A 55,992-nucleotide genomic window follows, 5' to 3' on the forward strand; every position below is an offset into this window, starting at 1 on the left:
ACGGTGTTGAACTGCGGCAGGCCAATGTGCGTGGTACCGCCCTTGCCGGGGGTCACGCCGCCAACCATCTGCGTCCCGTAATCGAGCGCGGCCTGGGTGTGGAAGGTGCCGGTGTTGCCGGTCATCCCCTGGGTGATGACCTTGGTGTGTTTGTTTACGAGGATGGACATCGATCAGACACGCTCGATGATAACTGCCGGTGCCATCCCTCCTGCCGCACACATTGTGATCAGGCCATAGCGACCACCGGTGCGCTCAAGCTCATCCAGTGCGGTTCCGATCAGGATCGATCCGGTCGCCCCAATGGGGTGGCCCAATGCCATCGCGCCGCCGTTGGGATTGACCTTGGCGCGATCAAGATCAAGGTCGCGGATGAACTTTTCGGCAACGACGGCAAACGCTTCGTTGATCTCCCAGACGTCGATATCGTCCTTGGTTAGACCAGCCTTCTCGAGCACCTTTTTTGCCGCCGGAACGGGGGCATTGAGCATCAGCGTAGGGTCATCCCCCTGGTTGGCGTAAGCGACGATACGGCCACGCGGCCTCAGGCCATGCTTGTCAGCATAGTTCTTGTTCGCAATCAGAATGGCAGCGGCCCCATCGACGACGCCGGATGAATTCCCAGCGTGATGGACACCGGTCCATTCGAGGTCGGGATAGCGACGCTGGATCTGCTTGCGGAAGGTCACACCATCACCAAGGTCGAAATCAGCGATCGCATCAAAGCTAGCGCGCAGCGAAGAGAGACCTTCCATGGTCGTTTCGGGACGGGGGAATTCTTCACGATCGAGTGCAACCGAACCGTCAGGATTGTGGACTGCTATTAGCGACTTGTCGAAACGACCTTCGCGAATGGCCTGGTCGGCGCGCTCTTGGCTGACAAGCGCCAAGGCATCGAGCGCGGCCCTGTCGATGCCTTCCCGCGCAGCGATAGCATCGCCGCAGACGCCCTGATGGCTTTGCGGATGCAGCGCATCGAGTTCCGGGTTCCCAGCCCCCATTCCCAACGGCTTGAGACCTGCATTGGCCTCTTCTCCGGCAATCTGGGCTGTGTAGCTCATCATCTCCGTGCCGCCGGCGATGATGCAGTCTTCCATGCCCGACATCACCGAAGCTGCCGCGAAGTTGACTGAACTGATACCACCACCGCAAAAACGGTCGAGCGTCGTGCCGGACGCGGAGATATCGTAGTCGGCAGCGAGTGCCGCCATACGGCCCAGGTCGCCGCCCTGTTTGCCCTTTTGCGTCGAAGTCGACCAAACAATGTCATCGACACTGGACGTATCGAGATTGTTGCGGTCCTTGATCGCCTTGAGGACAGTTGCAGCCAGATGCTGCGGGTGCAGGTGCGAGAGCGCGCCCTTGCCAGGCTTGCCAATGCCGCGCGGAGTGCGGACAGCATCGATGATATAAGCGTCGGTCATTTTCAGAACTCCTTGAGCAATCAGACGAGCAAGCCGGACAGGCGGCTGCGAATAATGGTTTCGGCATCAGCGACGATGCGACTGACGAGCACTTCACAGGTCGGAATGTCATGGATCAGGCCCTGGATCATGCCGGCCCAGAACACGCCTTCGGAAAGGTCGCCGGTTTCAAGCAGCTTTTTGCCGGCCGTTCCCGCTACCAGCTCCTTCACGTCCTCGAACCGCGCATCCGGTCGCGCAAGACGACGGGCGACTTCGTCGGACACGTCGCTTTTGCCGACGCGGGCCGTGTTCTTGAAGTTGCGGAAAATCAGGTGCGTGCCGCGCTCGTCATTGTTGACATAGGCCTGCTTCACATTGTCGTGGATCGGCGCTTCGACAGTTGCACAGAAACGCGTTCCCATGTTGATCCCGTCAGCACCAAGCGACAGCGCCGCAGCAAGACCTCGCCCGTCACCGAACCCGCCAGAGGCCAACATCGGGATACTCACCTTGTCAGCGGCAGCCGGGATCAGGATCAGGCCCGGAATGTCATCTTCACCCGGATGCCCGGCACATTCGAACCCGTCGATGGAGATGACGTCGACACCCGCCTTTTCAGCGGAAACGGCGTGACGCACGGCGGTGCATTTGTGCAAGATCTTGACACCGTGCGGCTTCAACTGCTCCCATATTTCGCGAACCGCCGGGGTCCCGGCCGTCTCCACGATCTTGATGCCGCCATCGATTATGGCTTGGGCATAGCCCGCATAATCGGGCGAATTGATCGTCGGAAAGACGGTCATGTTCACGCCGAACGGCTTGCTGGTCATGGACCGGGTGCGCTCGATCTCCTCGCGCAGAGCCTGCGGGCTGGGTTGTGACAAGGCCGTGATAATGCCCAGACCGCCAGCGTTCGAGACAGCACTGGCCATTTCGGCGAAACCGACATTCATCATTCCTCCCTGGACGATGGGATGTTCGATCTCGAGCAACTCGGTAATACGGGTCTTGATTGCCATGTTGATTTCCTCAGGCCGGGATCTGATTGAAAGGCACGCCCTTGTCCGGACGATGATCTTGCGGAAGACCGAGGATCTTCTCAGCGATCGTGTTAAGCAGCATCTCGTCCGCGCCGCCGGCAATGCGGCCGGTTGGAGCATTGATCCAGCTGCTCCCCCAATCCTGCTTTTGCGGCGCGTTGGGGTCGAAGTGAAATCCACCCGTGCCCGAAAGGTCGATTGCCATCTCGGACAGCTTCTGACGGCTGCGCACGGACACTAGCTTGTTGAGCGACCCCTCGGGCCCAGGCTCCATACCCGCCTGCATCATCAGCATCGCCCGCGTGGTAATCGACTCCAGCCCTGCACGCATTGCGTGATTGCGGGCAATCGCGCTGCGGACCCTGCCGTCAGACAGCGCCGGACGTCCATTGATCTCGAGTTTGCGCATCAGGTCGACGAAAAGGTCGAGATGCGGGCCAAAGCCGCCGCTGTCAGTGGCGACATAGCGCTCGATCATCAAAGTCGCCATGGCGACACCAAAGCCGCCACCGACAGGACTCATGCGCTGCGAATCCTCAAGTCGGACATCGTCGAAAAACACTTCGTTGACGTGGCTGTCACCGCCCGCAAGCTTGATCGGGCGCACTTCGACACCCGGCGCTTTCATATCGACCCAGTAGTAAGTCAGGCCTTTGTGCTTCGCTGCCGCAGGATCGGTTCGAGCGACGATCACGCCATAGTCAGAATACTGAGCCCAGCTCGTCCAAAGCTTCTGACCGTTGAGCTTCCAGCCGTTTCCGTCGGGCTCGGCCCGGGTACGCAAACCGGCAAGGTCGGATCCGCCGGCGGGCTCAGAAAACAGCTGACACCAGATTTCTTCCCCGCGCAGCGCTTTGAGGACGCGCTCCTTGACCCAAGCGATATGTTCGCTGGCTTCGCCAAGACCGTAGCGCATCAGAATCGGAACTGGCATCCCTAGCGAAATTCCGAAATACCCGGTGGGCATTCCGAAAGCCATTTCCTCGGTGTCAAACGCTACCTTCTCGATATGGGTCAGGCCTTGCCCGCCGAATTCCGCGGGCCAGTTGATGCCTGCGTATCCTGCATCGTGCCGCGCCGCCATATATTGGCGGCCAAGTGCCAGATCTTCCTCGACCGAAAGGCCCATGCGCGCCTCACGGCCAAAGCGGGACGCAACCGACTCGAGCCACATGCGGGCCCGGTCGCGATAAGTTTCGAGATCGGTCATGCCGCTACTCCTGTGATTTGTTCGACCAGAAGATCTTCCCAAAACAGCATATTGCCCTGCTCCATGGCCAAGGTCCGGGCCCGGCGCATATGCAGATGGAGGCCCTGCTCCCAAGTCACCCCGATTCCGCCATGAACCTGCACACAATCGCGCGCAGCGGTGTCATACGCTTCGGTTGCAGACAGCCGCGCATCGGCGGCCGCTACAAGAAAGTCAGGCTGCCCGGCACTTGCTGCGGCATGAATGCAGTTGGCGCGAGCAATCTCGACCAAGCCGTACATCTCCGCAATCCGGTGCTTGACCGACTGAAAGGCTCCGATGGGCTGGCCAAAGGCCTTGCGGGTCAGTGCATAATCACGCGCAGTAATTAGCAGGGCTTCGGCACCGCCAACCTGCTCATGCGCGGTTACCACCGCCATGCGCGCCAGAACGTCCAAAGCCAGTTCTTGCGCAGCATCGCCAGTCGCCAGCAGCGTGGCCTCGACCCCGCTGAAATCAATATCGGCAAGCAAGCGCGAATTGTCGAAACTTTCGACCGGCACTCTCTTCGCTGCCGCGAGATCGGCAAGGACCAGTGCAGGTGCCCCTTCGATGCTGGCCCAAACAAGCGCGATATCGGCCTTCAGGCCACCAGTGACACTATCCTTGCTACCCGCGAGCTTGCCATCCGCGAAGCGAACCGAAGGCTGTGTCGGCAAAGGCGATGAGCCTTCTGTGAAGGCGACCGAGGCAAGCACTTCGCCTGCGGCCAGGCGTGGAAGCCAGCCATTCTTTGCAGACATGTCGCCCGAGTTCTCGATTGCATGCGCCACACCGTAGGTCGAGGTCAGGAATGGAGCCCCTGCCGTCCCAGCCCCGGCTGCCTGGGCGACCAGCCCCAATTCCACCAGACCGAGACCCAAACCATCATGCTCTTCCGAAATGGCAAGAGCCGACCAACCCTGCTCTACTGCAGTGTTCCAGAAGGCTTGGTCGTATTCACCGACGGACTCAAGCAGACGGAGCAAGCGCCCCTTGTCCATGCGTGCGTCAAGCACACGGCGCGATTCGTTGGCGATGGCCTCGTGACCTTCATCATACAGCATTGACATGCACGGCGTCCTTCCTCCAAGACACCCGCAGTTATATAACTAGGTGATATATATCAAGCGCTGAGTGCGTGAGAGATATCCGACAGAAAATCGGCCACTCGTGCGGGAGAGGATGAGGCGCGTTTTGATAGGGAGCCAATCCGATTTGGCGAGGATGAGCTTAGTCGGAAGCGCCCAGCTTCCGACGCAGTTCGGCCTTTTGGATTTTCCCGGTCGGAGTTCTGGGAAACTCTTTGACGATCACAAGATTCTCGGGCGTCTTCTGCCGTGCGACCCCGATCGAACGGAACACTTGGTCAATCGCGTTGATGCTCACCTCGGCGCTGCCATCGATTGTTACAACAGCACAGATCCGCTCTCCGAGTCGCGCGTCGACAATGCCAATGGCGGCCGCTTCGCACACGCCGGGCACCGCGAGCAGCAATTCCTCAACTTCACGGCTCGAGATATTCTCTCCTCCGCGGATGATGATGTCTTTCTTTCGATCCGTAATGGCCAGATAGCCTTCGGCGTCGATGCGCCCGATGTCACCGGTAAGGAACCAGCCACCGTCGAGGAAACTTGCGTCGTCCAGCGCCATATCGGTGTAGCCGAGGAACCGCTCTGCCCCGCGGACAGCAATTTCGCCTTCCCCTCCCGCCGCGACATTATCACCCATGTCATTGACAATTCTCACTTCTACGCCCGGATTCGGACGCCCATCGGTGTTCAGGCGCTTGTCCAGCGGATCATCCGGATTGCACTGGGACACTGTCGGCATCTCCGTCGAACCGTAGCAGCGGCAACACCTGATCCCGACGTCCTCGCTTGCGGCAACCAGCGATGGCGGCACCGTGGTCGCGCCGATCAGGAACTGGCTGAAGCTGCTGAGGTCGCGCCGGTCACGCGCTGCAGCATCCATCATCCCGGAAAGGTGGAACGGCGTTCCGGACATCTGCCGTACCTCAAATCTCTCGACGAGTTCCGCCGCCAGTACCGGATCCCATGCTTCGAGAATCACCATCGGGCGCCCCAGCAATGCATGCCCCATCACACCCAACGTTCCCGCAATATGGCCCGAAGGCCACGGCGACAGGCCATAGTCGTCGGCTGGTCCGTCGCTGCGTTGGGCCGTCAGCTCAGCAAGCAGGCTGCGCGAACTGTGACGGACCCCCTTGGGGGCAGCGGTCGTGCCCGAGGTGTAGAGCAGCAGCGCGGGAGTATCTGGCTCGGTTTCGACCTTCGGCAATTCTCCCTCGGGAAGATCGCCAAACGCAATCGCGCCATCGGGAACCGTCCCGCCCATTACAATCCGGTGCTCCAGCGTCGGTATTTCGGGCAAGCGCGAGAGGCGATCGAGATAGTCGATGTTGCGCCATTTACTGGGCACAACCAAAGCCTTCGCCTTGCTATCGGTCAGGATGTGCGCAAGCTCGTGTGGACCATAGATGTGGACGATCGGCAGCAAGGTACATCCCAGTGCAGCGGCGGCCTGGAAAAGCACGGCGTTCTCCAGTCCGTTGGGAAGTTGCATGGCAAGCGTATCGCCCGGCCGCATCCCAAGTGCGTGAAACGAACCTGCCAGCGCAAGGCCCTGAGCATGAACCTGCGCGAGCCTGACGATTTTCTCCCCTTCCGCACCGAAAAAATGCAGCGGTGCATCCGGCCTCGCCTTTGCAGCGGCAGCCATCCCCTGCGCCAGCGACTGGTCTTGCCACAAACCCATCTGGCGCCAGTTTGCTTCGCAAGCCAAAGGCATCCGGCCCACCAATCCGTTCATCACTCATCCCTCCCGCATGTGCATACGCGCGAGGGTGCGGCAATGCCGCGCTACGCGTCAATCCGGGAAATTTAATCCGATGGACATTCGATTTTCGCCCGAGGAGCAGCAGTTCCGCCAACAATGCCGCGACTGGCTGCAAGACAATGTACCTGCCGAGAAACGACCGATGGATGCCGCAGACGCCATCGAATTCGACAAGGCCTGGCAACGGCAACTGTTCGATGCCGGCTGGGCCGGAATAAACTGGCCGGTCAACTATGGCGGACGCGGGCTGTCGATTGTCCAGCAAGTCATCTGGCTGGAGGAATACGCGCACGCGCATGCCCCCTGGATCGGCGCCAATTTCGTTGGCGTGAACCATGCCGGGCCGACGCTCATCATGAACGCCAGCGAGGCCCAGAAGGAATTCCATCTTCTCCGTATCCTGCGGGGAGAGGCAATCTGGTGCCAGGGATTCTCGGAACCCGGTGCCGGTTCGGACCTTGCCGGGGTCAAGGCTCGCGGCAGGATCGAAGGCGACGAACTCGTCATCAACGGCACCAAGATCTGGACCAGCTTTGCCCATGTCGCAGACCTGCAGGAGCTGGTCTTGCGAACAGAAGACGGATCGCAGCGGCACCGCGGGCTTTCGTGGGTCATTTGCGACATGCATGCGCCTGGGATCGACGTCCGACCTATCCGCAAGATTTCCGGTCAGGTCGAGTTCGCCCAAGTCTTCTATGACGATGTGCGAATCCCACTTGAAAACGTGGTTGGCGGAGTTGGTAATGGTTGGAAAGTGGCGATGTCGACGCTCAGTTTCGAGCGAGGCACCGGGTTCATCGCCGACCAGGTCAAACAGACCCAGGAAATCGAGGAACTGCTAGAAACTGCGCGGGCGACCGGTGCGATCAAGGACGATTGCATTGCTGAACAACTCGCCCAGTTGCGGGCCGAAGTGGCAGCTCTGAGGGCCATGACCTATCGCAATATCAGCCAGGTAGTCCGAACCGGTCAACCCGGGCCGGAAGCTTCGGTGATCCGGCTGTTCACATCCGAATTAGGCCAGAGGCTGGAGCGGATGGCGTTGTTGCTGAAGGGGCCTGAGATTCTCGACTTCAGTTATGGCGACGATGACCTCGTGGCCGAATATCTTCGCGGATTTGCGGCAACCATTGCGGGCGGCACAGCGCAGATCCAGCGCGACATCATTGGCGAGCGGCTGCTCGGCCTTCCCAAATCGAGGTAGATGCGATGGACTTGGCACCCGACTCCGACCAGCAAGCATTCGTCGCGGCAACGGCAGAATGGTGCCGTGACAACTTGTCATGGGATACAGCTCGCGCCCGGTCGCAATCGATCTGGCATGAAATCGAAGCGATGGGCTGGCTCAGCATGACCAGTTCCGACATGGGGCTCGATCACGCCACCGAGACGCTCGTCTTTGCCGAGCTCGGCCGCCATCTTGCACCCGTTGGAATGCTGTCGAGTGCAGTTGCCTCGCGTTCCACTGGCTCCGCGGGCAAGACAGCGCTTGCACTGACCGATGGAGACGCCGGCAGCGGGAAAGTGCGGATTTTTGATCCGGTTGACGCCAGCCGGGCTTTGGGCCTGGTTGAGTCAATAGCCGCCATTACGGTCCTGCCGCCGGGTATCGCTGCCAGTCCAGGTCTTGACCAGACCGTGCCCATGGCATGTATCGAGCCCCCACCTGCCTTTACCTCTCTGCGCGACCCGGTTGCCCCCCTGCATCTCCAGTTGCTTGCCGCCGCATTTGCAGTTGGCACTGCGGAAGCAGCCTGCGACATGGCAGCCGAATATGCCAAGCTGCGCGAGCAGTTCGAACGGCCGATCGGCTGGTTCCAGGCGCTCAAGCACATCTGCTCCGACATGGCCGTCCGCGTTGAGGTGGCGCGTTCGCAGCTGCTTTTTGCCGCCTGTGCGCTCGATGCCGGCAGTGGCGATGCCGCCTTTCATGTCGCGTCGTCCAAGCAACTCGCAGATCGCGCTGCAATCGAGAACGGCCGGGCCAACATACAGGTCCATGGCGGGATCGGGATGACCGACGAAGCCTATCCGCATCTTTGCCTTAAGCGAGCGCATTTGCTGTCCTTTATCGCGCCCGCGAGGCGCTCAATTCTGCTGGGAGAAGCCGCATGACCGACAAAGTCCAGTACGAAGTGGTGGAAGGTGTGGGGGTCATTACCTTCAACCGTCCCGACGTTCACAACGCGATGGATGACGACGCGGCCCACCTTTACAAGCAGTTGCTGGACAAGGCATTCGAGGACGATGCGGTCCGGGCGGTCTTGCTGCAGGGTGCCGGCAAATCCTTCTGCTCGGGCCGGGACACAACCATGCTAGGCCACCGCGCGCGCGACGAAAGCGATTATCATTTCGTGCTGCGTCACCAGCACAAACGCCTCGCAGTGATGGAAAGCCCCAAACCCTTCATTGCTGCGCTCAAGGGTGCCGCCATTGGCGGAGGTTGCGAGACTGCCCTGGCCTGCGACATCAGGATAAGTGACACCACGCTGAAGATGGCCTTGCCAGAAATCAATTACGGCATTCTGCCTGACACTGGCGGAACGCAGATGATGACAACGCTGATCGGGCCGAGCCGCACAAAGTACATGGTGATGACCGGCAATCGCATCGACGCGGCAACTGCACTGGAATGGGGAGCCGTCGATTTCGTTGTGCAGCCCGAGGAGTTGGACTCCCGTGCACTGGAGATCGCCAAATCGATCGCGGCCAAGCCTCCGATTGCCCTCGCTATGGCCAAGTCGATGATTGACCAGTCACATATGGGCGCGGTTCGAAATGGCATAGGTCAGGAGCTGTTGGCCCAGACCGCCCTGTTCAAGACCGAAGACTATACCGAAGCACGCGCTGCCCTGCGCGAGAAGCGGCAACCGGTCTACAAAGGCAAATAACGAGGACAACGAAATGAGCGATCAGTACAAGGGTATCCGCCCTGCTCCACCCAAAGGTACCCGAATGCTGCCGGAGGGAACCTTTGTCGGCGAAGTAGCGATCATTACCGGGGGCGGCTCGGGCCTGGGCAAGGGTATTGCAGCAGAGTTCGGGCGGCTCGGCGGCGCAGTCGCGATTGCCAGCCGTGATCCGGAAAAGCGTGCTCGTGGTGTCGCAGCAGTTGAAGAAGCAGGAGGAAAAGCAATCGGTATCCAGCTCGATGTACGCGATCCCGAAGCGGTCACGACCTGCTTCGACGAAGTCGAGGCCGCGCTCGGCCCTGTAACCCAGCTGGTAAATAACGCTGCAGGCAATATCGCCGGTGCTTCGGAAGACTTCAGCCTGAATGCCTGGCGCGCGGTCACCAGCATCGTGCTCGACGGCACCTGGATCTGTTCGACCGAATTTGCCAGACGACGGATTGCCGATGGTCGTGGCGGTGCGATCCTAAACATCGGGGCGACCTATTCCTGGACCGGCGGCCCGGGTACTTCCCCTTCAGCAGCTGCCAAGGCGGCAGTGACAAACCTCACGCAAAGCCAGGCGGTCGAATGGGGGCCCTATGACATCCGCGTCAATTGTCTGGTGCCGGGGCTTTTCCCGCACGAAGACCGCGCCGAGCACCTGAAGTTCGTCGACGACGACAAGTCCGATCTGGATACAAGGCAACCCGCGTTGCGCGTCGGGCAGGTCCATGAGCTGGGTTGGGCCGCAGCCTACCTCTGCTCCGACTATGCCGCCTTCTGTTCCGGCCATGCATTTGTCCTTGATGGCGCTAACTGGCTGCGGCGGTCATTGCGCATGCCGGTTTTTGAACCAGTCCGCAATTGGGTGCCCTCGAAGCGAGAAAAGCCTTCGGGTTAGATCAAGCTTTGATCAACTGCCCTTGCCGAAATTCGATCGTCGGTTGGCAGGGTCAAACCCAGCGTTGCGCATCAACTCATGATTGAGCCCGTCAGCCACTCGCATCCCGTCTGTCTCGTAAATCAGCCGCTTGTTCGCGGCATTGGAATGCCAGCTATTGGCGAGAATAGCCGCAGCGAGCTCGGCCACCTTGCCGTCCAGTTCACCTGGCGGAACGCATTCATTGACCAGTCCCATGGCAGCAGCCGAAAGGCCATAATAAGGGGCGGAGGTCAGCATCATCTCCAGCGCCTTGGCCTGCCCGATCCGGCGCGGCAGGCGTTGCGACAGCCCCCAGCCGGGGACCAAGCCCCATTTGCCATGGGTATCGGCAAACCGTGCCGTCTCGTCGCAAAGAATAATGTCGGCAGCGAGAGCCAGTTCGAGACCGCCAGTGTAGCAAATACCTTCTACTGCGGCGATCACCGGTTGGCGCAAGCTGCTGAGCAGTTCGAGGGTCAGGAGTTCCTGGCGCAACCATCCGAGCGCATCGGCGTGTGACGGTTCCTTAAGGTCGTGGCCGGCAGAAAAATTGCCTCTCGCGCCGCGCAGTACCACTAGGCCAACTGACTCATCTTCGCTTAGCTGCGCAACATGCTCGCGAAATTCGCGGAAGAGCGCTCGATTGATTGCGTTGCGCTTTTCAGGGCGATTGAGTGTCAGCGTCGCGGTGCCATCTGCATCGAGACGGGTCACCAGCGGTTCTGACGCCGCCTGCGGTTCGTCAGTCATTTGCTGTCACTGGCGATGCTGAAACCACTTTAACCAATAACCTTCTTCTCGCGGAAATCTACAATCTCGGCGTCGGAGAAGCCCATTTCGCGCATGATTTCATCGGTATGCTGTCCGATCATCGGGCAGGCGCGGACGATATGCATGGGGGTGTCAACGAAGTCCCAGAATTCGCCTGGTTGCTCAATCTGGCCGTAGAGCGGCTGCTCCACAACCGAAACTAGCCCGAGTTCGCGGTTGAGGGGATCGTCGAAGAAGCGGTTCATCGCATCTTCGAAATTCACGGCATCGGAGGGAACCCCCTCGGCTTCGAGCCCAGCGAGAAGATCGGCAGCTGAGTGCTTGCGTGCCTCGGCTTCAAACTGCTCCTCCACATCTCCCAGCACGCTGCGAAGTGCAGCCCGGTGTGGATCAGTATGGGCAGCGACGGCCACCCAGTCACCATCGCTGGCCTGGTAGATCCGGTAATAGGGGCCGAACCCGGTCTGGTCGCTGGTGAGATGGCATGTTTCGGTCAGGCTGCCGTCTTCGAGCATCAACAACTCACCCTGGGCGAAGGCCGAAACACCCAGCATGGAGCTGTGGATACCCCAACCTTTCCCGTCTGCGCGCAAGGCGTAGAGCGCAGCCATGGTTGCTACCAGGCAACTGTGCGCAGAGAAGATGTCCATTGTGCCGGGACGGTTGAACACGGGCCTGTTGCCCTCGCCTGCGTTCTCGAACTCCCATCCGGCGATGGCATTGAAGATCGAGTCATATCCCGGCCAGTTGCCCTGCGATCCGCGCTGCCCATAAGCACTGACATAGGAGAAGGCGATGTTGGGGTTGTACTTGCGCACCCCTTCCTCACTCAATCCAAGCTTGTCCGCCCCCTTGGGCCGCATGTTGTGGTGGAGGACTTCTGCCCATTGCACCAGACGCTCGAGGATGACCTGCGCTTCCGGCCTGGTCAGGTCGAGCGCTATGGAGCGTTTGGATCGCGCAGCGCATTGGTAATAACGGTGCATGAAGCGAATTCGATCACCGGTCAGTGCCTCGACCTTGATCACATCTGCTCCCATGTCGCCCATCAACGATGGCCCCATCGGCCCGGCCAGGAACATTCCCAGATCGAGCACGCGGACGCCTTCAAGCGGATGGTTTGGAACACCATTGTCCCCGACTGGCGCCCGTCCGTCATTCCAGCCGCTGGCTCCGCCCTCACCCAAACGCGGAGCCGGGCGTCCAGTCTTGAGTGGCGCATCAGTGTGGTATGGCAGGTTCGGCTGGGTCGTCTTGCCCAGATGCGGATCATCGATCTCGACCACGTAGTCTTGCGCTTTCACTTCAGGATGACGCAGCACTTCACCCATGGGCTGTGCCGGCTCCACAGCAACATCCAGCGCGCGCAAATCGGCTAGCCAAGCCTCCATCGGGCGGCGCTTGAATGCCTCTACCACTCCCTCGGGCCTATCGATTTCAAGTCCTTCGGCCATGACTTCCCACATGGTCGGCAGGCTGGCAAAATCGAACTGCTGCGTGGGGTCCATCATCTGCAGCCAACGACCGTCACTGCATTGGAAAAGTTGCATTGCCGTGGGCCTGGCAGCCAGCGGATAGGTTACCGGATTGGGCATCGGCCCTTCCGAATTTCGCGCCCAGACCATTGGCAACTTCGAAAGGAAGCCTTGCATAAGCGAGGTATGCGCAGGTCCACCCTTACCTGACTGAAGCCGCATGGTCAGTCGCGTCATGATCCCGGCAGCTGCAAGATGCGCCGCCGCCCAACTACCCATACGATAACGATAGACGATCGGTCCGGCGCGGTGCCCGTCATTCTCATAAAAGACGCCTAGGCGCGCCGCCACCAGCAATTCGTCATCGGAGCGTTCCACATCCGGGTGATTGCGGGCCGAACCAGTAATGCCGCAGACTACCAGCCGTGGATTCAACTCGGCCAGCTGAGTATCAGGCAGCCCGAGGGCTTCAGCCTTGGCAGGGTTAAATTGATGCAGTAGTACGTCCGCATCGGCCAGTTGATCGCGCAGGAAGGCTAGGCCCTGTGAAGTTGCGATATCGTGCTCACTGCTTCGCTTGCCGCGATTCCAGTTGGCGAAGGTGGCCTTGCCCCGCGAAGGGTCTCCTCCCGGGCGCTCGATCTTTAGGACATCGGCGCCCAGTTCGGAAAGCATCAGGCCAGCGACCTGGACCGCCATCCCTTCGCCGATTTCGACAACACGCAACTTGTTTAGCATAGTCTAGGCCTTACGGAAGTTAGGCAGCACCCATCCGTCCTGGATATCTGTCCATTCGACGGCAACCTTCATGCCGATGTGGACGTCTTCGGCATTGCAGCCGGTGACGTTGGCATTGAGCCGCGTCCCCGGCGCACCATCGATGTCGACCACCACCGGAACGTAGATATAGTCTTCCCCGGTCGCCGGGTTCTTGTTGCATACAGCAAAGCTGTACACCGTACCGGTACCGGGCAGAGTCGGCCAGTTCACGTCGGTGCTCGAACACTCGGGGCAAAAAGGTGAAGGCGGCATGCGAAAATGGCCGCAACTCGCGCATTGGCAAGCGGTCAGCCGGTGTTCCTTAGCCGTTTCCCAGAAGGGCTCCGTATTGGGATTGGTGGTGATACGGATTTGGTCGCCGGGCAGCAATTTGGCCGGGCCGTACTGGATGGGCTCGCTCATCTTACGCGCTCCTCAGGATTAGGCTGGAAACTGGCAGGGAGGCCGGACCACCCGAAACGAGCGCAAACTCCGCGCCCTTGACCTGATTGATCGCGGTGCCGCGCACCTGCTCGACGCCTTCGACAATATGCGTCATGCCAATGATGTAGGCCTCATTGAGGTTGCCCCCGTGGGTATTGACGGGCACACCGCCGTTTACACCACCCTGCGTTTCGGCATCGTAGCGGATCTTGCCAGCGAGGACGTAGTCATTGCCCTCGCCCTTCTCGCAAAAACCGTAATCTTCAAGCTGCATCAGCACCATAGGACTGAAGTGGTCATAGATCAGCGCGACATCCATATCCTTCGCTGATAGGCCGGACTGGGCCCAGACCCGATCAGCAGTGAATTTGTGACCGCTGCTGGAGAAGTATGGATCGGGCATCCCCATCCACGCGAAAGCGCGGCCCCATTCTCGCTGGCCGCCATGGGCGCAAGCATGAACCACCGCAGGCTTGTGGCGGCAATCCTTGGCCCGGTCCATCGTGGTGGTAATGACAGCGACCGCGCCGTCGGTCTCCAAGCAGAAATCAAGCCGCCGCAACGGATCTGCCAGCATCACAGAAGCATCGTATTCCTCTTTGGTGAGCGGCGCCTTGCGCACCGCCTTGGGCCGATTGTGCGTGTTGGCACGGGTTGCCATGACAATTTCACCGAAGGCATCCTGTGTGGTGCCGTAAAGATGCATGTGGCGACGTGCCAGGACGCTCATCAGATGACCCGGTCCGACTAGGCCGGATGGCTGCAGGAAGCTGTTTTCCGGGCTTGGAGCTGCAGCTCCGAACACCACGCCAAGCCGGTGCTGCGGCAATTGCTGCAGCGCCATCAGCGTGACGACATACTTACAGTCCTCGTTCATCAACCCCGCTGTGGCAAGGCCGATGGCGCCGGGACAACCGCCCCCGCCGCTGGTCAGTGTGGCAGAAAACGAGATGTTCGGCATCCCGAGTGTTTCCATCAGGCTGGCGGTATCGAACTTGTCGAGATAGCCGGCCCCGGCCGTCGAATAATAGGCAAAACCATCAATGTCCTTGATGGAAATACCCGCATCCTTGCACGCCTTGAGGATCGCCTCGCCAGCCATGTCATTGATGGTACGCGGCCAGCTCTTGCCGCGGACGTAGTAGTCTGTTGCGCCAATGCCGACGATCGCCGTCTTGTCCTGATTCACCCAGGCCATCGATACCGTCCCCTCTCAAGAACTTCATAGTTGTCTAACTAGGTTTGATAGGAAGCAATTGTGACCCTGTCCAGCCAAGTTTCCTGCTCAGGCAAAATGGAGACGGCGATACTTGCCACGAAAATAGAGCAGAGGATCCCGGCGCGGTTCGAACTGCGCGCGCAGAACCTCGCCAACAAGAATGAAATGGTCGCCACCGTCGTGCACTGCGTGCGCCTTGCACTCGAACGATCCCAAGGAACCATCGAGCAGCGGAACACCGGTTTCACCTTCGTGCCACTGGGTCGCTGCAAAGCGATCCTCTCCCTTGCCAGCGAACCTGTTTGAGGTCGGCTGTTGGCTCGTCTGGAGCATGTTGACCGCAAAATGTTCAGCTTTGCGCAGGATCGGGGCGGTGCCTGCACCGTTAGCAATGCAGACCAGCAGGAGCGGCGGGTCGAGTGAAACTGACGTAAAGCTGTTGGCAGTCAGACCAACCGGCGCACCATCATCACCGATGGCGGTCACCACCGTAATGCCGGTCGCAAAGCAGCCCATGGCGTCACGCAGTGTCCGAGCGTCGGAGCCAGCGCGAAATTCGCTCGCAGCGCGAGGCTGCTTGCGCTCGAGGAAGTCAAGCAGATGCGCAAGAAGGGCTTCGGTTCGATTAGTCATGACCAACAGATCGGTATCGGCAACTTCGAACACCTCTGCGCTGGGCAAGGCCTCGTCGAACTGCCTGGTGCCTTCGGCTTGCCTGACCCACGAAATGCCGCCCCTGATAACCAAGGTGGGCAAGTTCAGTCCAGGTGCTGCCTCCAACAACTGCTCGGAAATAGCGTCGAGATCGATGCCGTCCAGCGTGCGCACATCCCAGTCTGAGGCCTCGGTACCGACCTTGCGCAAACGCTCGCCGATGTCCTTTGCGACTTCGGCATCGCTGCGCACAGGCATATCGACAAGAACCAGGCCTGCAGCGAGGTTGCTGCCATCGACGGACAGAGCAACTGCCGCGATCCACCCGCCCAGGGTGGCAGCCACCACCACAGGCCGTGTACCCATCTGCGCCAGAACCGCCCGCAAATCCTCGACATGAGAGGAAAGATCGTAGCGACCTTCTTCAGGCCAATCGCTGCCGCCGTGGCCCCTCAGATCCAAACTGACCACGCGGCGACCCGCTTGCACGAGGCCCTCTGCAACGGTTTCCCAAACCGCTCGGGTTTGACCGGCACCGTGCAGCAGGAGGATTGTGGGATCGTTCTCGTCGCCCATGATATCGGCCTCCAATCGAACGCCGCCGAACCCCTTGAAATGATGGACTCTCATTTTACGACTCCTGATTGTGATCCGAGCCACTCCAGCATCGTCGCCGACCGCCGTCGCATGATGACCCGCGCAATTTCCTCATCCCGATCAAGTATGGCCAAGCACAACTGGCGGTGCAGTCCGCGCGCGATCTCGCGATGCTCGGGGTCGCGGTAAAGTTCGACCTCACGCTCCTCCCGTCCGAACGAAAAACCGATTGCCATGACCAATTCGATCGCCGGGTTCCCGCTCATTTTTGAAATGGTCTCCACCAGCTCAGATTCCGCTTTGATCATTGCTCCCGGTGAATCATTGTCCTCGACGGAGCTCAGAAAGTCCTCCAGTCGCCGCCGCATGACCTCGTCTTCACACTGGCATGCACGAGCAGCAGCCTCTTCGGAAACGAGCCGGCTGACGACAAGAATATCCGTGAGTGTCCCGCCTTTCATGCGTAGGTATCGCGCGAGAGTGCGGATCGCATCGGCTGCATCCGGGCGTGCGGCATAGAATCCGCCCTTTACCCCTCTCCTGACACTTACCAGCCGGTCGCTCTCCACGATCTTCGCCGCCTGGCGCAAAGTTGGCCTGCTAACTCCGAGCTGAGTGAGGAGATCGTCTTCCGCCCCCAGAAACTCACCCTCATCGGTCCCGAGGCTCATCCGCGCCAGTTCACGCGCGGTTTTGACCGCCAGGGTTTCAGCCTGTTTCGATTGCTGCATAAACCCTCCTTAGAGATATCTCTTTATGAAAGCTTGACCCGCGTGTCCACCAATTCCCTTGCCTTTACCTATATAACTAGGTATCGCTTTTGGGTGAAAGCTATCGAATCAGGAGATTGTCGATGAAGCCCTTTGTGTTCAGTGCAGACAGCCACATTATGGAACCGCCGTCGATCTTCCTCGACGGACTTCCCGCCAATCTGAAGAAGCATGCCATCCATGCGCGCAAAGAGGGCGAGTTCTTGATCACCGGCACCGAGGACAAAATCATTTATCGCCTGCGGGTCGGCCAGCATCGCGAAAAGGCTCTGGGTGACAATGAGCGCAAGGGCATTCGCGAGATTCCCGGCCGGCTTGATGACATGGAACTGGAAGGCATCGATGCGGAGATCTGCTTCCCCAGCCTCGGCCTTTGGCTCTACTGCCTCGACGATCCTGAAGCAGAAGCGGCTTCTGCCCGGCTCTATAACGACTGGAACAACAATTTCCTGAGCGGCCATCCAGAGCGCTTTGTGCGGTGCGGCATGCTGCCCGTGCTCGACTTTTCCAACACTATCGCAGAGCTCGAATACCTGTCCTCAAAGGGTTACACTGCAGCCATGTTGCCTGCGGTTACGCCACCAAACCTGCCAAAGTACAATGATGAGAAGTGGGATGTCGTGTTCGCCAAGGGTGCGCAGCTTGGCGTCGTATTTGTGATGCACACCGGGACAGGCCTCGAAACGGTCGTTGTCGAACGAGGACCCGGCGCAGGTATCATTAACTATTCGAACCAGATGATGGATGCGTGCAACAGTGCCATGTACCTCGTTGCAGGCGGCGTCCTCGATCGTAATCCGGGGGCCAAGGTCGCCTTTATCGAGAGCGGCGCGAGCTGGCTGGTTGCCTTGGCCGAGCGTATGGACGAGGTCGAGGAAGCACACGCCAACTTCGTATTCCCGAAGCTTTCGCGCAGGCCCAGCGAGATTATCGACGATCAGGTCTGGGCAAGCTTCCAGCATGACCGCGCCTGTATCACTGCAGCGGCTGCAGGCCTGTCTGGTGCCAAGAACATCATGTGGGGGTCCGATTACCCCCATGCGGAAGGCACCTTCCCGATCAGTCGCCCGATTCAGGAGCAACTGTTCGAAGGCCTCAACGTTCCCGAGAATATCCGTAATGACGTTATCGGCCTAAACGCGTCGCGGCTCTTCGGGATGCCTGCTGTCGTCCACACCAGCGAAGTAGGTACAGTCCCAGCCTGACTTCAGCTGTACTGTTCATCACGGCGGGCTGGCAGAAACTCTCTCCCTAACCTGCGGCCCAATCGCCAGATGGACCCAAAACTATGGGGTGCCTGCAAATCGCAGGCCCCCTTTTTTCGTGAAGCAACAGTTCACTTAACGCCATGGAACGCGCACTCTTGGGCAAATTCAGATATCTCTTTTAGCAAAATAAATCGAATATTAGTCCTCGATTGATCCTGATCAAGCAAAATAGATATTTATTTGTTCAAGATGATCCTCGGTCGAGCGAGACCAATATTGATCTCGCTGAAAATTGGAGGATTGTCATGACCGATCAAGTTCGCCCGTTCGTATTCAGCTGCGACGCCCATGTGGCGGAGCCGTCTGACCTGTTCACCAAGAACATGCCCGATCACCTTCAACAATATGTGATTCATGGCGAGATCGATGGTGACATGCGCATCACCCGAATTGGCGAGCAGGTGATCCTCAAAATCAATACCAATTTCCATGCCCACAAGACGGGAGAGAAGGATGCAGCCTTCAATGCGCAGGCTGCTGATAGGTCATGCACTGATGCAAGAGACAATTTCGTGTCCGACTGCGCCGTCGATACGAAGCGCCGCGGCGCACGCGACCTTACACTTCGCCTTGCGGACATGGATCGTGATGGCGTGGATGCGGAACTCGTTTTCCCGTCACTTGGTCTGATGTTGCCACGGATTGACGACCGCGAGGGACAGAGCACTGCCTGCCGTATATGGAACGACTGGGCTTGGGACTATTGCGCCCCAGCACGCGACCGCCTGATCCCTGCGGCCATGATCCCCTGTATCGATTTTGATGAGGCACTGGCTGAATGCAAACGGACCGCTGAGAAAGGCTTCGCCGCTTTCTGCCTGTGGGAGGGCCTCAACAACTACAATGACCCGCGCTGGGACCCGATCTTTGCCTATGCTGCCGACATGGGCATCCCGCTGGTGTTCCATACCGGGGTGGGCAATATCAACATCCGTGCCCTCAAGGGCCCGGGAGGTGCGATGTTCAACTACACCCGCCAGATGAACGATGCTGTCGATGTAATTACCCAACTTGTCGCCGGCGGTGTGCTTGATCGCAACCCTGGCGCGCACATCCTGTTTGCCGAACATAGCGCGGGCTGGCTGTGGGGCCTGGCTGAGCGAATGGACGAGGTCTACAATGGCCATGCTCCGTCGATCAGCCCGAAGCTTTCGCGCATGCCAAGCCAGATCGTTCGTGACCAGGTCCACTGCGCCCTTCAGAACGATGGCAATTCCGCGATGGCTATCCGCAAAGGTGTGGGAATTGGTGCTCTGCTTTTCGCGACCGACTACCCTCACGCCGAAGGCACATTCCCGTTCTCGCGGCAGGTGATCGCTGATCTGGTCTCGGCCAATCCGGATGTTACAACCGATGAGCTCATTGCAGTTCTTGGTGGCAATGCCGCGAAGCTCTTCAGCCGTGCCAACCTTCAGGGCAAGGTGAACATGCGGCGCAAAGAATTGATGGCGGCAGCATAGCCCTATGAAAACAGGCCTCGTGGGTGGAGACACCGGCGAGGCCTATCCATCGTCCGCGCAAAACCCGGAAACGGGAAGCGGATCCATCGCGCGATGGCCGCCGCCAACAAAAGGCAATTGCAATCCAACTCGCTATTAGACGACAGGCGTCAGCCGGTCAGTCGTTCAGATCAGGACTGATCAGGTAGCGGGCGAACGGTACGGCCGGCCATAATGGCAGCTACCCCACCCACCAGCAGGCAGCAGGAAATGACCGCCAGCGAAGGCTGGAGCGACTTGTCGCCATAAGTGGCGCTGAAAGCCTGGCTGACGAACCCCGCCACCGTGCCTCCGACCCCTACCCCAGCGAGGCCGATAACCATGCCGATCATTGCAGCCATCATGGCTCGCATCGCTACGGGAACCTGTGCGTAACACAGCGTCATGATTGGTCCGAGATGCAGGGTCATCATGAACTTGACCACTACGAAACATGCCAGCGCAACATAGGGATCGGGCGACAGGGCAAAGCCGACCCCGAAAGGAAATGACGCGACAAGTCCGAGTCCGGCGAACCAGCCATTGAATCGGAGATTGGCCTTTCCATAACGGTCTGCAACCCATCCGGCGAGGAGATTGCCCATCACCAGTCCAACCGCCATCGCGCCGCCAAGCCAGAACCCCGTCTCGGCCTTGCTCATCCCGTGAACTCGCTGGAAAAACGAAGCACCCCACAGAATGAAGGCAAAGCCGGTCAGCGGAACCATCGATAGCATCAGTCCAACCCAACGCAGCGAGGTGCTGGCGGCGATGGTTCGGAACACCTCGCCCAATGGAACCTGCGGCGGGGCGGCAATGCCGTTCTTGCCCCGGCGCGGTTCCGCCGCGACCATCCAGACTACCAGCCCCAGCCCAATACCCGGCAGCCCCAAGATGAGGAACACCGTCCTCCAATCGTAGAATTGCGACAGCCAGCCGCCGAGTGCCAAGCCGCCTGACAACCCGACGGCATTGGCTGCCAGCATTCCGCCGATGATCATATTACGGCGCTTGAGCGGGAATATTTCGGTCAGCAGCGAAATGCCGGCTGGCCCCGCCCCCGCTTCCCCTGCAGCCAGGCCAATCCGGGCAAGAATAAGCTGCCAGAAGTTCTGCGCCATTCCGCACAGAGCCGTGGCGGCGCTCCACACAATTACACACAGGGCAATTGTCAGCCGCCGGTCACCGTGGTCGGCATAGCGGGCAATCGGGAAGGCGGCGAGCGCGTAAAACAACGCAAATGACATCCCAGTCAGCAAGCCAAGCTGCCCGTCCGACAGGCCCAGTTCAGCCTTGATGTCATCCTGGAACAGGGTGAATATCTGCCGGTCGACATAACTCACGATCGCAACCAGCAAGAGCAAGCCGAAGGTGGTGTTACGGCGCAGCGGGGAAACCGTGTTCATCGAGCAGCCAGTCCTATGGGAAAAAGAAGGGGGACGAAAGCAACCCTTCGCCCCCCCCCGTGATATTATCGTCTGGCGCCAAGGCGTCACATTTAGAACCGGACTGTCGCAGTCACACCATATGTCGCCGGTTCGTTTCGTGAGCTCTGAACATAGCCAACCGGAGCGACCAACAGCGGGGAATTGTGCTGGCGATTGTTAGTCAGATTGCGTCCAAACAAGGCAATTTCATAGGAATCTTCATTAAACCCAAGCGCAATACGGGCATTGAGGAACCCCCCGGACGGGCGCGTAGTCGCGTCAAGGATCGCGTCATTCTGTGTGTTGACCGCACCTGGCACGGCTGTTGATCCTGGCGGTACAGTCGCGGCATTCTGCGGGAAATTAAAAGTTCCGTTAAACGTATCATCAGTCCAGTTATAGTCGGCATGGAGCTTCAGCGTGGCATTGCCAATATCTGCCACATAATCTCCGGCGACACCGAATTGGTTCTCAGCCACACCATCGAAATTCTCGAACGAGCGGTCGCCCGAAAGGTCAAAAAATTCGATATACTTCGGCTTCACGATTGCTCCATTCAACGACAAGGTGAAACCGTCGAAGAGAATAGCCTGTAATTCGGCCTCGACGCCGCGGAACCGGGCCTTTTGGGCGTTACCCAGCACAGTTGCCGAAGCGCCAGCATTGCTACCTGGTTGCGCGATCAGGGTTGAGCGCTGGATGTTTTTTACATCGGTATGATAGGCAGAAAGGTTCAAGCGCACGCGCCGATCAAAGAACTCACTCTTCAAACCAGCCTCATAGGAAAAGGCGACTTCCGGCTGGAAGGGGATCAGGAACGCCGAACTCGGTGCGCGCAGGTTTTGGCCTCCGGAGCGAAAGCCTTTGGTCGTCTTCAGATACAGCATGACGTCTTCGGTCGGGCGATATTCCAGACCCGCCAGATAAGACCAGCCCCCGAAACTATCGCGTCGCGAAACTGCGCATTCGGGGCGGCCAACAATCTCTGGGCCTGAAATAGCGGGGGCTGCGAACAGTGAGCAGGTTGTGGTACTTGTAGCCCTGTTAAAGTTGTTGTTCCGGCTTTCAATTCCCTTGTCGTCGACTGAGTAACGCAGACCCCCAGTGAACGACAATTTGTCAGTGAAGTGCCAAGTTCCCTGGCCGTAGACACCTATACTGTCATTGTTGACTTTTGCCCAAAAATGCGAAGTCACGGGGTTGATTGCCGGAGCCACAATCGAAATCGATTGATCAAACCCGGATTCATTAAAAACAAAAGCACCGACAGCAAAATCTAGATTGTCTTGAAAAGCCTTCCCAGTAACTTGGAATTCACCGGAGTATTGGTCTATTTTCTGCTGACCTTCGGTGAAATGGATCGGAAACGGGGATCCGTCCAGATCTAGTCCCGCAAAAGTATCGATGGTGCGGTAGCTGGTGATCAACTGCATTTGGCCGAAACTTGTGTCCAGGATACCGGTGAAGCCATAGGTTTCAGTCTGGGCGAACACATATGGGACTTCGTTTAGTGATGCCTTATTGGGATTAGCATCAAGGTCAGCAATGATCGGATTAACCAGACCAAGACCGATGCCGATATTGGCCCCGGCATTCGCCGGGGTAGTTGGCGGCGGGCCTCCATTGATGACACCTACGAAGAGCGCTGCGGTACCGCCAATGTTGAACGTTGGGTTGGATGCCGTGAACGGCGTCGTTAGCAGGCGAATCTGGCGAGCAGGCGCCAGCTCATCCATCTCAAAGTATTCACCCGAGAACCGCAAAGTCAGATTTTCCGTCGGTTTTATGTCAAGCTTGCCGCGGAAGTTCCACCGATCGCGATTGTTCAACTTTACGCCATTAGGCGTGCCGACGAACGGTGCGCGGGCAACAGCAGGATTGTTGGCGTCAACAGCTGAGACAACCCCTGGGGCGACGTCATTGGTGACGTAGCCGTCACGCTTGGAACGCTGTCCCGCTACGCGCAGCGCGACTTTTCCTTCAACGATCGGAACGTTCAACACGCCAGTGGCCTGAATTTCATCGAAACGGCCGTACGTCAGCGACAGTCGCCCACCAAAATCGTAAAGATCGGGATTGTTGGAATTGATCAGCAACGCGCCGCCTGTGGTGTTGCGCCCAAACAGCGTGCCCTGCGGCCCCTTAAGCACCTGCACCGCCTGAATGTCGAGGAGATCGGCATTAAGCCCGTATGCGCGCGCCCAGTAGACCCCATCAACGTAAGTGCCGACCGACGGATCCAAGGTGACCAGAATGTCGGACTGAACCTGCCCGCGCAAAGTGATAGTCAGCGCACTAGGCGTCGATGAACCTGGGCGGGTCGTCATCCCAGGCGCAAACCGGCCGAGATCCTCCAGCTTCAAGACGGAGCGCGCCTCCAGTGCCTCGCCCGACAGCACGGTAACGGATACCGGCACTTCTTGCAGGTTTTCTTCAACCTTGCGAGCCGTGACGATAATCTCAGCAAGGCCCTCGTTGGGGTTTGCGGCGGTTTGGGCCATGGCTCCCTGGCTCGAAAACGCGATAGCAGCGGTTGCAACTCCACCGAGCAGACGCACAGGATATGTAGCACGCGAACAGGACATCTCAGGCTCTCCCCAAAAAGGCGTCGATTAACGCTCAAGTCATACATATATAACTAGGTGCACTTAGGTGAACAAGCTTCAATTGTAGTTGTTCGTCAGTTGTGCCCTTATGGTAACAATCGGGCCAAGCTCGGTATGTCGGCAAGCGCACGCAGAACATCGTTGAGGTGGGTGCAACCCATTGTTGAAGGTAGAGTTTCTAGCACCAGCGGGCGGAACTCGGCTACCGGCTTGCCGATCAGACGGGTCGCCTTGACCGAAGCTCCTGGACATTCACGAAACGGCAGAATCAGTGGCAGTGCCTGCAAAGCGAGGAGGACTCCGCTCTCTGCATCGATCTCGGCATGGACGCGATATTCGTGAATTGCCGTCCGCCCCCCTGCCGGATTGCTCCCGCTGTCCTGAAACCCGGCATCGACCATTATCACACCCTCGGCCCGCCAGAGGTCGATCCTCCGGGCGCGCCGCTTCTGTGGCCCCTGTTGGAACGGCATGGGATGCCAGCCGATCGGGTCGTCGGGATTTTCCAGAGGTCCGACTTCGGTAAAGGACTGATTGGTGTTGTCCGGAGATCCATCGGACTTGAACGCGCTCGAACCAACGGCAAACCCGGTGCAGATGTCGTCCATCCGGCCATTGCGGCCAGCGGTCGACTTCTGCGTTGCGCGTTGTGGACCGGTAGCCCAGTCACTGCGCCATTGGGACCATATCCAACCCGCCACCAGGCTGGCACCAGCATAGTCATCCAGCAGCTGGAAGGTCGGAGTGCCCTGGATATCTCCCATGATGGATGCAAGAGCATGGCGGCTAGCACCCCCTGCTCTCACCCCGACCAGCTGCCCGGCAGCTGGGTGATCAGGGGCCACGGCAACCTTCAGGATCTCTCGCAGTGGCGAACAGGTGATCTGGAAGCCGCCTGTTGCCAGCACTTGGGGCTCGCCCCCGTCGACCGGCGTGAGCAGATCGCGGGCGCGCCCCACCATGTCCCAGGGTTCGCCAAAGCCTTCCGGCCAATCCGAATCGATAGAGGTTGTGCGTCGGATCGAGCCGGGCCGACGCAACGGCGCATGCCCCGCGCTCTGGCGAGCAAACGCGAACTGCTGTGGGGGATTTTGGGTGCTCATGTTATTTCGGCGGCATGCGGATTGCGCCGTCGAGGCGAATGCATTGGCCGTTGAAATAGGTGTTGCGCGCAAGCTCCACCACCAGACTTCCGAATTCGGCCGGGTTGCCGAGGCGTTTAGGGAACGGCACCGACGCTTCCAGTCCGGCAAAGATCGCTGGAGCCTTATCCTTCACGCCGAGCATTGGTGGAGTAGCAAATATGCCCGGCAGGATCGCGTTGACCCGGATACCGACGTCCATCAAGTCGCGGGCCATCGGCAGGACCATCGCATTTACGGCACCCTTGCCGCCACCATAGGCGACCTGGCCGACCTGGCCGTCCTGCGATGCCGCCGACGACGTCATGATGATGCAGCCGCGTTCGCCGTCCTCGTTCAGTGGATCGACATTGGCCATACCCAGCGCCGCGTGGCTGGCGATGCGATACGACGCGGTGAAGATGCCTTCGGCCGAACGCTCGATCATCTCAGTCGGGTTGCGCTTGTAACTGCCAGTGGTCTTGTCGAACGAGATGGTCTTGCCGCCGCCGGTGACCACGGCGCAGTGCACCACGATCCGTTCCTGGCCATGGGCGGCGCGGGCCTTTTCATACCCGGCGGCGACGCTTTCCTCGGACGTGATGTCGACCTTGCAGAACACGCCGCCAATCGCCTTGGCGACTTCTTCGCCGCCTTCCTCATTGACGTCAAAAATGGCGACTTTCACGCCGTGCGCAGCCAGCGCTTCGGCGCTCGCGCGGCCTAGGCCGGATGCCCCGCCCGTCACAACAGCGGCGGTGGTGTTGTCAATCTTCATAGGTTGCTCCTGTTCAGGTTCATTGCAGTGATTCAATATTACCGCCGTCCACCACCAGCACTTGTCCGGTGATGTAACCGGCGCGGGCCGAACACAGGAATGCAGCCGCATCGGCCATGTCCTCTGGCGTGCCCATCCGCTGCACGGGCCATTCGGCTACGCGCTCGGCGATGTGCTGGTTGTAAGACTGGCCGTTGTCAGCCGCGATTTTCGTAAACACCTGCCGAAACTGCGGAGTGGCGATGGCTCCGGTGCCCAGCGTGTTGACTGTGATCCCGTATGGGCCAAGCTCTGCCGACAGCGTCTTTGACAGCGCCAGTGCGCCGACGCGATAAGTGTTCTGCGCGGCGCGCGGCAGCTTGCGGTGCGGCTGCTTCACCGAATTGGTGCCGATGGTCAGGATGCGGCCCCAGCCCGCAACGCGCATGTGCGGAAACACTGCCTGCACCAGCCAGCGGAACGCCATGATGTTGTTGGTATTCGCCGCCGCGAATGTCTCGTCATCCACGTCCAGAAACGCGCCCTTGGGGCCGGAATCGACGTTGAAGATGGCGATATCCGGCGCAGCGCCAAAGGCATCGACGCAGGCCTGCACCGCGCGGGCGATCCCGTCCTGCGTGGTGCAATCGGCCGAAACGCCAACGCAGCCATGGCCGATTCCGGCCACGGCCAGATCGATGTTCGTCTGGGTGCGCGCCGCGATCATCACCTTGCAGCCCTCTGCCGCAAAGCGCTGCGCGCATCCAAGGCCAATCCCTTGCGAACCGCCGGTTACCAGCGCCACTTTGCCCGCGATGCCAAGGTCCATGCCCTAATGCTCCTGCTGCGCCTTAAGCCGCTGCTGGAGCAGTTCATTGCGGCCACGGGCGGGCGCGATGGTAGATCCGCCGTCCAGCTTGATCGTGGTGCCGGTGATGTAATCCGCCGCCGGTGAGGCCAGGAAAAGGCAGGCCCTCGCAATGTCCGCCGGGGTCCCCGCGCGGCCCACCGGCACAGTCGCGCCGTATGCCTCCAGCCCGTCATCGCCCAGCACGGCCCGCGCCCGTGCGCTGGCGACTAGGCCGGGATTGACCGCGTTGACCGTGATCCCCTCGCCCACCACATCGCAGGCCGCGCCGCGCACGAACGCATCGAGCGCGGCCTTGGCCATGCCGTAAGCGGTCATGTTCGGCACGACCGAGAACGTCCCGTTGACCGATCCGATCGCAATGAACCGCCCGCCGCCCGGCGCCTTCGCCAGATGCGAACGCCCTGCCTGAAGCAGCCACCAGGCTGCCTTGGCAATGCTGGCGAACCCGGCTTCCATTGCATCGTCGCTGACATGGCCCAGCCCGCCGTGGGGAATATCCGCCGCACAGTGGACGATAACGTCCACCCCGCCAAACTCCGCCACGGTCGCCGCGACCAGCGCGTCGCACTGCGCATGGTCCTTCACATCCAGCTGGAACACTTCGGCGATGCCGCCCGCATCCAGGATCGCGGCCAGCGCTTCTTCGGCATAGGACATCGTCCGCGCGCCGATCATCACTTTCGCGCCTGCTGCTGCAAAAGCCTCGGCAATGCCGCGCCCCAGCCCGCGCCCGGCGCCGGTCACGATCACGCGCCTGCCCGCAAATTCGCTCATGCCGCCTGCTCCTCGAACAGCGCCCGCAAGCCGGGGGCCGATGGCTTCATCGATGGGGTGCGCGGGAAATCCGCGACGAAGCGGAAGTGGACTGGAACCTGATAGGGGATAAGCCGCGCCTTCAAGAACGCCTTGAAATCGTCGAGATCGGGCACCTCGGCCCCGTCCTTCAGAATCACAGCCGCCGCAGGCACCGCGCCAAGCCGCTCGTCCGGCACGCCGATCACAGCGGCTTCACGCACTGACGAATGCTGGTGTAGAGCCTTGACCACGTCGTCGGGATGGACCTTGAATCCGCCACGAATGATGGCGTTGTCGGCCCGCCCCTTGATAAACAGGAAGCCATCGGCGTCGAGAACGGCTCGGTCTGTGGTGCGCAGCCACGCCCCACCTTCGATCCGGTGCGCGGGGCCGAGCTGGTCACCCCTGAGCTCAAGCAGGCCCTCTGTGCCATGCGGGAGATCCGCGCCCGTCTCGGGATTAACGACCCGCGCCGCAACATTGGCATGAACCTTTCCGGCCGCACCGCGCTTGGCTTGCCAATGCGCCTTGAAATCGTCCAGCGACCAACCTGCAATCGCGCCCGCGAATTCGGTCGCTCCATAGTTGGCTAGAACCGGAATACCGTATCGCTCCAGAACCGCTTCGACCAGTTCGGGGGTGATCGGGGCCGTACCGCTGATAAGGGCGGTGAGGCTGGAAAGGTCCTCCGGATCGACATCGGCCTCCAGCAGCATCCTGAGCCCCGAAGGCACTGCACCCGCTACTTTTGGTCGGTTGCGTCGTATAGCCGCGACCCAGCCTTCAACCGTGAACTTTTCCAGCAGACATATCTTACGGCCCGCCATCAGCGCGCCGATGCACCCGTAGATCCCGCCGATGTGGGTCAGGGGGTTGTTGACCATGCTCACCCCTGAACGCAGCTGCGGCAGATCGGTAAACTCGCGCCCGCGCTCATACTTCGTAAAACCCGAAAAACTAGCCTCGAACGCGGTTCGTGTCAGCGGAACACGCTTGGGCGCGCCGGTGGTGCCGCTGGTCAACATTTCGATCGCCACCCCCGGTGAGGTAGCAACATCAGTGCCGCTTGCGGCGGCGGGAATAGCCTGCCGGACCCCTCCCATCTGTGAATCGATAGCAATCAGCGCGGTGCCGGTAACGGCGAGACAATCGGCGAGACCGGGTCGTTTCGCGTCGTCCTCGTCCGTGATCACCACCGGCAGGCTTAGGTCAGCAAGGTCAGCAAATAGCTTATCGTCGGGCAGGATCGGATTGATCGAAACGAGGCAGCGGTCACCTGACAGGACCGCTAGGATTGCGGCGACATGTCCGGGCCGGTTGCGCAGCATCACACCGACGCGAGCATTGGGAGGCAAGCCCAGTGCATTGAGCAGTTCCTCGATCTCCTGCACCACCCGCGCCAGATCGCCCCACGTAAAGTCGCGCCCTTCAAAATCTATCTCAGGCCGCGCCGGATCGAGCGACATGATCGCGCGCAGCTTGGCGGTAATCAGCGACATCAGATCGCCAAGCCTCCGGCCACCTCTATCACGTTACCCGTGACCCAGCAGGCTTCCTCACGGCACAGCATTAGCACCGCCCCCGCGATATCGTCTGGCTGGCCCATCCGGCCCATCGGAGTAGCCCGGGCATTGCCTTCATCAAAACCGGGCCGTTCGCGCAGCTTGGAGATGAAATCGGTCGCCACTGCACCGGGCGCGATGAGATTACAGGTGATCCCGCGCTTCGCCACTTCGGTCGCAGTTGAAAAGGTCAGGCTCTGCAGTGCCCGCTTGGTCATCGCGTATCCGGCTGCAAACGGTTGAGCCACCTTGCCCGAAATCGAGCCGATGTTGACCACGCGACCGTGATCGCGAAGCCGCGGCAACGCCGCTTGGGTGACTAAATACGGACCGCGTGCATTGACTGCCATCATCCGGTCGAACAGTTCCGCCGATCCACTCTTGAGGCTGGCGTCCTGTCCATCGCTGCCGATCCCGGCGTTGTTGACCAAGATATCGAGATTGGGGGCCGACCCGAACCCCGAGTCGCAGGCGTCAAACAGCGTGACGATCCCAGCAAGATCGGAAACGTCGGCCTGAATCGCAATTGCCTTGCCGCCAGCAGCGGCCACTTCGGCCTCCAGCGAGTAGGCGGCCTCCGTCGCGCCGCGATAAGCGAAGGCAACCTCCGCCCCCTCAGCAGCCAGCCGCCGCACGATGGCAGCGCCTATTCCCCTCGACCCGCCTGTGACCAGCGCGGTTTTTCCTACGAAGCATCCCATGCCCTGATTGTGCCGACATATCTCACTTAGTGCAATAACTCTTTATCAATCGATCAACGATTGGAAGGCCCGCGCCAGCCATGCACAGCTCTCGGATGACAGGCCTTCCTTCAGTGCCGACAAGACGTAGACCTGCCGGTAGAGCGTCAGACCCGAGGCCATCAATGCAAAGCACGCTGCCTTGTCGGCACCGCGATCAGGGCCAAACCAACGAGCCAACGGCTCAAGGAATAGCCTGGTCAACAACCGCTCGGTGATCTCACGGGCAACAGGATCGGCGCTCGCCAGCAGCATCATTGGCAACGGATTGCGTTGTTGCGGAGCGGAAGCGAGCAACATCGCAATCACTGCCTCGCCAAACCGCTCCTTAGGCATCCGCAACACGAGATCGGTATCCAGCAGGTGCGACAGGGCCGCTTCGTAGAGCTTTTCCTTCGATCCGAAGTAGCGGCTGACCAGCGCCGGATTGACCCCGGCAGCGGCGGTAATCTCGCGAACGCCGGTGTCAGTGTACCCCTTGGTGGAAAACGCCTGCTGGGCCGCGTGAAGGATTGCGGCACGGGTGCGCTCCGCATTGCGCTGGGGGCGGATGTCGGATTCAGTCATTGACATAGTAAGTATACCACGGTTTACATAAGCGCAAGCAAGGAGAATGAGTCGATGGGAGAAACTGCTAACGGGCCGATTCGTGAGCCGGTCTACGAGTTCGACTATGTCGCCGATCCGGCGCTGGCGGAGGATGTCCATGCCGCCTATTGGAACCTGAAGCAGAACGCCCCACCAGTGTTCTGGACATCAGCACACGGCGGCCACTGGATCGTGACCAGCAGCGATGCCGCAATCGAGGTGCTGCGCCATCCGGACCGTTTTTCCAGCAAGTTCCTGTCGATCCCGCCCAACCAGGCCCAGCCGAAGATGATCCCGGAATCGCTCGATCCGCCAGAGCACCGCCCTTATCGCCAACTGCTGCGCCCCTTTTTTGAAAGCAAGGCGATCGAGCTCTTGGAACCGCGGATCCGCGAATGGGCCGAACGGCTGATCGACGCTGTGGCAGACAAGGGCGAATGCGAATTCGTCGACGCGCTAGGATCGCGCTTCCCGGTTTCGGTCTTCATGGAAATGTTCGGCTTCCCGCTGGATCAGTTCGATTTTTTCCGGGCCACCGTGGTCGAATATTTCGATGCGCAAGTCGATGAACAGCGCCGCCTGGAACTGACCATGCAGATCCTGGGCACGCTGACCCAGCTGATCGAAGCGCGCCGCCTTGAGCCGAAGGACGACCTGATCTCCACGCTGGTCCATGTCGATTTCGAAGGCCGCAAGCTGGGACAGGACGAGTTGATCTCGATCGGGTTCCTGATGTTCCTCGCCGGGCTGGACACCGTGGTAAACGCCCTCACCTTCGGGATGCGCCACCTGGCGAACGACGATGCGCTGCGCACCCGGATGATCGAGGATCACGCCGCGATTCCCGCCATCGTCGAAGAACTGATGCGCCGCTATACTTTCGTGTCCACCCCCCGCTACATCACTCAGGATACCGAGATTGCCGGGGTGAAAGTTTACGCCGGGGATTCGGTGCTGGTCCCGCTGCACGTGGTCGGCTGGGACGAAAAGTTGACCAGCTGTCCCGCCGAAGTGCGGCTGGACCGCCCGCACTGCCGCCACGCCGGGTTCGGTTCCGGCATCCACACCTGCCTTGGCATTCACCTCGCGCGCCTGGAAATGGCCGTGTTCTATGAAACCTGGGCGAAGAGAATCGGACATTTCCGGATGCAGGAGGGGCAGCAGCTGCACTTCCGCGGCGGGTCGGTCCAGGCGCTTGAAGCGCTTCACCTTGAATGGGATTCCTGAAGGAGCAATCGATGACCACCCCCACTGTCCACCTCCACATCGGCCACGAAAAGCGGACCACCGGATCCGGTGGTAGCCGCACCCACATCCATCCAGTCAGCGGCGAAGCCCTGGCCGAAGTGCCGCTGGCCGGCCCGGCCGAAGTCGAGGCTGCCGTAGCCAAGGCCGAAGCCGCCCGCGAAGGGTGGCGCCGGACCGATCCGCAGGAACGCGGCAGAATCCTGACCCGGCTGGCCGATCTGCTGATCGACAATCAGCGACAGTTCGCGGAAATGGCGGCGCTGGATGGTGGCACCCCGCTGACGCAGGGTGAGCGCGGGGTTGAAACCGCGGCCAGCTGGACGCGGTACTACGCTGGCTGGTGCGATAAGTTGACCGGCGACCTGATGAGCACTTTCGACACTCGGGGCGAGTTCTCCTACTCGGTGCCCGAACCGATTGGAATTGTCGGCGTCATCAACACCTGGAACGGTCCGCTGATCGGCATCGGGATGAAGGTCTCGCCTGCGTTGGCCGCTGGTAACTGTGTCATCCTCAAACCTGCCGAAATCACCCCCTTCGCTCCTGAGCTGTTTGCCCAGTGTGCAAAGGAGGCGGGCATTCCCGATGGGGTGCTCTCCATCCTGCCTGGAACCGGCGAAGCGGGCGAGGCAATCGTTCGGCATCCGCGGGTGCGGAAGATCAGCTTTACCGGCGGGCCGATCACGGCGCGCAAGATTCTCGAGGCAGCAGCCGAGCAGATCAAGCCGAGCGTGATGGAACTGGGCGGCAAGTCGGCCAGCCTAGTGTTTCCGGACTGCGACTTGGATGCCGCCGCCGAACGTGCCGTGTTCTGGACCATCGGCATCCTTGCGGGTCAGGGATGTGCCCTCCCTACCCGCCAGATCGTCCACGCCGACATTTATGACGAGTTCGTCGCCAAGATGGTCGAGATCACCAAGCTGTTCAAGGTTGGCGACCCGATGGAGCCGGGGGTGATGGTTGGCCCTGTGATCAGCGCCGCCGCTGTCGAACGCATCACTGGCATGTTCGACCGCGCGGCAGCCGACAACGCCTGCAAGTTCCTGCTGGGCGGGAAGCGCGCCGGCGGCGAGCTTGCCAGGGGCAACTTCATCGAGCCGACGATCATGATCGATGTGGATCCAGACCACGAAATTGCTCAGGTGGAGATATTCGGCCCGGCTGTGGCAATCATGAAGTTCCATACCGAGGACGAAGCAGTAGCGATAGCCAATAACAGCGAATATGGGCTCGCTTCATATATTCAGTCGAACGACCTCCAGCGGGTTCACCGCCTGGCCGAACAGCTCAATGCTGGCGGTGTCTATGTCAACGGAGGGCTTCAGATCAATTCGCATACACCCTTCGGCGGAGTCGGCATTTCCGGCTTCGGTAAGGAAGGTGGCAAGGCCGGGATCGACGAATTCCTGCACTACAAGACTGTAACCATCGGCGTCGGCGCGCCGATCTTCCCCAAGCAAGGATAATCGACCATGGCTGATTTCAACCTCAACAGCTTCCGTCTCGACGGCAAGGTCGCGATCGTCACTGGCGCGGGTGGTCGCGGCAATTCGATCGGGCGGGCCTATGCCATCGCACTGGCCAACGCGGGGGCCAGTGTAGTCGTGGCCGACCTCAACGGTGAAGGAGCGCAGAAGGTGGCGGACGAGATCGCCGACTTTGGCGGCAAGGCGATAGCTGTGCAGGTCGATATCACCGATACCGGATCGGTCGAGGCGATGGCAGCAGCAGCCGAGGCCGCATTCGGCGGGATCGACATCCTGGTCAATAACGCCGCACTGATGATAGAGATCGTCGACAAACCGCTGATGCAAACCGACCGCGCCCGGTTCGACAAGGGTATGGCGGTGAATGTATGGGGCGCGATCAACTGTTCGCAGGTAGTAGCACCCTATATGACCGAACGGGGCGGCGGTGCGATCGTCAACCAGGTCTCGGCCGGGGCATACCCGGCACAATCGTATTACGGGGTAACCAAGATCGCGTTGCACGGCGCGACCACCACACTGGCGACCGAACTCGGCAAACAGAACATCCGCGTCAACGCGATAGGGCCGGGCATGACCAAGACTGACGCCGGCCTCGCGCTAACGCCCGAAGACAGCCCACTTGTCCAGGCCATTGCCAGCCGCACTCCGATCCAATTGCGCGACACACCCGACGCGTTGTGCGGCGCGCTGCTGCTTTTGGTGAGCGAGGCTGGCCGGTGGATAACGGGCCAGGTGCTCAACGTCGACGGCGGCTGGGTAATGCGAGGTTAAGTTAACGGTTTGGACTTCCCGAGGAAGTGTTCGCCTCTAAAATCAGACTGGCCAAGATGTCCACCAGCCTCAAGCCGAACTGATGGTTTGTCAATTTTCGATTGTGGGCATTCCGTTGAATGGCTAGCAGGATGGTGGTGGAAGAAGAGAGAGAGCAATGAACACAGATATTCTGGGTTACCGCGACAAGCGGGTGGTGGTGATGGGTTGCTTTTCTGGCACCGGCGAGGCAACTGCGCGGGCGTTGGTGGCGCTAGGAGCCGAAGTGCACGGAGCCGACATCCGGCCTTCGCCAGTTGCAGGTCTCGCCTCTTTCACCACGGTCGACCTGAAGGACCCCGCCTCTATCGCAGCCGGTGTCGCCAGCATCGGTGGAGAGATTGACGCGTTGTTCAACATCTCGGGCCTGCCACAGACCTTTCCGGGCGAAGACGTGGTAACGGTCAACTTCCTGGGCATCCGGGAATGGACCAATGCCTGGATGCCGCATATCCGCGCAGGCGCCGCGATTGTGACGGTTTCCTCTCTGGGCGGCATGAACTACCTTGCCCGTCAGCCGTTGCTCGCCGAATTCATGGGTAATGCCGATATCGCCTCGGGCCGGGCCTGGTACCTGGCCAATACCGAGCGGGTCGGCGATCCCTACGCGCTGTCCAAGGAAGCGGTAAACACCTGGACCCAGAAAAGCGCACCCGCGCTGATGGAGCGCGACATCCGCATCAACTGCACCATGCCCAGCCCGATCGACACGCCAATGCTGAGCGATTTCCGCAAGGTGGCGGGCGATGCTGTGCTGAACGCCTTTGCCAAGGCGAAGGGCCGCTTCTCCACCCCGGAAGAACAGGCGCTGCCCCTGATCCTGTTGAACAGCGACGCGGCCAGCTTCATCTCGGGCGTGTGCCTGCCAGTCGATGCTGGCCTTGCAGGCGGCCTCGCAACCGGGGTACTCAACATCCAGCAGATGATTGCCGAAGCGGCAGGCGGTTAATCCAACCCGCCGACCATTCCCAACAGTGTATGCGCCGCCGCGTCCTTTAACGCGGCATAGCTGAGCCCGTCGGCTTCCTGAGTCAGCGGGCCGACGGCAGCAAGGCGTTCCAGCATCATCAGAATCGTCCCCGCACAGGCCCGAACCGAAAGCGAGGTCGGCAACCGTCCGGCCGTCTGGGCACGGGCCACTGCATTGGAAATGCCCACCATCATCGGCCCCGCTGCCTGCATCCGCGCCTGATAAAACCGGGTATCGCCCTCCTCCGCCGCTAGGTTGCGGACCCGAAAGATCGTGCCATTCGCATTCCATAGCCGCGTATAGGCATCGACGAACCGCGCCGCAGCTTCGCTTGCACCGGGGGCCTGCCAGTCCCGACTGATCAGGTCTTCCAACTCAGCGCTGGTTTGCGAAGCGTCCTGCAGGGCAGCCAGCACCACATCGGGCACGCCGCGGAAATAGACGTAGAACGTCGCTGGCGATATCCGCGCTACCCGCGCGACATCAACCACTGAGACATCGCGCAGCCCCTGGCTTTGCAGCAGATCGACCGTCGCTTCGATCAGCGCGCGGCGGGTCCGCTCACCCTTGGAACCGATCTTCTGCCCGTAATGGTTGTAGCTTGCCACCACGCTGGCTGCCTTTGGCATCGCAAATGATCCCCGATCCCGTCCAATCGCCGCCCCTTTCGACGATTGCTTGCCTCAGCGCAAGAAATTGACGTATCGTCAATAGCACGGTTCAGACGGCAAAGCCAAGGTCGCCGGAAATGGGAGAGCGGGAATGGAACAGTTGGCCGGAAAGGTCGCCATCGTCACCGGGGCATCGAAGGGCATGGGACGGCATTTCGTCGCCGCGCTGGTCGCGGCAGGCGCCCGCGTCGCAGCGCTGGCGCGCCCCTCGGCAGAGCTCGATTCGCTGACCGGCGAACATGGCGACAAGGTGCTGGCCCTGCCCTGCGACGTGACTGACAGCGTCGCCGTGGCCGCCGCAGTCGAAACCGCTGCCGCGCATTTCGGGGGCATCGACGTGCTGATCAACAACGCCGCGATCTATCACCCGTTCGCTTTCGAAAGCGGCAGCGACGAAATCATCCGCCAGCACGTGGAGGTCAATATTCTCGGTATTGCCTGGCCGATTCGCGCCGCGATCCCGCACCTGCGTCAGACCCATGGCCAGATCGTCTCGATCTCCAGCGAAAGCGTGGCTATGCCCTTCCCCATGCTGGCGCTCTATGCCGCGACCAAGGCAGCGGTCGAGACCCTGTCTGAAGGCCTGCGAGCCGAGTTGCGTTCCGACGGGATCCGAGTCAGCGTGCTGCGTTCCGGCTCGGTCTCCGGCGGATCGGGGGGCGAGGCCTGGTCCGAGGAAACCCGTCAGGCCTTCTTCAGGAAGATCGTCGAAACCGGCCACGCGGCGATGAGCGGTACGCCCGCCACGCCCGAATCGATGGCCAGCGCACTGGTCGCGATCCTGGCCCTGCCGCGCGACGTCAGCGTTGACCTGATCGAACTGCGCGCCGCCGAAGCCGGGATGCCCGAAGGGGCGCAAACCGCGTGAGCATCGATCCGCGACGCCGCACCGGGGCGATCCTCGCTGCTTTGTGGGTCGCCGAAATGACCAGCAGCTTCGAAAGTGCGATGATCCTGGCTGCGCTGAAAGTGCTGGTGGTCGAGTTCGGTGATGCCGCCTCCGTCGGATGGCTTGTCACCGGTTTCCTGATCGTTGGCGCCGCTGCTTCGGCGGTGGTCGGACGGCTGGGGGATATCTACGGACGGCAGAAAGTGCTGCTTATCGTGCTGGCGATTGGCGCTGCTGGGTCGCTGCTCAGTGCGGCCAGTTCACAATACGGTTTAGTGCTCACGGGACGGGTTTTGCAAGGCGTGACCGCGACGATACTGCCGCTAGTGATTGGCTTGGTGCGGGAAAACCTCCCAGCCGAACGGGTACCCACGGGCATCGGCCTGATGATCTCAGGCGCCTCGATCGGCACGGCCGCAGGCTTGATCCTTGGCGGCGTCATTGTCGATTTCGCCAGCTGGCATGGGATTTTCCTCGCCAGTGCAGCCTTCTGTCTGCTTTCGTTGGTGCTGATCCGCTTGCTGGTTCCTAGCTCGCCACAGGCCACGCTTCGCGCGCCGGTTGACTGGTGGTCGGGCATCCTGTTCGCCCCAGGCATCACGCTGGTTCTTCTTTACTTGACCGGTGGAAAGGCCTGGGGATGGAGCGATCCACTAGCACTATCAATGCTTCTCAGCGGAGCCGCGCTGTGCATCTGGTGGTGGCGGCGGGCGTTGACCAGTGCCAATCCGCTCATCGATGTCCGCACGCTCTCCAACCGCTCGATTGCGGTGGTCTGCGCAGCGAGCGTCCTAGTGGCGATGGGCACACTGCAGATTACGGTGTTCTTCTCATTGCTGGTCCAGGCTCCGGTCTGGACCGGACTTGGCCTGGGCCTGACCGCTACGGCAGCAGGCCTCGTAAAGCTGCCCTCCAACATCACGTCGGTCCTCGCCGGTCCGTTCAGTGGGTGGTTGACCGGTCGCGGTGGCGGTCGCACAGCCATGGTGCTGGGCGGACTGATCACAACTTTCGGCTGGGCAATGGTGCTAATGGACACCAGTAGCGTAGGCATCGTGGTAACTGAGTTGATTATCATCTCCTTTGGCACAACCATGCTGTTTGCGGTGGCCCCTACGATCATCGCCGCTGAGGCCCCGCCCGAACGGACCAGCGAAGTCACCGGCATGCTGGGCGTGATCCGTGCCCTGTTCATGGGGGTGGGTTCGCAGCTGGTCACCACTGTGCTGGCCTTGGACAGCGTGAGCCGGGGTGCAGAAACATACCCCTCGCCCCACGCTTATCAATGGGCGGTCACGATGATCGTCGTATTGACTGCTGCCGCAACGTTGGTGGCATCGCTGCTACCGGGCCGGAAGGCAGGGGTGGGTTGATCCTGCCCCAGTGCGCTATCAAGACCTCTAACGCGTCGCCCGCAGCGCGTGGAGCATCCGGGTAAAGTGCCTGGGGTTCCACACATCCTGGTCCTCGCCCCAACCGATCTTGCCGTCAAAGTCCCAGCGCATCAGCTGGTTGGTGCCGTACCCCGCCTCGCTCATCCGGCTGACCGAAAAGCCTTCGATAGTCATGGTCCGGCCCAGCTGGTCGGTCAGTTCGACCTGCATATAGCTGGACCAGCCGGTTTCCGGATCGCGGAAGGTGCGCATCCGGCTCTTGGACGAATCCAGATTGCCATAGACCCCATCGCGCAGCAGGTAACCGCCGTTCATCGGGCTCCAGCCATTGGCCGTGCCATCCTGCGAGCGTACGAAGCCGAGGAAGCCGCTGCAGCCATCGGCATGGCCGAAGATGTACTGGATCCGCCCGCGGCCGCGTTCGCGCTCGATCTCGCGCCAGCGCGGGCCGCCGCGGTGCTTCACCCGGTCAAGATCGGTTGCATAGTTCTGCTTACGGCTTTGCGCATAGGGACCGCCGCGCGGCCCCCAGGTGCGGTCGCGGACCGACCAGCAATCCAGCTTGATGTCTTCCCCGTCCAGCCGCAGCGTGCCGGTGATGTGGCCCAGTTGATCATAATGCGGGGTCTGGATGAAGGGCGGCTCGCCCGGTTCGAACCGGCGCGGGGGGTGGGCCCCGGTGTGGATGAAATCCAGCGCGAAATCGCGCTCCCTGTCCTCGTACTGCAGGTGGTATTTCATCCCCGGCTCCAGCATTTTCAGGCTGTAGCCGCCGTTCGGGAAGGTGATGTCGCGCAGGTCCGGATTGTCCGGCATCGGCGCTTCTTCAACCTTCTTGTAATAGACCATCCGAGCCGGATCAAACCCGCGCGCGTCCCAGCAGAAGATCCGCCAGGTCACTGTCTTGCGGTTGGGGTAATAGGGGGTGTGGATCCAGCCGCCGATCTTGCGTTCCGGCACGTTCCACGACCACCAATTGGTCTCCGTCTCATAAGGATCGTCGGACAGCGGATGATAGCAATCGTCCTCGGGCTTGAAGGCATAGGGGTCGTCAGCCGGGTTGCTCATCGTCGTCCTCTCGCGTGTCGTTAGGCGTAATAGTAAACCTGGTTATATAGGTTTCAAGCCCGAAGTGCTTGCCAGCTGAGCCATAATTGACATACCGTCAATACCAATCGCCGCCATGGCGGCCTTGGGAGAGATTCGACGTGCGGCCATTGCCCGAACTGACTGCAGAGAACACCGCCTTCTGGACCGGGGGCGAACACGGCGAATTGATGATCGCCTTTTGCGGCGATTGCCGCAAGGCGGTCCATCCGCCGCAGCTGCTCTGCCCGGCCTGCCATTCGCAGGCGATGGCCCCGCGGGCGGTGGTGGGGACCGGCACGGTGTACAGCTTCACTGTCAACCATCAGCCGTGGCTGCCGGACATGAAAGTGCCCTTCGCCATTGCCGTGGTCGATCTGGACGATGCCCCCGGCGTGCGGGTGACGGCTTCGGTTATGACCGACGATCCGGACAGCGTGCAAATCGGCCAGCCGATGCGGATCGCGTTCGAAGCAAGCGGCGATGTCTGGCTGCCGCTATGGCGCCCGGCGGGAGACAAGGCATGAACGCGCTTGCCAAGGCCGCGATCACCGGGGTGGGTATGTCCGACATTGGCCGCAACACCGGCCGCCCGGCCATGCTCCACCTGGCCGAAGCGGCCGACCGGGCTCTGGCCCGAGCTGACCTGACCTGCGCCGACATTGACGGGATCGCGACCTATCCCGGCAAGGCCGATGGCAGCCCCGGCATGTCGCCGCTCGGCACCGGGGAAGTGCGCGGCGCGTTGGGCCTGAAGACCCGCTGGCACAGCGCCGTGCCCGATGGCCCGGCCCAAATGGCTCCGATCATGGTAGCGGCAATGGCGGTGATGACCGGCCAGGCGCGGCACGTGCTGTGCTTTCGCGCGCTGACCGAAAGCTCCTCGCAAAGCGCCGGGCGGCGGGCCAGCATTCCCGGTGCCGACAAGAACCAGATTGGCGGCTGGCTGAGCTGGCTGGTCCCGATAGGCGCGATGTCGGCCTCCAACTGGGCCGGGTGGATTACCAACCGCTATTTTCATGAATTCGGCATGACCCGCGAACACCTAGGCATGATCGCCGTGGCCGAACGCCAATGTGCGCAGCTGAACCCGCAAGCGGTGATGCACAAACCGCTGACTATGGAAGATTACCTCGCAGCACGGATGATCTCCTCCCCGCTCGGCCTGTTCGATTGCGATATTCCGATCGACGGCGCCGCAGTGGTAATCGTCTCTGCTGCCGATGCTGCGCGCGATTGCCGCCTGCCGCCGCTCTCGATCGAAGCGATGGGATCTGCCCTCAGCTCTCTAGAAACCTGGGACCAGCGTCCGGACCTGACTACCATGGGCGCCCACGACGCCGGAGCCGACCTGTGGAGCCGAACTACGTTCAAGCCGAACGACGTGGATGTACTCGGCCTTTACGACGGATTCTCAATATTTGTGCCTATCTGGCTAGAAGCACTCGGTTTTTGTGGCCATGGCGAGGCCAAGGACTTGATCGCCAGCGGCGCCATCGGCCCGCGCGGGCAGTTTCCGGTCAACACAGGCGGCGGACAATTGTCTGGCGGTCGCCTGCATGGATTCGGCCTGCTGCACGAGGTCTGCCTGCAACTGTGGGGCGAAGCCGGCGCGCGCCAGGTGGCGAACGCGCGGACGGGCGTTTGTGGCATGGGCGGCGGCTTCATCGCCGGGGCCATGCTGCTCAATCGCGCCTGAACGCCGTTTCGCCCGCAATCATCGTCAATTGCAAGCGCTCAGCCGACAGGTCAGTGAGAACCTCGGACAGTGTGCCTTCGCAAAGGATCAGGTCAGCCGCTTTGCCAGGGGTAATGTCCTCCGAGCAGTATAGACGCAGGGCAGTGATGGCATTTATCCGCTGGCCTGGTCCCAGCACCAATCCCCCTGCCGTGCGTCGGACACAGGCTGCACGCATGGCAAGCCAGGGGTCGGCGCTGGCATAAGGTGCGTCAGACCCGGCCAGCATGGCAATACCAGCGTGCAGCAGTCCGGCTGCAGGGTACAGCTCCTCCCACACCTCCGGATTGATCGTAGCGGCATAGCGATCGCCCCGGTCGTGGATAAAAGCGGGGTTCGTCACCACCTGCAAACCCATATCAGCGATCACCGGCACGAACGCGGCTGGGATCAACCCGCCATGCTCAATCCGGTCACAGGGCCGGGCTCCTCCCGCTGCCTCTAGCGATGCAAGGTAAATTGCCAGTTCGGCCTCGGTCACGCAGTGCGCCGCGACGGCGCGACTGCTGGCTCGTGCTGCGGCAATACGGTGTGCCAATTCGTCCACCGCTGGCAAGTCGCGTTCGTCGAGATCAAGCTTGAGCGGCCCGAGTCGGTAACCGACCCCCACCACCAGCGCCTCGCTTCCCATCAGGGTCAGCCGTTGTGGAACCGCGTCGGCGAGAATTCGTGCTTCCTCCGGGCCATTATGCGCCGTAGCATCGGTCAACGCGGTCACACCAAGGGCGGCAAGTGACCGTCCCTCTGCCTCCAAATCCGGCAAGGTTTGTGGCAAGGCCTGAGCCAGCCAGCGATCCTCGCGCCAAAATCGGCCAGTAGGCTGGCCAGCGGCATTGCGTTCGGCACCTGGCGGCAGGGCCAATCCCTGCAGCTGCTTCAGCGCGAGGCTGTTGAGCACACGCAGCGCCCCGGTTCGATCAGCAAGGCGCACCGGGCGATGCTCTACCCATCTGTCTAGCAACGCCGCATCGGGTATCCCGGCGGCACGTTCGTCGTAACCGACAGCCCTGATCCAGCCATTTCCTGGCGAGGTGCGGAGGCGATTTGCCACCTCGTCCGTGCCGGTAAGGCCCGCCAGATCGACCGACTGCCGCCGGGCTGCTTGGGCGAGGATATGGAGATGATGGTCATGCAAACCGGGCAAGAGTAGCCTCCCCCGCCCATCTATTTCCTCACTCGCCCGATCAAGTTTGGGCCCGACTGCGGCAATCATGCCCCGCACAATCGCTACATCGACCGGCGGCCCGCCCCACGGGCATACGTTGCGCAGAACTAGGGGCATCGCAGCGACTCCGCATAGGCAGCAGCGACCCTGGCCATGGCCAAGTCGATCAATCCACGCTGCCCGGCGAGCACCGCCAGAGCCCCTTCCAACCCGGTCAAGGGATCGGCAAGGGCATCACCAAGAAATCGCGGCGCACCGTGCTCCCATTGCACAAGACCGCCAGCCACCGCGCAGTCATCACCAAAGCCAACCCGCACAGCGCCCTGTCCAGTAAACCCGTGTGCCGTAATCGCCACCCAGGTGAGGTTCGGGAACTGCTCAGGTTCTAGCCCGAGGCGGGCGAGCGCGGCGGGGCGGGCAGAGGTAACCAACACTTCGGCTTCGGCCAGCTTGGCGCGCAGTGCCGCACGCCCGGCATCATTGCGCAGGTCAAGCGGCAGCCGCATCTTGCCGCTGTTGAGCCGGACATCAAGCAGCGGGGAACTGACTGGGGTCGGGTCGGGCCGACCCGCGCTCTCGATCCGCACAACCCGGCTCCCGGCCTGGGCGAGCAATCCGGCGCATAGCGGCCCGGCCCAAAGTGCGGATAGGTCCACAACGAGTTCTGGTACGTGTGCGATGACAGGGCCGGTCAGGGATTGTGGCATGCTCTCACCCGGTAGAGCGACGGGAAGCTGTAGTTCCACCGCACGGTCGCGTAGCGCCATCGCGCTCTGGCCAGCGGCATAGGTGGCCATGTCAGCCTCTCCCTTGCACAAGGCTGGGAGCAGTTCCCGGTCGCACTCGCGCGCTAGGTTCAGCGCCAGCCAGCCGTCAGCGCAGCGCAGCAGGTGACAATGCCGATTGGCCGAGGTCAGTCCCGGCTCCGCCAGTCCGCTCAGCGCATCCCGGGCCAGCAGTTCCGCCGGAGTTAACCCAAGCTCAGCAAGGCGGGGTTCAAGCAAGGCGTGAAGCGCGGCGGTCATCGCTCGATCGCGTGGATCAGCCCCCAGTCCAGCGCCTGCCGCGCCCCGATCCGAAAGGCACCCAACGCCAGCCACAGCAACCGGTGCCGCCCAATCGCGTGGGCCAGCGTGACCGTTCCCCCCGCACCGGGGATCAGGCCCATTCGCAATTCGGGCAATTGCACCACCAGATCTGGCGCGGCCACGCGGAAGGCCGCAGCGGCCGGGACTTCGATCCCGGAACCAATACAGGCGCCGTGGAGATACACTTCGGCCCGCGCGTCCAGCCGGTGGAGCAGCCGCGCGCAAGACCGCTGGGTGCGAATCACATGGGCGGCAGCAAGGTCATGGGCACTACCAAATTCGGAAAGGTCGCCTCCGGTTGAAAAGCAGCGCCCTTCGGCCCGAAGCGTAAGGCTCGGCTCGCTAGGATCCTCCAACACATTGGCCAACGCTTCGTAGAGAGCATCGCGCATCATGGCGGTCATCGCGTTATGGTTGCCGGGCGAGACGAGCCACAGGGTGACAGTATCGCCATCGCGGTCGTAGCGCACCGGCGGCAGCTCTTGCGCACCGCTGCTGTTGCGCTCCGCCCCAGCCATCCACTGGGCAAACTCCCCGCCGCCAAGGAGCGCCGAATAAGTCAGCGATTCCATTTCCAACGCGTCCTCGAAGTCTAACCTTTCGCCCAGCCGCAGCAAACGGGCGAGCACGGCAGTAGCAATTGGAGCCTGCGCTGCAGTCTGGTCTACGGTGGTAAGTTGTGTTTCCAGCCGTTCCGGCGCAACGCTCACCCACGGTGCCGGCGCAGCGGCGCGGCTGGTGACCAGCGCGTCGTAGCCAGCGGGGTCGACCTGCGGCAGCGCCCCACCGCGGTCGACCAGCACCGTCACCGCGCCAGTCGGCACAGCCTCACCAGGCGCCAGCATTACTAGCGGCGAACCGCTTAGCGGGGACAGGGCCTCTGCGGCGAGCAGGTCGGTCGGATCGGGCATAATGCCCCGCTTCTTGGGGCAAAGCCGCCCGTCAGGCAATCGCCCCCTTGGCCTTCAGCGCCTCGATCTTGTCCCATTCCAGCCCCATTTCCATCAGGAACAGTTCGGTATGCTCGCTCGCCTCAGGCGCACGGGTGTTGCTGACCACTTGCTGATTGAACTGGACGGGGTTGGAAACCAGCTTGATCGGCTTGCCGCCATCGGCGCTTTCCACCTCAAAGATCCAGCCGTTGGCCGCGACCTGTTCGTCATTCTCGATATCGAGCGGCGACTGATAGGCGGCCCACTGCCCTTTCATCGTCTTGAGCCGTTGCATCCAGTAGCCAAAGGGCTGCTTGAGAATGGCGGCGCGGACCAGCAGGTGCGCGGCCTCGGAATTCTCGGTCAGTTGCTCGATGGACGAAAAGCGCGGATCTTCGACGCATTCGGGAATGTCGAGGTGGGCGAAGGTATCCGCGATCAGCTGCGAGGGCGAAAGCACCGTCAGATTGATGTAGCCTCCGTCGCTGGTCTTGAACACGCCCATGAACGGGTTGGAACCGACCACGGTTTTGCCGGGCAGCGGGTTGGCAAAGGGATCGACCTGCATTTCGATGCAGACGTCAATCGCGCAGGCCGTGGCCCAGATGCCCGAAGACAGCAGCGAAACGTCGACCTCGGTCGCCTCGCCGGTGCGTTCGCGGTGGAACAGTGCGGCGGCGATCCCGCCGGCGATGTTCATGCCGCCGATGGTATCGCCATAGGCCGGACCCGGCTGGGTCAGCGGCCCTTCCAGCTCGCGTGGGGTGGCCAGGATGGCCGAGCCGCCGCGCGCCCAGAAGGCGGTGGAATCGAACCCGCCCTTGTCGCGTTCCGGCCCCTTCTCGCCAAAGGCAGAGCCGCGCACATAGATGATGTCGGGATTGGCGGCGCGGATGTGTTCCAAGTCGATCTTCAGCTTCTGACGGGCGCTGGGCAGGTAATTGGTCAGAAAGATGTCGCAGGTCTTGGCGATCTCGTAGAGTAGCTCCTGCCCTTCCGGCGTCGAGATATCGATGCCGACACTGCGCTTGCCCCGGTTAGGGTGCTGCATTAGCGCGTTGCGGCGCTGGTCGAGGGCAAAGCGCTGCAATTCCTTGATCCCGCGCTGCGCGTCGCCACGCACCGGGTGTTCGATCTTGATCACGTCAGCACCCCAATCGGTCAGCACCGCACCCGCCGCCGGAACGAAAGTGAACTGCGCCACTTCCAGCATCCGGATGCCCTTCATCACCTGGGTCATTTGCCCACTTCTCCCTTATCGCGCACTGAAGCTGATTACTTTCTGGTAGGTGAATTCATTGAGGCCATCCTCGCCGTATTCGCGGCCATAGCCAGAGCGCTTGATCCCCCCGAAAGGCGCGTCGGACAGCATGGTCCCGGCCCCGCCGTTGATCGAAACCCCCCCGGTGCGGATCCGCAAGGCCATTTCATAGGCTTTGCCCGCATCGGCCGAAAAGATCGCGCCAGACAGGCCGAAGTCGCTGGCATTGGCGAGCGAAATGGCTTCCTCGTCATCGTCATAGCCGATCACCGCACCGATCGGCCCGAAAACCTCTTCTTGGGCTAGGCGGCTGTCATTCTTCACATTGTCGAACAGCGTTGGCTCAAAGAAGAAGCCCTTGTCGAAACCGTCTGGCCTCTTGCCGCCCGAAACCAGAGTCGCGCCTTCGTCCTGCGCGATCTGGACGTATTGCTCGGTCCGCGTCCGCGCCACCTCGCGGATCAGCGGGCCATAGCTAACCGTGGGATCGGCGGGGTTGCCGATCTTGATGTGCGCCAGCATTCCTCTCAGCATTTCGACGAATTGCGGGCGGACCGAATTATGCACCAAGTGCCGAGTTGTCAGCGCGCAGCCCTGCCCGCAGTGGACCGTAAAGCCGCCCAGCCCGGCCATCGCCGCCTGTTGCAGATCGGCATCGGGGCGGACGATCAGCGCGGACTTGCCTCCCAACTCCATCACGATTCGCTTGAGCGTCGGCGCACCCTGGGCCTGAATCATGGCACCCACCTTGTCCGATCCGGTGAAGTGAACGAGATCAACGCGCGGATCGCTCGTTAGTATCTGCCCGGCCTCGATATCTCCGGTTACGATGCTCAGCACGCCCTTCGGCAAGCCGGCCTCGTCCGCGATCTCGCCCAGGATCAGCGCTTCCATCGGAGTATAGGGTGAGGGCTTCAACACCACGGTACAGCCGACCACCAGCGCAGGCACAACCTTGCCGACGTTGAGAAAGAATGGGAAGTTGTAGGGCGATATCGCCGCCACCACGCCGACAGGTTCGCGCACCACCACCCCGGTGCCCAGCGTGGTCGTGCCTGCGGCATTGGGAGTCAGTTCCACAGGCAGGCTGGTCACCGCCGGGCGGCTCGCCACTTCCACCGTGCGGCGGGCGTGCTTCATCGGGATGCCGTATTGCATGAACCCTGCCAATATCTGGGTTGCCCCGGCTTCGGCGACGATCATCCGCACGATATCGTCGCGTCGCGCTTCGATGCAATCGAGGAAGCGATGCATCAAAGCCTGGCGCTGAGCGACCGGCAGGCGCGGCCAGTCGCCATGGTCGAACGCGTGGCGAGCGGCAGCGATCGCCGCTTCGACCTGTGCGACGCTGCCAACCGGGGCCTCGATCAGAAGGCTTTCGTCCGCCGGGTTAATTATCGCCTCGCGTCCGGGGGCAGGTTGCCATTCACCGCCAATGTAGACGCAGTCTGGGTGTTTTAGGAAAGTCATCGCTTAGTCCTCAGTTCGGGTCCCAAATGATCGGCAGGTTGCGAATCGACAGCAATCCGGGAGTTACGGTGGTATCGGTGCCGGGCTTGACCCGGAATTGCGGCACCCGCTGGAAAAATTCGTCGAGCAGAATGCGCAGCTCACGCCGGGCCAGGTGCGCACCTAGGCACAGATGTACCCCGCCGACGAAGGTGTAATGGCGGTTGGGGCTGCGTGCGGGATCAAACTTGCGCGGTTCGGGAAACTGCGCTGGATCGAAATTGCCCGAGGAATTGAGGCAAGTAATGTAGTCCCCTGCCTTCAGTGTAACCCCGTCCCACTCCAGATCCTGCTTCACGAGCCGGAAGGAATTGACCAATGGCTGGGTCCGCAGGAATTCCTCCACCGCGCTGTTGCGCAGGTCAGGTTCAGCCCGCAACCGCGCTTGCAGGTCTTGATCCAGCGCCATGCGGCGGAACATCTGGCTAATGGTCGAAGCGACCGTATCCAGCCCACCCAACCACAGAAACCAAGTCATCCCGATCACTTCGTCTGGCTCCAGCGGGCGACCATCGATCTCGCCATTAGCGATATAACTGCCCAGCCGTTCATCTGGCCGGGCCTGTTTTTCGGCAATGAATTCACGCAGGTAGGCAATCACCTGGCGCACCGCATCGCCCATCCGCTGGTGATCGCGTGAATGGAGGATTTCCCATTCCCAGACTAGGAACTGCTCGAACATCGAGAACGGCAGACCCATCAGGTCAAGGAAGACCTGGACCGGATAGACTCGGCCAAAGTCATAAGCGATGTCGACTTCGCCCTTACCGGCAAAGCCCTCGATCATTTCCACCGCCATGGCCCGCACCTGCGGCTCCAACTTCTTTAAAGCGACCGGCGTGAAGTGACTGTTCAAAAAGCGGCGATAGATGCCATGTTGCGGCGGATCGACCCCCAGCGGCAATGAAGGGAAGGTTTCACCGGCGAGCAGCTGAAACTGCGCGACCCCTTGGGTGCTGAAGTGGTCGTTGTCCTCATAAACTCGCTGGATATCGTGGTAATGCGAGACGCACCAAGTGCCCTTGGACTTGTCAATGAACGGATAGGGGCTGTAGAGAAGACGCGGCACCCCGGGCGCGCGCAGGATGTCCGTTTCGACATAGGGGTCGAGCAGGTCGTTGGGGCTGTGGCCCATGGCAAAGCGCACATCCACTACCCGGTCGCGCGGGACATGAGCCGGGGCGGGTTCATCGACCCGCCAGACGTCTGGCACCGCGTAAGCCTGTTGATCGGTCATTTTCCGGTCCTCTTCAAAAATCGGTTCCGCCATCGATGTTGATCAACGCGCCGGTCAGGTAGGCGGCCTTGTCCGACAGCAGGAAAGCGATCAGCTCACCCGCTTCGCGCGGGTCGCCGATCCGGTCTAACGCGGCCTTCATGCCATAGCGGTCGCGCATCTCGCTCCAAAGCACGGCAGGATCGCCTCTGCCCAGCGCCTCGGTTGCCGTGGCACCGGGGGCCATGCAGTTGGCCCGGATGCCATCGGCACCGTGAGCCTTGGCCAGACCCTTGGTCAGCACCGCCACCGCCGCTTTCATCGCCGCATAATGCAACAGGGCCGGTTTGGGCGCGCGCACCGAAAAGGCCGCACAGGTAACGATCGAACCGCCCCCACTTGCCCGCAGCGCCGGAACCCCCACCCGCAAGGACCGCACCACGGTCAACACCTGGGTGTCGAACATTTCGGCCCATTCGGCATCCGACAGACCAAGCGCATCGCCGCGCGAGCCGATCGGGCCAGCGGTGACGGCAATCCCGTCAAGCCTTCCGAGATGGGCCACGCCGCGCGCCACCGCCGCCTCCAATCCGCCCTGATCGCTGCCTTCGCCGTGACCGCCGAGTTCATCCGCCACCTGCCGGGCGCGCGCTTCATCGCGCCCGATCAGGACGATGCGGTGCCCCTCGTCCGCCAGAATGCGCGCTGTCGCCAGCCCGATTCCCGCAGTACCGCCCACCACGATGTGGCAACGGCCGCTCATGCCGAGGCGAACATCCGTTCGATATCGCCGGACGTCACCGGGCGGCGCGCCTTGCCGACCAGGTCCATGCTGTCGGTTTTCAGCCCGCCTAAGTTGTGGCGCGGGGACACGTCCACGTCCTTGCCCAGTTCGCGCAGGTGACCGACGGTGCAGTTGGCCTTTCCGCCGTTCAGCGCTAACGCGTCAAAGCTGTATTCGCGGATCACGTTTTCATGGGTGATCTTGTCGATCACCGTGCGGTCCAGCCCGTTGACCGAGGCCCACAGGTATTCTGGCACGTTCGGCCAGACCGTGTCCGAATGTGGATAATCGCATTCATAGGCGACCATGTCGGCGTTCATGTAATCGAGGTTCTTCACCCCGAACTGGTCATCGATGAAGCAACTGATGATGTGCCGCTTGAACACATCCGAAGGCCGTTCGGCGCCGAAATCGCTGAACGTCCATTCGTGGTGGTGTTCATAGGTAAAGTCGGCCCGCTCCAGGAAATAGGGCACCCAGCCGATCCCGCCTTCGGACAGGGCCATGCGCAAATCCGGATAACGCTTCCAGAAGCTGGCGAACGTCCAGTCGGCTGCCGAATTGGCGATGGAGATTGGCATGGCGGTGATCCACGCGTCGATCGGGCTTTCCGGGCTGGGGTGCAGCGCCCGCGCGCCGGTGCCGATGTGGCAGTTGATCACCATCCTGTAATCGTTGCAGGCCTTCCAGAACGGTTCCCAGTATTCGTTGTGGATGCTGGGCAGGCCGATGTTGGACGGGTTGTCGGAAAACGACACGGCGTGAACACCAAGGTCGCTCATCCGCTTCAGTTCCTTCAGTGTCTCGGCCATGTCCCAGGCAGGCACCAGACACATCGGGATGAACCGGCCGGGGGCGGCGGCGCACCATTCCTGCACGTGCCAGTCATTCCAGGCGCGGACCGCCAGCAGGGATGCCCCCGGGTCCTTTTGCGCCATGCCGACGAAGACTCCGCCCGCAAAGCTGGGCATGGTGGGGAAATTCAGGCTGGCCAGCACGCCGTTGGCGTTCATGTCATCGACGCGCAGCTTGGGATCATAGGTGCCGGGGCGGAGCTGGTCGAACGTGGTCGGCTCCATCCCGTATTCGCTGCGCGGGCGGCCGACCACGGCGTTGAGGCCGATGGTGGGAAAGCGCGCGCCGTTCCACAGCCAGATGTCCTTGCCGTCTTCATGAACGATCCGGGGGGCCTGGTCCTTCTTGCCTTCAGGATAGTGGCGGATGAACGCCTCGGGCGGTTCGATCGCGTGATCGTCCACGCTGATGATCACCATGTCTTCCATCTGCATCATACGTCTCCCGGGTGCCGGCCACGGCCCGTTGGGTCCGCGACTCAATAATTGATGATGTGTCAATTTATCGAATGGACGACTTGGACGCAATGGCTTATCGTCAACCTGGTTAGATAAGTGAGAGAGGGGAAAGGCGCCATGAACCAGCCGGCACCACCGCTGCGCATCCTGCCGGCGATCGATCTGGACAGCCAGCGATACTGGACTTCCGGCAAGGACGGGGTGCTGGTGATATTCAAGTGCCATTCGTGTGCCACTTATGTGCACCCGCCCGTACCCTTCTGTCCCGCTTGTGAGAGCGTTGAGGTGGAGCCGGCACCCGTTTCAGGGCGCGGCAGGGTCGAAACCTTCACGATCAATCACAAGGCCTGGGTGCCGGGCCTGCCGGTGCCCTATGTCCTCGCCCTGGTCGCGCTGGAGGAAGCCCCCGAAGTGCGCCTGGTCGGCAACATCACCCATTGCGATCCGGCCGAAGTGACCTTCGGTATGCCGGTAGACGTATGGTTCGAACCGGCCGAAGACCTGTGGATTCCGCTGTTCCGTCCAGTCGGAGGCGCCGTATGACCGCCTACGCCGAAAAGAACACCGCGATCACCGGCATCGGCATTTCCGATGTCTCGCGGGGGGCCAGCAAGTCGGCACTGGCGCTGACTGTCGATGCCGCAATGGAAGCGATCCGCGATGCCGGGCTGACCCGTGCGGACATCGACGGAATCGCCACCTGGCCGGGCGAACGTGCTGATGGATCGGGATTTTCTCCGGTCGGCTGCGCGTCCTTGCAAGATGCGCTGCGGCTCAAGGTGGGCTGGTACGCCGGCGGCGGTGAGGCCCCCGGTCAGTATGGCGCGGTATTCAACGCGATCGGCGCAATTGCTGCGGGCCTGTGCCGCAACGTGCTGATTTTCCGCACGATGTACGAGGCAACCGCCCGCAAGACCGCCTATGCCAACGCACTGTTGAAGGACGGCCAGCGCCAGGCCGGGCCATTTTCCTGGTATGCCCCCTACTACACCTATTCCGCCGCCTTGCAGCAGGCGCTGTTCTTCAACCTTTATGTCCACAAAAGCGGAATCACGCCCGAACAGGTCGCGCAGATCCCGATCAACCAGCGCCGCAATGCCGGGTTGAACCCCAACGCGGTCTATCGCACCCCGATCACGCTGGACGATTACCTGGCCTCCCCGATGATCGCCACCCCGCTGCGGCTCTATGACTGCGACGTGCCCTGTGACGGCGCGGTGGCGATCATCGTTTCGCGGCTGGACGTGGCCCGCACCCTGCGCAACCCGCCGGTGCGGATCGAGGCGGTGGGATCATCGATGCAGTACCGCAATTCGTGGACGCAATTGGACGCGCTCGACACCCAGGCGCAGCCCAAAGTGGCCGAGATGATGTGGAGCCGAACCGACCTGAAACCCGCCGATGTGGACATTGCCCAGCTCTATGACGGTTTTACGTTCCACACGCTCAACTGGCTGGAAAACTTTGGGTTTTGTGAGCGATACGGCGCCAAGGATTTCATCGAGGGCGGAAAGCGGATCGCGTTGGAAGGGGAACTGCCGGTCAATACCGGCGGCGGGGCGCTGTCAGGCGGGCGGCTGCACGCCTATGGCGCGGTGCACGAGGCCTGCACCCAACTATGGGGCCGGGGCGGCGCACGGCAGGTGAAAGGCAACCCGCAAGTGTGTGCAACTTCGACCGCTGGCGGCCCATTGGCCGGCGCTATGCTGCTCGTGCTCGACTAATCGCCGAGCGAGTCCACCACCCGGCTCCCTTCGCCTTCGCTAGTCCAGGTGGCATTGGCATTAGTCAGGTGCAACCGCCAGTGTGCTACCGCTGGCTCAACCTCACCGGCCTGAATCAGGTCGACGACCTTCTGGTAGGATCTGAGACCGGCCCGGTGACTTTTGCGCCGTGCATCCTGCGACCGGGAATGGCGGCGCTGAAACTCTATCTGGTGCTTGCCCGCCAGGTTGAGCAACATCCGGCTCATGAAGGTAATGGTCTTCAGGCCCGTGGCAGCTACCAGCGACTGGTGGAACACCTCGACTTTGGCGATAAACTCCTCGTGCCGATCGTCGTTCAGCATGGCTTCCATTTCAGTCAGCAATGCACGCAACTTGACGATAGCGCCGCCACCCTTGGCGGTCGCCAGCCAGCGAACCACCGAAGGTTCGATCGCGAGGCGTGCCTGGTAAAGGTCGGCAATCGTGGTTCCCTGGGACTCAAGGACGTAGCCTGCGTAGCGTGAAACAAGTTCGACCGAGGGCTTGTGGACCTTGGCACCGGTCCGCGAACCACGCACGACGCTAATCAAACCTTCCGCCTCGAGTATACGGAAGGCTTCGCGCAAGGTCGGTCGGGAAATGCCGAGGCTCTCCATCAACTGCCCTTCGGGCGGAAGCGAATCACCTTCATTGAGATCGCCTCGCACGATTTGCCCACGGATCTTGTCTGCAACGATTTCGCTGGTCTTCGGCACGTGGATGCGCTGTTGCCTATTCACAATATCATCGATCGAACCAAGCAGCATAGAACCATCCCTTTGCGACAACAATGCGCGATAGGGCTACATAGTGAACTTGGTTTTATAACTGAAGCGGAAAGTTGCCATCCGGAACCTAACTGCCGAACGACAGGCCTTCGTTGAGCGTCCACTTTGCGTTGCGGCCCCGCACCCAGCCGCCAGCCGCCCAAGTGCCGCCATCAACTGGCAACAACACACCAGTTACATAAGACGCCATGGAAGAGCAAAGGAAAACCGCCGCATCTGCACATTCCCAATCCTGCCCTTCTCGCCCGAGCGGGATTAGCCGGTTCATCGCATCGACTTCTTCCGGCGAATGGCGTCGCCAAGTCGAAGTATCCACCGGCCCAACGCGGTTGCCCTGATTGCCTGGGGTGATTGTGTGATCCGGAGCAAGGCAGTTGACCCGGATGCCGTGGCCGGAAAGCTCGACCGCCATCGACTTTGTGAAGCTGAGCATTCCGGCCTTGCAAGCGGCGTAGACGGCAAAATTGGGTGCTGCGCGCTCCGCCTCGATCGAGGCGACGTTGACAATCGCCCCACCCCGGCCCTCACGGATCATGATCGGTGCTGCGGCATGGGTCGCAGCCAGCATCGAAACAAGGTTGATGTCGATATGCCGCCGCCAGCTGCGCTCGCTTTGCTCCAGGAACGGCCGGGCCGCTGTACCGCCGGCGTTGTTGACGAGGATGTCGATCCGCCCGAACTCGGCATCGGCGGCGGCAATCCCGGTACGCAAGGCCCCGGTATCCATCACATCGCCGATGATCGGCAGAGCGCGGCGACCCAGTTCGCGGATCCGCGCCGCCGTTTCATCGGCTCTTTCCGGCACGATCTCGAACAGGGCCACATCGGCCCCGGCCTCAGCCAGTCGCACCGCGACAGCCCGGCCAATTCCGCCACCGCCGCCTGTTACGAAGGCCGCTTGCCCTTCCAGAGAAATCGTCATGCTCATTTCGCGTCCCCCCCGACCGGACAGGTCCGGCAATATTCGATCCGGTGCCCGTCGGGATTCAGCAGAAAGAAGAATTCCGCATCCTGACCGCGCCGAACCCCATCGGCATCGACCGGGAAACCGGGGAGTTCGGAATAGTCGAACATAGCGCCCCGCGCCGTCAGCAATGCCCGCAAGGGGGCGAGCAACTGCCGGTTCATCAGCGCCACGTCGACCCGTTGGCTGCCCGATTGAGGTGTGCGTCCCTGAACCAACCACAGCTTGACCCCGCCAAGGCGAAAGCAGGCCATCGGGACGGTGCCGCCGTCCTTGCTCCGGTCCTCACCACTATAGATCGGCTCGGCCCCGAACACGCGGGTATACCATGCAATCGAGGCCCCAAGATCGACCACCCGAAGGTTTACATCGAGCTTTCCATTAAGCGGATCAGCCATCATTCAGCCCAACGCCCATCACCGCACCGGTGACATAGGCAGCATAGTCGCTGGCCAGATAGGCGACGAGATTGCCGAGCGTTGATCCCTGTTCGAAAGTTAGCACCGCATTGATCCGGATCCCGTCGCGGGCCCATTCCACCCCCAGCGTCTTGGTCAGGTTGGACAGCGCCCCAGCGGCAGCGGCTTGATCGCTGCCCAGTGCTTGTTCAGGTGCACCAACAAAGATCACTGCTCCACCCTGGCTCGCCGCGCGCCGTTCCGCAGCGAAATCGCGGGCCAGCAGAAATCGCTGGTCCAACCCGTGATCGAGCGCAGCGCGCCATTCGGCGTGGCCTAGTTCGTGCACCGGCTTAATTGGCGGAGACGCGGCGACATGGACCAGCACATCGCAGTTCCCTTCAGTGACAAAAGTTGCGCCCTGCGCTTTAAGCGCGGCGCCAATGGCCGGGCTTTCCCCAACCAGACGCGCGGTCCTTCCGGCAAGCCAGCCCATCAGCGCCAACCCCAGGGCCCTTCGACCCGTTCACGTGGGGGAACATAGTCTGGCATCATCAGCGAGCGGCGCAGGCTTTCCCCGCCGTCCTGAAGGATCACCTGCCCGGTCAGCCCGGCGAACAGGGGCGAGCAGGTCATCACCGAAAGCCAACCAAACTCGTGGATCGAGCCGGTCCGCCCGGCTGGGATCATGTTCTGGAGCACTTCGGTGGTGCCTTCACGCCGCCCGGCCGTGGAGGTTTCATGCGGGAAGAATCCGGCAGCAATGGCGTTGACCCGGATGCCGAACGGTGCCCATTCGCGCGCCATTGCCTTCGTCATAGTCGCCTGGGCGGTCTTTGCCGCAGCCGAATGGGCGTCGCCGGGAAAACCGGTCCAAATATACTGCGCCGAGTTGTTGATGATCGCGCCGCCCACCCCCCGCGCAATCAGGCGGCGGGCGAATTCGGTGGAGCACAAGAACGTTCCGTCTATGGCGATCCGCGTCACCGCGTTCCAGGCGTTGACCGAGATATCTTCGGCCAGGACCGGAAAGTTGGCCCCGGCATTGTTTGCCAGCAGGGTAACCGGACCGAGCATCGCCTCGGCTTCGTCAAAGGCGGCGGCCACCTGATCGGGCAGACGCACATCGCAGCTTATCGCATGAACCTTCACCCCCAGCGCCGCGATCTTTGCCGCGCCTTCCTGCGCCTTTACCAGACTGCGGCCCATCACCGCGACCTGCGCCCCACCTTGTGCGAAGGCCCGCGCCATCGCAAGACCCATTCCCGTTCCGCCACCGGTGACCAGTACGGTCTGTCCAGCAAAGATGTCCGCAGGATAAGGCGGAGACTCAAATGAGGGTGGCGTGGTGACAAGGTGGTGGTTGGGGACTGGCATGCAAACCTCCTCCTGATAGGCTTGCGCAGCACTGAAGGTCATGTCAAGACATAGATAACTAAGTTATATAGGATTAGCGCCGATGGAAATCCTCGCCGAAGGGCTGGCCTTCCCGGAAGGTCCGGTGGTCATGCAGGATGCCTCGATCATCGTGGTCGAGATGGCGGGAGGCCGCATCACGCGTTGCTGGAACGGCCGTACCGAAACGGTTTGTGCTATCGGCGGCGGGCCTAACGGGGCAGCGATTGGCCCGGATGGCGCGCTCTATGTCTGCAACAACGGCGGGCTCGACCCGGCAAAGTTCCAGAGCGCACGCGGCCCCGGCTGCGAAGGCCGGATCGAGCGGGTCGATCTCGCCACGGGTCGGTTCGAACGCATCCAAGACGCGTGCGACGGTATAGCGCTGGAAGCTCCAAACGATCTGGTCTTCGATGCCGATGGGCGCATGTGGTTTACTGATCTTGGCAAGAGCCACGACGGCATCCGCACTGCCAGCGGCCTGTTCACCTGCTTGACCGATGGAGCCTCAATCACTGCAATCAACCGTCATGCTGTCAGCTACAACGGTATCGGTCTCTCGCCGGACGGCAATTCGGTCTATTGTGCCGACACGCATCAGGCTCGGCTTTATCGCTATGCCTGCAAAGTTGAGGCACAGCGGCCGGAATGGGTTGCCACCGCTCATGGAGCGGTTGGGTTCGACAGCCTGGCCGTGACCGCCGCCGGCACCGTCTGCGTGGCCACCCTGTTCGAAGGCGGCATCACCACCATCACTCCCGACGGACAAAGCAGCAAGCGCAATTTCGACGATGTCTATGTTACCAACATTGCCTTCGGAGGGCCGGATATGAAGGACACCTACATCACTCTGTCCAGCAGGGGACTACTGGTGAAGGTCCGGTGGA

General features: G+C 61.2%; 52 protein-coding genes and 1 pseudogene (1 of these 53 only partly in view). 17 read left to right on the plus strand and 36 right to left on the minus strand.

What is annotated here, in order from left to right:
- The 6 genes and pseudogenes from ACSSV3_RS02185 to ACSSV3_RS02210 form a co-directional block, all read right to left on the minus strand.
- A pseudogene (locus ACSSV3_RS02185) lies at positions 1 to 170 on the minus strand (succinate--CoA ligase subunit alpha); the annotation flags it as partial.
- A 3-nt stretch (positions 171 to 173) separates the two neighbouring features.
- Positions 174 to 1,424 (minus strand): acetyl-CoA C-acetyltransferase, encoded by a 1,251-nt coding sequence (locus ACSSV3_RS02190; RefSeq protein WP_354325652.1) that lies wholly within the window; start codon positions 1,422 to 1,424, stop codon positions 174 to 176.
- A gap of 20 nt (positions 1,425 to 1,444) precedes the next feature.
- Positions 1,445 to 2,425 carry an NAD(P)H-dependent flavin oxidoreductase gene (locus tag ACSSV3_RS02195; protein ID WP_354325654.1) on the minus strand — a complete coding sequence of 327 codons (981 nt, stop codon included), beginning with the start codon at positions 2,423 to 2,425 and terminating at the stop codon, positions 1,445 to 1,447.
- 10 nt (positions 2,426 to 2,435) lie between these two features.
- On the minus strand, positions 2,436 to 3,656 hold the full coding sequence (locus tag ACSSV3_RS02200; protein WP_354325656.1) for an acyl-CoA dehydrogenase family protein: 1,221 nt from the start codon (positions 3,654 to 3,656) through the stop codon (positions 2,436 to 2,438).
- Positions 3,653 to 4,747, minus strand: coding sequence for an acyl-CoA dehydrogenase family protein (locus ACSSV3_RS02205; RefSeq protein ID WP_354325657.1), 1,095 nt, complete (start codon positions 4,745 to 4,747; stop codon positions 3,653 to 3,655). The genes ACSSV3_RS02200 and ACSSV3_RS02205 overlap by 4 nt, the downstream gene beginning before the upstream one ends.
- Positions 4,748 to 4,907: 160 nt before the next feature.
- Positions 4,908 to 6,506, minus strand: coding sequence for an AMP-binding protein (locus ACSSV3_RS02210; RefSeq protein WP_354325659.1), 1,599 nt, complete (start codon positions 6,504 to 6,506; stop codon positions 4,908 to 4,910).
- Positions 6,507 to 6,585: 79 nt separating this feature from the next.
- Here ACSSV3_RS02210 and ACSSV3_RS02215 point away from each other — a divergent pair, with 79 nt between their 5' ends.
- From ACSSV3_RS02215 to ACSSV3_RS02230, 4 genes are read left to right on the plus strand one after another with little or no spacing between them, the layout of a single operon-like run.
- Positions 6,586 to 7,737 carry an acyl-CoA dehydrogenase family protein gene (locus ACSSV3_RS02215; RefSeq protein WP_354325660.1) on the plus strand — a complete coding sequence of 384 codons (1,152 nt, stop codon included), beginning with the start codon at positions 6,586 to 6,588 and terminating at the stop codon, positions 7,735 to 7,737.
- A gap of 5 nt (positions 7,738 to 7,742) precedes the next feature.
- Positions 7,743 to 8,648: an acyl-CoA dehydrogenase family protein gene (locus ACSSV3_RS02220; RefSeq protein WP_354325662.1), complete on the plus strand. Its 906-nt coding sequence runs from the start codon at positions 7,743 to 7,745 to the stop codon at positions 8,646 to 8,648.
- On the plus strand, positions 8,645 to 9,424 hold the full coding sequence (locus tag ACSSV3_RS02225; RefSeq protein ID WP_354325664.1) for an enoyl-CoA hydratase/isomerase family protein: 780 nt from the start codon (positions 8,645 to 8,647) through the stop codon (positions 9,422 to 9,424). The genes ACSSV3_RS02220 and ACSSV3_RS02225 overlap by 4 nt, the downstream gene beginning before the upstream one ends.
- A gap of 13 nt (positions 9,425 to 9,437) precedes the next feature.
- Positions 9,438 to 10,328 (plus strand): SDR family oxidoreductase, encoded by an 891-nt coding sequence (locus tag ACSSV3_RS02230; protein ID WP_354325666.1) that lies wholly within the window; start codon positions 9,438 to 9,440, stop codon positions 10,326 to 10,328.
- A 12-nt stretch (positions 10,329 to 10,340) separates the two neighbouring features.
- Here ACSSV3_RS02230 and ACSSV3_RS02235 read toward each other — a convergent pair whose 3' ends face one another.
- The 6 genes from ACSSV3_RS02235 to ACSSV3_RS02260 all read right to left on the minus strand — a co-directional run bounded on the left by ACSSV3_RS02235 (position 10,341) and on the right by ACSSV3_RS02260 (position 16,999).
- Complete coding sequence (locus tag ACSSV3_RS02235) at positions 10,341 to 11,063, minus strand: enoyl-CoA hydratase/isomerase family protein (protein ID WP_454184743.1); 723 nt, start codon at positions 11,061 to 11,063, stop codon at positions 10,341 to 10,343.
- Between the two features lie 65 nt (positions 11,064 to 11,128).
- The gene (locus tag ACSSV3_RS02240; protein WP_354325670.1) at positions 11,129 to 13,333 is read right to left on the minus strand and encodes a CoA transferase; all 2,205 of its coding nucleotides are present in this window, start codon (positions 13,331 to 13,333) and stop codon (positions 11,129 to 11,131) included.
- 3 nt (positions 13,334 to 13,336) lie between these two features.
- Positions 13,337 to 13,777, minus strand: coding sequence for a Zn-ribbon domain-containing OB-fold protein (locus tag ACSSV3_RS02245; RefSeq protein WP_354325672.1), 441 nt, complete (start codon positions 13,775 to 13,777; stop codon positions 13,337 to 13,339).
- 1 nt (position 13,778) lies between these two features.
- Positions 13,779 to 14,996 (minus strand): thiolase C-terminal domain-containing protein, encoded by a 1,218-nt coding sequence (locus ACSSV3_RS02250; RefSeq protein WP_354325674.1) that lies wholly within the window; start codon positions 14,994 to 14,996, stop codon positions 13,779 to 13,781.
- 87 nt (positions 14,997 to 15,083) lie between these two features.
- Positions 15,084 to 16,301 carry an alpha/beta fold hydrolase gene (locus ACSSV3_RS02255; RefSeq protein WP_354325676.1) on the minus strand — a complete coding sequence of 406 codons (1,218 nt, stop codon included), beginning with the start codon at positions 16,299 to 16,301 and terminating at the stop codon, positions 15,084 to 15,086.
- Complete coding sequence (locus tag ACSSV3_RS02260; RefSeq protein WP_354325677.1) at positions 16,298 to 16,999, minus strand: FadR/GntR family transcriptional regulator; 702 nt, start codon at positions 16,997 to 16,999, stop codon at positions 16,298 to 16,300. Before ACSSV3_RS02260 ends, ACSSV3_RS02255 begins: the two co-directional genes overlap by 4 nt.
- 122 nt (positions 17,000 to 17,121) lie before the next feature.
- Here ACSSV3_RS02260 and ACSSV3_RS02265 point away from each other — a divergent pair, with 122 nt between their 5' ends.
- Complete coding sequence (locus tag ACSSV3_RS02265; protein WP_354325679.1) at positions 17,122 to 18,243, plus strand: amidohydrolase family protein; 1,122 nt, start codon at positions 17,122 to 17,124, stop codon at positions 18,241 to 18,243.
- Positions 18,244 to 18,455: 212 nt separating this feature from the next.
- The gene (locus ACSSV3_RS02270) at positions 18,456 to 19,766 is read left to right on the plus strand and encodes an amidohydrolase family protein (RefSeq protein WP_354325681.1); all 1,311 of its coding nucleotides are present in this window, start codon (positions 18,456 to 18,458) and stop codon (positions 19,764 to 19,766) included.
- Between the two features lie 170 nt (positions 19,767 to 19,936).
- Here the strand turns inward: ACSSV3_RS02270 and ACSSV3_RS02275 are convergent, their stop codons facing one another.
- The 9 genes from ACSSV3_RS02275 to ACSSV3_RS02315 form a co-directional block, all read right to left on the minus strand.
- Entirely contained in the window at positions 19,937 to 21,190 is a 1,254-nt protein-coding gene (locus ACSSV3_RS02275) for an MFS transporter (RefSeq protein ID WP_354325683.1), read from the minus strand.
- Positions 21,191 to 21,282: 92 nt separating this feature from the next.
- Positions 21,283 to 23,712 (minus strand): TonB-dependent receptor, encoded by a 2,430-nt coding sequence (locus tag ACSSV3_RS02280; protein WP_354325685.1) that lies wholly within the window; start codon positions 23,710 to 23,712, stop codon positions 21,283 to 21,285.
- A 191-nt stretch (positions 23,713 to 23,903) separates the two neighbouring features.
- Positions 23,904 to 24,920 (minus strand): DUF2889 domain-containing protein, encoded by a 1,017-nt coding sequence (locus tag ACSSV3_RS02285; RefSeq protein WP_354325686.1) that lies wholly within the window; start codon positions 24,918 to 24,920, stop codon positions 23,904 to 23,906.
- Between the two features lies 1 nt (position 24,921).
- The gene (locus tag ACSSV3_RS02290) at positions 24,922 to 25,716 is read right to left on the minus strand and encodes an SDR family oxidoreductase (RefSeq protein WP_354325687.1); all 795 of its coding nucleotides are present in this window, start codon (positions 25,714 to 25,716) and stop codon (positions 24,922 to 24,924) included.
- Positions 25,717 to 25,735: 19 nt separating this feature from the next.
- Positions 25,736 to 26,524: an SDR family oxidoreductase gene (locus ACSSV3_RS02295; RefSeq protein WP_354325689.1), complete on the minus strand. Its 789-nt coding sequence runs from the start codon at positions 26,522 to 26,524 to the stop codon at positions 25,736 to 25,738.
- 3 nt (positions 26,525 to 26,527) lie between these two features.
- Positions 26,528 to 27,340, minus strand: coding sequence for an SDR family NAD(P)-dependent oxidoreductase (locus ACSSV3_RS02300; protein ID WP_354325691.1), 813 nt, complete (start codon positions 27,338 to 27,340; stop codon positions 26,528 to 26,530).
- The gene (locus ACSSV3_RS02305) at positions 27,337 to 28,860 is read right to left on the minus strand and encodes a class I adenylate-forming enzyme family protein (RefSeq protein ID WP_354325692.1); all 1,524 of its coding nucleotides are present in this window, start codon (positions 28,858 to 28,860) and stop codon (positions 27,337 to 27,339) included. Before ACSSV3_RS02305 ends, ACSSV3_RS02300 begins: the two co-directional genes overlap by 4 nt.
- Positions 28,860 to 29,624 carry an SDR family NAD(P)-dependent oxidoreductase gene (locus ACSSV3_RS02310; RefSeq protein WP_354325694.1) on the minus strand — a complete coding sequence of 255 codons (765 nt, stop codon included), beginning with the start codon at positions 29,622 to 29,624 and terminating at the stop codon, positions 28,860 to 28,862. Before ACSSV3_RS02310 ends, ACSSV3_RS02305 begins: the two co-directional genes overlap by 1 nt.
- Before the next feature lie 45 nt (positions 29,625 to 29,669).
- The gene (locus ACSSV3_RS02315) at positions 29,670 to 30,230 is read right to left on the minus strand and encodes a TetR/AcrR family transcriptional regulator (protein WP_354325696.1); all 561 of its coding nucleotides are present in this window, start codon (positions 30,228 to 30,230) and stop codon (positions 29,670 to 29,672) included.
- Between the two features lie 54 nt (positions 30,231 to 30,284).
- Between ACSSV3_RS02315 and ACSSV3_RS02320 the strand changes: the two genes are divergently transcribed.
- The 4 genes from ACSSV3_RS02320 to ACSSV3_RS02335 all read left to right on the plus strand — a co-directional run bounded on the left by ACSSV3_RS02320 (position 30,285) and on the right by ACSSV3_RS02335 (position 34,748).
- Positions 30,285 to 31,478, plus strand: coding sequence for a cytochrome P450 (locus ACSSV3_RS02320; protein WP_354325698.1), 1,194 nt, complete (start codon positions 30,285 to 30,287; stop codon positions 31,476 to 31,478).
- Between the two features lie 11 nt (positions 31,479 to 31,489).
- The gene (locus ACSSV3_RS02325; RefSeq protein WP_354325700.1) at positions 31,490 to 32,965 is read left to right on the plus strand and encodes an aldehyde dehydrogenase family protein; all 1,476 of its coding nucleotides are present in this window, start codon (positions 31,490 to 31,492) and stop codon (positions 32,963 to 32,965) included.
- A 6-nt stretch (positions 32,966 to 32,971) separates the two neighbouring features.
- Positions 32,972 to 33,760 carry an SDR family oxidoreductase gene (locus tag ACSSV3_RS02330; protein ID WP_354325701.1) on the plus strand — a complete coding sequence of 263 codons (789 nt, stop codon included), beginning with the start codon at positions 32,972 to 32,974 and terminating at the stop codon, positions 33,758 to 33,760.
- Positions 33,761 to 33,917: 157 nt separating this feature from the next.
- The gene (locus tag ACSSV3_RS02335; protein WP_354325703.1) at positions 33,918 to 34,748 is read left to right on the plus strand and encodes a coniferyl-alcohol dehydrogenase; all 831 of its coding nucleotides are present in this window, start codon (positions 33,918 to 33,920) and stop codon (positions 34,746 to 34,748) included.
- Here ACSSV3_RS02335 and ACSSV3_RS02340 read toward each other — a convergent pair.
- The gene (locus ACSSV3_RS02340; protein WP_354325705.1) at positions 34,745 to 35,398 is read right to left on the minus strand and encodes a TetR family transcriptional regulator; all 654 of its coding nucleotides are present in this window, start codon (positions 35,396 to 35,398) and stop codon (positions 34,745 to 34,747) included. The two genes, ACSSV3_RS02335 and ACSSV3_RS02340, sit on opposite strands and share 4 nt — an antisense overlap.
- Positions 35,399 to 35,531: 133 nt before the next feature.
- Between ACSSV3_RS02340 and ACSSV3_RS02345 the strand changes: the two genes are divergently transcribed.
- Together ACSSV3_RS02345 and ACSSV3_RS02350 are read left to right on the plus strand one after the other, a co-directional pair.
- Positions 35,532 to 36,308 carry an SDR family oxidoreductase gene (locus ACSSV3_RS02345; protein WP_354325706.1) on the plus strand — a complete coding sequence of 259 codons (777 nt, stop codon included), beginning with the start codon at positions 35,532 to 35,534 and terminating at the stop codon, positions 36,306 to 36,308.
- The gene (locus ACSSV3_RS02350; RefSeq protein ID WP_354325707.1) at positions 36,305 to 37,702 is read left to right on the plus strand and encodes an MFS transporter; all 1,398 of its coding nucleotides are present in this window, start codon (positions 36,305 to 36,307) and stop codon (positions 37,700 to 37,702) included. The genes ACSSV3_RS02345 and ACSSV3_RS02350 overlap by 4 nt, the downstream gene beginning before the upstream one ends.
- A gap of 27 nt (positions 37,703 to 37,729) precedes the next feature.
- Here the strand turns inward: ACSSV3_RS02350 and ACSSV3_RS02355 are convergent, their stop codons facing one another.
- Entirely contained in the window at positions 37,730 to 38,791 is a 1,062-nt protein-coding gene (locus ACSSV3_RS02355) for a DUF7065 domain-containing protein (protein WP_354325709.1), read from the minus strand.
- 86 nt (positions 38,792 to 38,877) lie between these two features.
- Here ACSSV3_RS02355 and ACSSV3_RS02360 point away from each other — a divergent pair, with 86 nt between their 5' ends.
- Positions 38,878 to 39,336, plus strand: a complete 459-nt coding sequence (locus tag ACSSV3_RS02360) for a Zn-ribbon domain-containing OB-fold protein (protein WP_354325710.1) — start codon at positions 38,878 to 38,880, stop codon at positions 39,334 to 39,336.
- A complete protein-coding gene (locus ACSSV3_RS02365) occupies positions 39,333 to 40,508 on the plus strand; it encodes a thiolase family protein (RefSeq protein WP_354325711.1) in 1,176 nt (391 codons plus the stop codon). Before ACSSV3_RS02360 ends, ACSSV3_RS02365 begins: the two co-directional genes overlap by 4 nt.
- On the opposite strand, the gene ACSSV3_RS02370 is transcribed toward ACSSV3_RS02365, so the two are convergent.
- From ACSSV3_RS02370 to ACSSV3_RS02405, 8 genes are read right to left on the minus strand one after another with little or no spacing between them, the layout of a single operon-like run.
- The gene (locus ACSSV3_RS02370) at positions 40,495 to 41,829 is read right to left on the minus strand and encodes an amidohydrolase family protein (protein ID WP_354325712.1); all 1,335 of its coding nucleotides are present in this window, start codon (positions 41,827 to 41,829) and stop codon (positions 40,495 to 40,497) included. The two genes, ACSSV3_RS02365 and ACSSV3_RS02370, sit on opposite strands and share 14 nt — an antisense overlap.
- Entirely contained in the window at positions 41,820 to 42,737 is a 918-nt protein-coding gene (locus ACSSV3_RS02375) for a CoA transferase (RefSeq protein WP_354325713.1), read from the minus strand. The genes ACSSV3_RS02370 and ACSSV3_RS02375 overlap by 10 nt, the downstream gene beginning before the upstream one ends.
- Positions 42,734 to 43,711, minus strand: a complete 978-nt coding sequence (locus tag ACSSV3_RS02380; protein ID WP_354325715.1) for an enoyl-CoA hydratase/isomerase family protein — start codon at positions 43,709 to 43,711, stop codon at positions 42,734 to 42,736. The genes ACSSV3_RS02375 and ACSSV3_RS02380 overlap by 4 nt, the downstream gene beginning before the upstream one ends.
- A gap of 31 nt (positions 43,712 to 43,742) precedes the next feature.
- Positions 43,743 to 44,972, minus strand: a complete 1,230-nt coding sequence (locus ACSSV3_RS02385; protein ID WP_354325716.1) for a CaiB/BaiF CoA transferase family protein — start codon at positions 44,970 to 44,972, stop codon at positions 43,743 to 43,745.
- Between the two features lie 15 nt (positions 44,973 to 44,987).
- Positions 44,988 to 46,463, minus strand: coding sequence for an aldehyde dehydrogenase family protein (locus ACSSV3_RS02390; RefSeq protein ID WP_354325718.1), 1,476 nt, complete (start codon positions 46,461 to 46,463; stop codon positions 44,988 to 44,990).
- A gap of 10 nt (positions 46,464 to 46,473) precedes the next feature.
- Positions 46,474 to 47,739, minus strand: a complete 1,266-nt coding sequence (locus ACSSV3_RS02395; RefSeq protein WP_354325720.1) for a cytochrome P450 — start codon at positions 47,737 to 47,739, stop codon at positions 46,474 to 46,476.
- A gap of 13 nt (positions 47,740 to 47,752) precedes the next feature.
- Positions 47,753 to 48,481 carry an SDR family NAD(P)-dependent oxidoreductase gene (locus ACSSV3_RS02400; RefSeq protein ID WP_354325721.1) on the minus strand — a complete coding sequence of 243 codons (729 nt, stop codon included), beginning with the start codon at positions 48,479 to 48,481 and terminating at the stop codon, positions 47,753 to 47,755.
- Positions 48,478 to 49,794: an amidohydrolase family protein gene (locus tag ACSSV3_RS02405; protein ID WP_354325723.1), complete on the minus strand. Its 1,317-nt coding sequence runs from the start codon at positions 49,792 to 49,794 to the stop codon at positions 48,478 to 48,480. Before ACSSV3_RS02405 ends, ACSSV3_RS02400 begins: the two co-directional genes overlap by 4 nt.
- 138 nt (positions 49,795 to 49,932) lie before the next feature.
- Here ACSSV3_RS02405 and ACSSV3_RS02410 point away from each other — a divergent pair, with 138 nt between their 5' ends.
- Both ACSSV3_RS02410 and ACSSV3_RS02415 read left to right on the plus strand, forming a co-directional pair.
- A complete protein-coding gene (locus ACSSV3_RS02410; protein ID WP_354325725.1) occupies positions 49,933 to 50,358 on the plus strand; it encodes a Zn-ribbon domain-containing OB-fold protein in 426 nt (141 codons plus the stop codon).
- Entirely contained in the window at positions 50,355 to 51,539 is a 1,185-nt protein-coding gene (locus tag ACSSV3_RS02415) for a thiolase family protein (RefSeq protein ID WP_354325727.1), read from the plus strand. The genes ACSSV3_RS02410 and ACSSV3_RS02415 overlap by 4 nt, the downstream gene beginning before the upstream one ends.
- Here the strand turns inward: ACSSV3_RS02415 and ACSSV3_RS02420 are convergent.
- The 5 genes from ACSSV3_RS02420 to ACSSV3_RS02440 all read right to left on the minus strand — a co-directional run bounded on the left by ACSSV3_RS02420 (position 51,536) and on the right by ACSSV3_RS02440 (position 55,087).
- A complete protein-coding gene (locus tag ACSSV3_RS02420; RefSeq protein ID WP_354325729.1) occupies positions 51,536 to 52,327 on the minus strand; it encodes a FadR/GntR family transcriptional regulator in 792 nt (263 codons plus the stop codon). The two genes, ACSSV3_RS02415 and ACSSV3_RS02420, sit on opposite strands and share 4 nt — an antisense overlap.
- Positions 52,328 to 52,415: 88 nt before the next feature.
- On the minus strand, positions 52,416 to 53,270 hold the full coding sequence (locus ACSSV3_RS02425; RefSeq protein ID WP_354325731.1) for an SDR family NAD(P)-dependent oxidoreductase: 855 nt from the start codon (positions 53,268 to 53,270) through the stop codon (positions 52,416 to 52,418).
- Positions 53,271 to 53,272: 2 nt separating this feature from the next.
- Complete coding sequence (locus tag ACSSV3_RS02430) at positions 53,273 to 53,713, minus strand: VOC family protein (RefSeq protein ID WP_354325733.1); 441 nt, start codon at positions 53,711 to 53,713, stop codon at positions 53,273 to 53,275.
- Entirely contained in the window at positions 53,703 to 54,206 is a 504-nt protein-coding gene (locus tag ACSSV3_RS02435; protein WP_354325734.1) for an SDR family oxidoreductase, read from the minus strand. Before ACSSV3_RS02435 ends, ACSSV3_RS02430 begins: the two co-directional genes overlap by 11 nt.
- Positions 54,206 to 55,087, minus strand: coding sequence for an SDR family oxidoreductase (locus ACSSV3_RS02440; RefSeq protein WP_354325736.1), 882 nt, complete (start codon positions 55,085 to 55,087; stop codon positions 54,206 to 54,208). Before ACSSV3_RS02440 ends, ACSSV3_RS02435 begins: the two co-directional genes overlap by 1 nt.
- 82 nt (positions 55,088 to 55,169) lie before the next feature.
- On the opposite strand from ACSSV3_RS02440, the gene ACSSV3_RS02445 reads away from it, so the two are divergent.
- Positions 55,170 to 55,992, plus strand: partial view of an SMP-30/gluconolactonase/LRE family protein gene (locus ACSSV3_RS02445; protein ID WP_354325737.1) — the 5' portion only. Its footprint extends 35 nt past the window's final position; only the first 823 of its 858 coding nucleotides appear in the window; its start codon is at positions 55,170 to 55,172; its stop codon lies beyond the right edge, outside the window.

It is taken from the genome of Porphyrobacter sp. MBR-49 (genome assembly GCF_053628655.1).

Coding starts and splice junctions, on each gene's coding strand:
- ACSSV3_RS02305 (WP_354325692.1), bottom strand. CDS start 28,860: ATGTCGCTGATTACCGCCAAGCTGCGCGCGATCATGTCGCTCGATCCG.
- ACSSV3_RS02335 (WP_354325703.1), top strand. CDS start 33,918: ATGAACACAGATATTCTGGGTTACCGCGACAAGCGGGTGGTGGTGATG.
- ACSSV3_RS02355 (WP_354325709.1), bottom strand. CDS start 38,791: ATGAGCAACCCGGCTGACGACCCCTATGCCTTCAAGCCCGAGGACGAT.
- ACSSV3_RS02240 (WP_354325670.1), bottom strand. CDS start 13,333: ATGCTAAACAAGTTGCGTGTTGTCGAAATCGGCGAAGGGATGGCGGTC.
- ACSSV3_RS02390 (WP_354325718.1), bottom strand. CDS start 46,463: ATGACTTTCCTAAAACACCCAGACTGCGTCTACATTGGCGGTGAATGG.
- ACSSV3_RS02320 (WP_354325698.1), top strand. CDS start 30,285: ATGGGAGAAACTGCTAACGGGCCGATTCGTGAGCCGGTCTACGAGTTC.
- ACSSV3_RS02265 (WP_354325679.1), top strand. CDS start 17,122: ATGAAGCCCTTTGTGTTCAGTGCAGACAGCCACATTATGGAACCGCCG.
- ACSSV3_RS02195 (WP_354325654.1), bottom strand. CDS start 2,425: ATGGCAATCAAGACCCGTATTACCGAGTTGCTCGAGATCGAACATCCC.
- ACSSV3_RS02250 (WP_354325674.1), bottom strand. CDS start 14,996: ATGGCCTGGGTGAATCAGGACAAGACGGCGATCGTCGGCATTGGCGCA.
- ACSSV3_RS02290 (WP_354325687.1), bottom strand. CDS start 25,716: ATGAAGATTGACAACACCACCGCCGCTGTTGTGACGGGCGGGGCATCC.
- ACSSV3_RS02295 (WP_354325689.1), bottom strand. CDS start 26,524: ATGGACCTTGGCATCGCGGGCAAAGTGGCGCTGGTAACCGGCGGTTCG.
- ACSSV3_RS02300 (WP_354325691.1), bottom strand. CDS start 27,340: ATGAGCGAATTTGCGGGCAGGCGCGTGATCGTGACCGGCGCCGGGCGC.
- ACSSV3_RS02420 (WP_354325729.1), bottom strand. CDS start 52,327: ATGCTGCTTGGTTCGATCGATGATATTGTGAATAGGCAACAGCGCATC.
- ACSSV3_RS02435 (WP_354325734.1), bottom strand. CDS start 54,206: ATGGGCTGGCTTGCCGGAAGGACCGCGCGTCTGGTTGGGGAAAGCCCG.
- ACSSV3_RS02415 (WP_354325727.1), top strand. CDS start 50,355: ATGACCGCCTACGCCGAAAAGAACACCGCGATCACCGGCATCGGCATT.
- ACSSV3_RS02205 (WP_354325657.1), bottom strand. CDS start 4,747: ATGTCAATGCTGTATGATGAAGGTCACGAGGCCATCGCCAACGAATCG.
- ACSSV3_RS02430 (WP_354325733.1), bottom strand. CDS start 53,713: ATGATGGCTGATCCGCTTAATGGAAAGCTCGATGTAAACCTTCGGGTG.
- ACSSV3_RS02330 (WP_354325701.1), top strand. CDS start 32,972: ATGGCTGATTTCAACCTCAACAGCTTCCGTCTCGACGGCAAGGTCGCG.
- ACSSV3_RS02315 (WP_354325696.1), bottom strand. CDS start 30,230: ATGACTGAATCCGACATCCGCCCCCAGCGCAATGCGGAGCGCACCCGT.
- ACSSV3_RS02220 (WP_354325662.1), top strand. CDS start 7,743: ATGGACTTGGCACCCGACTCCGACCAGCAAGCATTCGTCGCGGCAACG.
- ACSSV3_RS02365 (WP_354325711.1), top strand. CDS start 39,333: ATGAACGCGCTTGCCAAGGCCGCGATCACCGGGGTGGGTATGTCCGAC.
- ACSSV3_RS02395 (WP_354325720.1), bottom strand. CDS start 47,739: ATGACCGATCAACAGGCTTACGCGGTGCCAGACGTCTGGCGGGTCGAT.
- ACSSV3_RS02425 (WP_354325731.1), bottom strand. CDS start 53,270: ATGACGATTTCTCTGGAAGGGCAAGCGGCCTTCGTAACAGGCGGCGGT.
- ACSSV3_RS02345 (WP_354325706.1), top strand. CDS start 35,532: ATGGAACAGTTGGCCGGAAAGGTCGCCATCGTCACCGGGGCATCGAAG.
- ACSSV3_RS02410 (WP_354325725.1), top strand. CDS start 49,933: ATGAACCAGCCGGCACCACCGCTGCGCATCCTGCCGGCGATCGATCTG.
- ACSSV3_RS02400 (WP_354325721.1), bottom strand. CDS start 48,481: ATGAGCGGCCGTTGCCACATCGTGGTGGGCGGTACTGCGGGAATCGGG.
- ACSSV3_RS02385 (WP_354325716.1), bottom strand. CDS start 44,972: ATGACCCAGGTGATGAAGGGCATCCGGATGCTGGAAGTGGCGCAGTTC.
- ACSSV3_RS02260 (WP_354325677.1), bottom strand. CDS start 16,999: ATGCAGCAATCGAAACAGGCTGAAACCCTGGCGGTCAAAACCGCGCGT.
- ACSSV3_RS02310 (WP_354325694.1), bottom strand. CDS start 29,624: ATGGGATGCTTCGTAGGAAAAACCGCGCTGGTCACAGGCGGGTCGAGG.
- ACSSV3_RS02380 (WP_354325715.1), bottom strand. CDS start 43,711: ATGCCCGATCCGACCGACCTGCTCGCCGCAGAGGCCCTGTCCCCGCTA.
- ACSSV3_RS02230 (WP_354325666.1), top strand. CDS start 9,438: ATGAGCGATCAGTACAAGGGTATCCGCCCTGCTCCACCCAAAGGTACC.
- ACSSV3_RS02340 (WP_354325705.1), bottom strand. CDS start 35,398: ATGCCAAAGGCAGCCAGCGTGGTGGCAAGCTACAACCATTACGGGCAG.
- ACSSV3_RS02210 (WP_354325659.1), bottom strand. CDS start 6,506: ATGAACGGATTGGTGGGCCGGATGCCTTTGGCTTGCGAAGCAAACTGG.
- ACSSV3_RS02275 (WP_354325683.1), bottom strand. CDS start 21,190: ATGAACACGGTTTCCCCGCTGCGCCGTAACACCACCTTCGGCTTGCTC.
- ACSSV3_RS02440 (WP_354325736.1), bottom strand. CDS start 55,087: ATGCCAGTCCCCAACCACCACCTTGTCACCACGCCACCCTCATTTGAG.
- ACSSV3_RS02255 (WP_354325676.1), bottom strand. CDS start 16,301: ATGAGAGTCCATCATTTCAAGGGGTTCGGCGGCGTTCGATTGGAGGCC.
- ACSSV3_RS02405 (WP_354325723.1), bottom strand. CDS start 49,794: ATGATGCAGATGGAAGACATGGTGATCATCAGCGTGGACGATCACGCG.
- ACSSV3_RS02285 (WP_354325686.1), bottom strand. CDS start 24,920: ATGAGCACCCAAAATCCCCCACAGCAGTTCGCGTTTGCTCGCCAGAGC.
- ACSSV3_RS02325 (WP_354325700.1), top strand. CDS start 31,490: ATGACCACCCCCACTGTCCACCTCCACATCGGCCACGAAAAGCGGACC.
- ACSSV3_RS02215 (WP_354325660.1), top strand. CDS start 6,586: ATGGACATTCGATTTTCGCCCGAGGAGCAGCAGTTCCGCCAACAATGC.
- ACSSV3_RS02375 (WP_354325713.1), bottom strand. CDS start 42,737: ATGACCGCCGCGCTTCACGCCTTGCTTGAACCCCGCCTTGCTGAGCTT.
- ACSSV3_RS02245 (WP_354325672.1), bottom strand. CDS start 13,777: ATGAGCGAGCCCATCCAGTACGGCCCGGCCAAATTGCTGCCCGGCGAC.
- ACSSV3_RS02370 (WP_354325712.1), bottom strand. CDS start 41,829: ATGCCCCTAGTTCTGCGCAACGTATGCCCGTGGGGCGGGCCGCCGGTC.
- ACSSV3_RS02190 (WP_354325652.1), bottom strand. CDS start 1,424: ATGACCGACGCTTATATCATCGATGCTGTCCGCACTCCGCGCGGCATT.
- ACSSV3_RS02280 (WP_354325685.1), bottom strand. CDS start 23,712: ATGGCCCAAACCGCCGCAAACCCCAACGAGGGCCTTGCTGAGATTATC.
- ACSSV3_RS02225 (WP_354325664.1), top strand. CDS start 8,645: ATGACCGACAAAGTCCAGTACGAAGTGGTGGAAGGTGTGGGGGTCATT.
- ACSSV3_RS02200 (WP_354325656.1), bottom strand. CDS start 3,656: ATGACCGATCTCGAAACTTATCGCGACCGGGCCCGCATGTGGCTCGAG.